Annotated in this window: 54 protein-coding genes and 1 pseudogene (3 of these 55 running past the window's edge); 38 read left to right on the forward strand and 17 right to left on the reverse strand. The window is 63.4% G+C overall.

Annotated elements, in window-relative coordinates:
• The 5 genes from FG95_RS01000 to FG95_RS01015 all read left to right on the forward strand — a co-directional run.
• On the forward strand, positions 1-196 hold the 3' portion of the coding sequence (locus tag FG95_RS01000; RefSeq protein WP_223181178.1) for a DUF305 domain-containing protein. The gene continues 194 nt to the left of window position 1, outside the view; 196 of the gene's 390 nt are visible here — the last part of the coding sequence; its start codon lies beyond the left edge, outside the window; it ends in the stop codon at positions 194-196.
• A 58-nt stretch (positions 197-254) separates the two neighbouring features.
• On the forward strand, positions 255-722 hold the full coding sequence (locus tag FG95_RS01005; protein WP_223181175.1) for a DUF411 domain-containing protein: 468 nt from the start codon (positions 255-257) through the stop codon (positions 720-722).
• 26 nt (positions 723-748) lie between these two features.
• On the forward strand, positions 749-1096 hold the full coding sequence (locus FG95_RS01010) for a hypothetical protein (RefSeq protein ID WP_003046382.1): 348 nt from the start codon (positions 749-751) through the stop codon (positions 1094-1096).
• A 7-nt stretch (positions 1097-1103) separates the two neighbouring features.
• Positions 1104-1262 (forward strand): hypothetical protein, encoded by a 159-nt coding sequence (locus FG95_RS20405; protein ID WP_231292907.1) that lies wholly within the window; start codon positions 1104-1106, stop codon positions 1260-1262.
• Between the two features lie 75 nt (positions 1263-1337).
• Entirely contained in the window at positions 1338-3809 is a 2472-nt protein-coding gene (locus tag FG95_RS01015) for a TonB-dependent receptor plug domain-containing protein (protein WP_003046379.1), read from the forward strand.
• A gap of 36 nt (positions 3810-3845) precedes the next feature.
• Here the strand turns inward: FG95_RS01015 and FG95_RS01020 are convergent, their stop codons facing one another.
• On the reverse strand, positions 3846-4751 hold the full coding sequence (locus FG95_RS01020) for a LysR substrate-binding domain-containing protein (protein ID WP_003046376.1): 906 nt from the start codon (positions 4749-4751) through the stop codon (positions 3846-3848).
• A gap of 55 nt (positions 4752-4806) precedes the next feature.
• Between FG95_RS01020 and FG95_RS01025 the strand changes: the two genes are divergently transcribed.
• The 7 genes from FG95_RS01025 to FG95_RS01055 all read left to right on the forward strand — a co-directional run bounded on the left by FG95_RS01025 (position 4807) and on the right by FG95_RS01055 (position 14490).
• Positions 4807-5877, forward strand: a complete 1071-nt coding sequence (locus tag FG95_RS01025; RefSeq protein WP_003046368.1) for an amino acid ABC transporter substrate-binding protein — start codon at positions 4807-4809, stop codon at positions 5875-5877.
• A complete protein-coding gene (locus FG95_RS01030) occupies positions 5874-8066 on the forward strand; it encodes an ABC transporter permease subunit (RefSeq protein ID WP_223181174.1) in 2193 nt (730 codons plus the stop codon). The genes FG95_RS01025 and FG95_RS01030 overlap by 4 nt, the downstream gene beginning before the upstream one ends.
• The gene (gene metC / locus FG95_RS01035; protein WP_037553302.1) at positions 8056-9303 is read left to right on the forward strand and encodes a cystathionine beta-lyase; all 1248 of its coding nucleotides are present in this window, start codon (positions 8056-8058) and stop codon (positions 9301-9303) included. Before FG95_RS01030 ends, metC begins: the two co-directional genes overlap by 11 nt.
• Positions 9300-10052, forward strand: coding sequence for an amino acid ABC transporter ATP-binding protein (locus tag FG95_RS01040; RefSeq protein WP_037553304.1), 753 nt, complete (start codon positions 9300-9302; stop codon positions 10050-10052). Before metC ends, FG95_RS01040 begins: the two co-directional genes overlap by 4 nt.
• 285 nt (positions 10053-10337) lie before the next feature.
• Positions 10338-13043, forward strand: coding sequence for a TonB-dependent receptor domain-containing protein (locus FG95_RS01045; RefSeq protein ID WP_037553305.1), 2706 nt, complete (start codon positions 10338-10340; stop codon positions 13041-13043).
• Positions 13044-13054: 11 nt separating this feature from the next.
• Entirely contained in the window at positions 13055-13759 is a 705-nt protein-coding gene (locus FG95_RS01050; protein ID WP_011542692.1) for a PepSY domain-containing protein, read from the forward strand.
• On the forward strand, positions 13756-14490 hold the full coding sequence (locus tag FG95_RS01055; protein WP_037553306.1) for a PepSY domain-containing protein: 735 nt from the start codon (positions 13756-13758) through the stop codon (positions 14488-14490). The genes FG95_RS01050 and FG95_RS01055 overlap by 4 nt, the downstream gene beginning before the upstream one ends.
• A gap of 6 nt (positions 14491-14496) precedes the next feature.
• Here the strand turns inward: FG95_RS01055 and hutC are convergent, their stop codons facing one another.
• From hutC to FG95_RS21320, 3 genes and pseudogenes are all read right to left on the reverse strand, one after another.
• Entirely contained in the window at positions 14497-15198 is a 702-nt protein-coding gene (gene hutC / locus FG95_RS01060; protein WP_052181953.1) for a histidine utilization repressor, read from the reverse strand.
• Between the two features lie 196 nt (positions 15199-15394).
• Positions 15395-15850 carry a helix-turn-helix transcriptional regulator gene (locus FG95_RS20995; RefSeq protein WP_052181954.1) on the reverse strand — a complete coding sequence of 152 codons (456 nt, stop codon included), beginning with the start codon at positions 15848-15850 and terminating at the stop codon, positions 15395-15397.
• 18 nt (positions 15851-15868) lie between these two features.
• A pseudogene (locus FG95_RS21320) lies at positions 15869-16165 on the reverse strand (AraC family ligand binding domain-containing protein); the annotation flags it as partial.
• A gap of 83 nt (positions 16166-16248) precedes the next feature.
• On the opposite strand from FG95_RS21320, the gene FG95_RS19725 reads away from it, so the two are divergent.
• The 14 genes from FG95_RS19725 (at position 16249) to FG95_RS01125 (ending at position 30062) form a co-directional block, all read left to right on the forward strand.
• Entirely contained in the window at positions 16249-16983 is a 735-nt protein-coding gene (locus FG95_RS19725; RefSeq protein WP_052181955.1) for a class I SAM-dependent methyltransferase, read from the forward strand.
• Positions 16925-17854, forward strand: coding sequence for an alpha/beta fold hydrolase (locus FG95_RS01075; protein WP_197411521.1), 930 nt, complete (start codon positions 16925-16927; stop codon positions 17852-17854). The genes FG95_RS19725 and FG95_RS01075 overlap by 59 nt, the downstream gene beginning before the upstream one ends.
• Before the next feature lie 237 nt (positions 17855-18091).
• Positions 18092-19285, forward strand: coding sequence for a hypothetical protein (locus FG95_RS01080; RefSeq protein WP_037553308.1), 1194 nt, complete (start codon positions 18092-18094; stop codon positions 19283-19285).
• A 121-nt stretch (positions 19286-19406) separates the two neighbouring features.
• A complete protein-coding gene (locus FG95_RS01085; protein ID WP_037553309.1) occupies positions 19407-21524 on the forward strand; it encodes a ParB/RepB/Spo0J family partition protein in 2118 nt (705 codons plus the stop codon).
• Positions 21525-21713: 189 nt separating this feature from the next.
• A complete protein-coding gene (locus FG95_RS01090) occupies positions 21714-22748 on the forward strand; it encodes a DUF7146 domain-containing protein (RefSeq protein WP_037553310.1) in 1035 nt (344 codons plus the stop codon).
• A 317-nt stretch (positions 22749-23065) separates the two neighbouring features.
• Positions 23066-23998, forward strand: coding sequence for a DUF2493 domain-containing protein (locus FG95_RS01095; RefSeq protein ID WP_037553311.1), 933 nt, complete (start codon positions 23066-23068; stop codon positions 23996-23998).
• A 251-nt stretch (positions 23999-24249) separates the two neighbouring features.
• Positions 24250-24984 (forward strand): helix-turn-helix transcriptional regulator, encoded by a 735-nt coding sequence (locus FG95_RS01100; RefSeq protein ID WP_052181956.1) that lies wholly within the window; start codon positions 24250-24252, stop codon positions 24982-24984.
• Positions 24985-25075: 91 nt separating this feature from the next.
• A complete protein-coding gene (locus tag FG95_RS01105; protein WP_052181957.1) occupies positions 25076-25693 on the forward strand; it encodes an acyl-homoserine-lactone synthase in 618 nt (205 codons plus the stop codon).
• Positions 25694-25706: 13 nt separating this feature from the next.
• The gene (locus FG95_RS01110; RefSeq protein WP_037553312.1) at positions 25707-26618 is read left to right on the forward strand and encodes a phytanoyl-CoA dioxygenase family protein; all 912 of its coding nucleotides are present in this window, start codon (positions 25707-25709) and stop codon (positions 26616-26618) included.
• Entirely contained in the window at positions 26615-27253 is a 639-nt protein-coding gene (locus tag FG95_RS19730; protein ID WP_052181958.1) for a GntR family transcriptional regulator, read from the forward strand. Before FG95_RS01110 ends, FG95_RS19730 begins: the two co-directional genes overlap by 4 nt.
• A gap of 82 nt (positions 27254-27335) precedes the next feature.
• Positions 27336-27458 carry a hypothetical protein gene (locus tag FG95_RS21195; protein WP_255265930.1) on the forward strand — a complete coding sequence of 41 codons (123 nt, stop codon included), beginning with the start codon at positions 27336-27338 and terminating at the stop codon, positions 27456-27458.
• A gap of 68 nt (positions 27459-27526) precedes the next feature.
• On the forward strand, positions 27527-27649 hold the full coding sequence (locus FG95_RS21200; protein WP_255265931.1) for a hypothetical protein: 123 nt from the start codon (positions 27527-27529) through the stop codon (positions 27647-27649).
• Positions 27650-27705: 56 nt separating this feature from the next.
• Positions 27706-28365 (forward strand): lasso peptide biosynthesis B2 protein, encoded by a 660-nt coding sequence (locus FG95_RS01120; RefSeq protein ID WP_037553313.1) that lies wholly within the window; start codon positions 27706-27708, stop codon positions 28363-28365.
• Positions 28281-30062, forward strand: a complete 1782-nt coding sequence (locus FG95_RS01125) for an asparagine synthase-related protein (RefSeq protein ID WP_152567542.1) — start codon at positions 28281-28283, stop codon at positions 30060-30062. The genes FG95_RS01120 and FG95_RS01125 overlap by 85 nt, the downstream gene beginning before the upstream one ends.
• Here the strand turns inward: FG95_RS01125 and FG95_RS01130 are convergent.
• From FG95_RS01130 to FG95_RS01150, 5 genes are all read right to left on the reverse strand, one after another.
• The gene (locus FG95_RS01130; RefSeq protein ID WP_037553315.1) at positions 29963-31936 is read right to left on the reverse strand and encodes an Atxe2 family lasso peptide isopeptidase; all 1974 of its coding nucleotides are present in this window, start codon (positions 31934-31936) and stop codon (positions 29963-29965) included. The genes FG95_RS01125 and FG95_RS01130 overlap by 100 nt on opposite strands.
• Entirely contained in the window at positions 31930-34866 is a 2937-nt protein-coding gene (locus FG95_RS01135) for a TonB-dependent receptor (RefSeq protein WP_052181959.1), read from the reverse strand. Before FG95_RS01135 ends, FG95_RS01130 begins: the two co-directional genes overlap by 7 nt.
• Positions 34867-34953: 87 nt before the next feature.
• A complete protein-coding gene (locus FG95_RS19735; RefSeq protein ID WP_052181960.1) occupies positions 34954-35874 on the reverse strand; it encodes a FecR family protein in 921 nt (306 codons plus the stop codon).
• Positions 35871-36515 carry an RNA polymerase sigma factor gene (locus FG95_RS01145; protein WP_152567543.1) on the reverse strand — a complete coding sequence of 215 codons (645 nt, stop codon included), beginning with the start codon at positions 36513-36515 and terminating at the stop codon, positions 35871-35873. Before FG95_RS01145 ends, FG95_RS19735 begins: the two co-directional genes overlap by 4 nt.
• A gap of 206 nt (positions 36516-36721) precedes the next feature.
• Positions 36722-37861 carry a hypothetical protein gene (locus FG95_RS01150; RefSeq protein ID WP_156419642.1) on the reverse strand — a complete coding sequence of 380 codons (1140 nt, stop codon included), beginning with the start codon at positions 37859-37861 and terminating at the stop codon, positions 36722-36724.
• 105 nt (positions 37862-37966) lie between these two features.
• On the opposite strand from FG95_RS01150, the gene FG95_RS20685 reads away from it, so the two are divergent.
• Positions 37967-38356, forward strand: coding sequence for a hypothetical protein (locus tag FG95_RS20685; RefSeq protein WP_235211414.1), 390 nt, complete (start codon positions 37967-37969; stop codon positions 38354-38356).
• Positions 38357-38583: 227 nt separating this feature from the next.
• On the opposite strand, the gene FG95_RS01155 is transcribed toward FG95_RS20685, so the two are convergent.
• On the reverse strand, positions 38584-39510 hold the full coding sequence (locus tag FG95_RS01155; RefSeq protein WP_052181962.1) for a lipid kinase: 927 nt from the start codon (positions 39508-39510) through the stop codon (positions 38584-38586).
• A gap of 369 nt (positions 39511-39879) precedes the next feature.
• Between FG95_RS01155 and FG95_RS01160 the strand changes: the two genes are divergently transcribed.
• The gene (locus tag FG95_RS01160; protein WP_037553318.1) at positions 39880-40203 is read left to right on the forward strand and encodes a DUF736 domain-containing protein; all 324 of its coding nucleotides are present in this window, start codon (positions 39880-39882) and stop codon (positions 40201-40203) included.
• Positions 40204-40286: 83 nt separating this feature from the next.
• Complete coding sequence (locus FG95_RS01165; protein WP_037553319.1) at positions 40287-41216, forward strand: HEPN domain-containing protein; 930 nt, start codon at positions 40287-40289, stop codon at positions 41214-41216.
• Between the two features lie 6 nt (positions 41217-41222).
• Here FG95_RS01165 and FG95_RS01170 read toward each other — a convergent pair whose 3' ends face one another.
• On the reverse strand, positions 41223-41453 hold the full coding sequence (locus FG95_RS01170; RefSeq protein ID WP_037553321.1) for an EexN family lipoprotein: 231 nt from the start codon (positions 41451-41453) through the stop codon (positions 41223-41225).
• Positions 41454-41662: 209 nt separating this feature from the next.
• Here FG95_RS01170 and FG95_RS01175 point away from each other — a divergent pair, with 209 nt between their 5' ends.
• The 4 genes from FG95_RS01175 to FG95_RS01190 all read left to right on the forward strand — a co-directional run bounded on the left by FG95_RS01175 (position 41663) and on the right by FG95_RS01190 (position 45677).
• The gene (locus FG95_RS01175; RefSeq protein WP_037553323.1) at positions 41663-42739 is read left to right on the forward strand and encodes a PIN domain-containing protein; all 1077 of its coding nucleotides are present in this window, start codon (positions 41663-41665) and stop codon (positions 42737-42739) included.
• A gap of 163 nt (positions 42740-42902) precedes the next feature.
• Positions 42903-44000: a MarR family transcriptional regulator gene (locus tag FG95_RS01180; RefSeq protein ID WP_037553325.1), complete on the forward strand. Its 1098-nt coding sequence runs from the start codon at positions 42903-42905 to the stop codon at positions 43998-44000.
• Between the two features lie 35 nt (positions 44001-44035).
• Positions 44036-44908: an antitoxin gene (locus tag FG95_RS01185; protein ID WP_235211415.1), complete on the forward strand. Its 873-nt coding sequence runs from the start codon at positions 44036-44038 to the stop codon at positions 44906-44908.
• A gap of 52 nt (positions 44909-44960) precedes the next feature.
• Entirely contained in the window at positions 44961-45677 is a 717-nt protein-coding gene (locus tag FG95_RS01190) for an SDR family NAD(P)-dependent oxidoreductase (RefSeq protein ID WP_037553328.1), read from the forward strand.
• 10 nt (positions 45678-45687) lie between these two features.
• Here the strand turns inward: FG95_RS01190 and FG95_RS01195 are convergent, their stop codons facing one another.
• From FG95_RS01195 to FG95_RS01210, 4 genes are all read right to left on the reverse strand, one after another.
• Positions 45688-48624 carry a YecA/YgfB family protein gene (locus FG95_RS01195; RefSeq protein ID WP_197411522.1) on the reverse strand — a complete coding sequence of 979 codons (2937 nt, stop codon included), beginning with the start codon at positions 48622-48624 and terminating at the stop codon, positions 45688-45690.
• Positions 48621-49406, reverse strand: coding sequence for a hypothetical protein (locus FG95_RS01200; RefSeq protein ID WP_037553329.1), 786 nt, complete (start codon positions 49404-49406; stop codon positions 48621-48623). Before FG95_RS01200 ends, FG95_RS01195 begins: the two co-directional genes overlap by 4 nt.
• Before the next feature lie 39 nt (positions 49407-49445).
• A complete protein-coding gene (locus FG95_RS01205; RefSeq protein ID WP_037553330.1) occupies positions 49446-52409 on the reverse strand; it encodes a TrlF family AAA-like ATPase in 2964 nt (987 codons plus the stop codon).
• Between the two features lie 511 nt (positions 52410-52920).
• Positions 52921-53826 (reverse strand): endonuclease/exonuclease/phosphatase family protein, encoded by a 906-nt coding sequence (locus FG95_RS01210; RefSeq protein ID WP_037553331.1) that lies wholly within the window; start codon positions 53824-53826, stop codon positions 52921-52923.
• 140 nt (positions 53827-53966) lie between these two features.
• On the opposite strand from FG95_RS01210, the gene FG95_RS01215 reads away from it, so the two are divergent.
• The gene (locus FG95_RS01215; protein ID WP_037553418.1) at positions 53967-54242 is read left to right on the forward strand and encodes an HU family DNA-binding protein; all 276 of its coding nucleotides are present in this window, start codon (positions 53967-53969) and stop codon (positions 54240-54242) included.
• A gap of 249 nt (positions 54243-54491) precedes the next feature.
• On the opposite strand, the gene FG95_RS01220 is transcribed toward FG95_RS01215, so the two are convergent.
• Entirely contained in the window at positions 54492-54923 is a 432-nt protein-coding gene (locus FG95_RS01220) for an SOS response-associated peptidase family protein (RefSeq protein WP_235211416.1), read from the reverse strand.
• Positions 54924-55059: 136 nt separating this feature from the next.
• Between FG95_RS01220 and FG95_RS01225 the strand changes: the two genes are divergently transcribed.
• On the forward strand, positions 55060-55677 hold the full coding sequence (locus FG95_RS01225) for an SOS response-associated peptidase family protein (protein ID WP_037553333.1): 618 nt from the start codon (positions 55060-55062) through the stop codon (positions 55675-55677).
• Complete coding sequence (locus tag FG95_RS01230) at positions 55674-56111, forward strand: DUF1810 domain-containing protein (RefSeq protein ID WP_037553335.1); 438 nt, start codon at positions 55674-55676, stop codon at positions 56109-56111. Before FG95_RS01225 ends, FG95_RS01230 begins: the two co-directional genes overlap by 4 nt.
• Positions 56112-56123: 12 nt before the next feature.
• Here the strand turns inward: FG95_RS01230 and FG95_RS01235 are convergent, their stop codons facing one another.
• Positions 56124-56681 (reverse strand): cytochrome b, encoded by a 558-nt coding sequence (locus tag FG95_RS01235; RefSeq protein WP_037553336.1) that lies wholly within the window; start codon positions 56679-56681, stop codon positions 56124-56126.
• A gap of 222 nt (positions 56682-56903) precedes the next feature.
• Here FG95_RS01235 and FG95_RS01240 point away from each other — a divergent pair, with 222 nt between their 5' ends.
• A protein-coding gene (locus tag FG95_RS01240; protein ID WP_228383753.1) for an ImuA family protein crosses the window boundary here: on the forward strand, positions 56904-57671 show its 5' portion. 21 nt of this gene lie beyond the right edge of the window; 768 of the gene's 789 nt are visible here — the first part of the coding sequence; the start codon lies at positions 56904-56906; its stop codon lies off the right edge, out of view.
• Positions 57598-57671: the 5' end (the start) of a DUF6504 family protein gene (locus FG95_RS01245; RefSeq protein WP_081932951.1), read on the forward strand. The gene runs 1732 nt beyond the window's last position; the window shows 74 of its 1806 coding nt (coding positions 1-74); its start codon is at positions 57598-57600; the stop codon falls past the right edge of the window. Before FG95_RS01240 ends, FG95_RS01245 begins: the two co-directional genes overlap by 95 nt.

Raw genomic sequence — 57671 nt, forward strand, 5'->3', positions numbered from 1 at the left:
CGGGCTCATCCGGACACAGACGACGATCGGCGACACGGCCTTCTTGCGTTCGATGATCCCGCATCACTCGGGCGCGATCCTCATGTGTGAACAGGCTTCTCTCAAAGATGCCGAGATACGCGAACTCTGCCGCGGCATCATCGCGGGGCAGGCGGCCGAAATCGAACAGATGAAATCCATTCTCGCGAGGAAATGACATGAAAAATCTGATGACGCGCCGTCATCTTTTCGGCCTGATTGCGGTCGGATCGGGGATGGCGCTTGCGGCATGCAATTCTGCCTCGGGCCCGGCGGCGACCAGCGATAAGAATGGCGCGGCGCCCGCGCCGGGCGCCGAGACGTCCAGCCCCAAGCGAATGCTCGTTTATCGCGATCCCGAATGCGGCTGCTGCGAAGCTTGGGCGGATATCGCACGCAAGGCCGGTTATGATGTGACTGTCGAGAACCGCGCTGACATGGCCGCCGTAAAGACGCGATATGGTGTGCCTGGCCAGCTGGCGTCGTGCCACACGGCCGTGATCGGCGGCTATGCGATCGAGGGTCATGTGCCGATGCGGCATGTTGCGAGACTCCTCCACGACAAGCCACGCGACATTCGCGGAATCGCCGTGCCCGGCATGCCGCGCGGTTCTCCGGGAATGGAAATGCCGGACGGAAGCGCGGACGCATTCGAAGTGATGGCATTCGGCAGCGACGGCAAGGTTTCTGAATTCCGCGCATGACCTGCCGACACGAAGAGGAGACAGATATGACGAGATTCATTCCCCTAGCGAGCGCCGCCGCGCTGATATTTGCTCTGGCAGGATGCGGCACTGAGCCCGCGCAGCAGAGCGACGTCACACCGGAACAGAGTGAGGTCACTGCCGGTGAGCCGCCCGCAATGGTCGAGACCATGCCCGTAGCGGACGAGCCGCCCGCCGCGTCTGCCCCGGCGGCGCCGACCGAAGAAGCGATGCCTCCGGAGAAATCCCGCCCCAAGCAAGAACCCGCCGCGAAGGCCGCTGTGCCGCCGCGGGCAAAGGCCGCGCCGGAAGCGCCGAAACCTGTCGAACCCGAACCCGATCCTCATGCCGGGCACGATATGGACAAAAAATAAGGAGCATGTGCCGACGCGGCATGTCGCCCGGGCGGTCGAGGACAAGCTGCGCGAAGTGTCCGGCATCGCCGCGCCCGGCATGCCGCGCGGTCGGGCGCTGCTCGATGCCGCAGCGAGAGATATAACCATATGGAATAACCATCTCGTTTATAGCGATGAGTGGTGATTATTTCTGGTCATGCCAAGGCCGCGAAGATAGCTCGGTGGCGAAGCCGAGAGCTTTCGCAAATGGGAGGGGACCATGAGAAAATTGCTTCGCACGAGTGGCTCGATTATCGCCGTCCTGGCAGGCATGTCGGCCGCCGCCGCCTTCGCGCAGGATAACGCCAAAGAGGCGCCGGGGCCAGGCGCGTCGCAGGGCGAAATCGTCGTGACGGGTACGCGGCGGAACGATCTCAAGGCGGCCGATTCCGCTCAGCCGATCGACATCATCACCGGTGCCGAACTGCTCGAAAAGGGCACGGCCGACATGAATGATCTCCTGCGCACCGAGGTCCCGTCGCTCAATGTCCAGCGCCTCGTCAGCAACGACGGCGCCGTTTTTACCCGGCCTTTCTCGCTGCGCGGCCTGCCGCCGGACCAGACGCTGGTGCTCGTGAATGGCAAGCGGCGCCATCGCGGCGCGACGGTCCAGTTCACCAATGTTCCCTATATCCGGGGATCGCAGGGACCCGATCTTTCGGCGATCCCGTCGATCGCGATCGGCCAGCTCGAGGTTCTGCGTGACGGCGCGTCGGCGCTCTATGGATCGGATGCGATCGCCGGCGTCCTCAATTTCGGTCTGCGCCGCGACCGCGAAGGCGGATTGCTGATCGCCCGCTATGGCCAATTCTATAAGGGCGACGGCGAGGATTTCCTCGTCCAGGGCAATGTCGGGCTTCCCTTCACCGACGCCGGTTTCGTCAACATCAGCGGCGAATATGTGAACGCCAGCACGACGTCGCGCGGCATTCAGCGTCCCGACGCGCAGGCGCTCATCGATGCCGGCGTTCAGGATGTCCCGGTCCCGGCGCAGCGCTGGGGAAATCCCGAATCCGAGGCGGCGCGCATCTTCGTCAATGCCGGCATCGAACTGTCGGACGAGATGGAATTCTACACCTTCGGCAACTATAGCTGGAGCCGCGGCACGACGGCCTTCTTTTACCGCAACCCCGATGCCAGCTTCATTTCCACCTCGATTCCGCTCACCAATACGCCCGGAGGACAGCGGTTCAGCTTCCGCCAGCTCTTTCCCGGCGGTTTCACCCCGGATTTCGGTGCCACGGTGACCGATGCGGCGCTGGCGGCCGGCCTCAAGGGCGAATTCTCCTCGGGCCTGACCTATGACCTCAGCGCTTCCTATGGTCAGAACCATGCTTCCTACCGGATCGAAAATACGGTCAATCCGTCGCTTGGCCTCGCGTCGCCGACCTCCTTCAAGCCGGGGCAGCTCGAGCAGCGCGAACTCGCTTTCAATCTCGATCTCACTTACCCCATCGCGATCGGCACCTCCGATCCGCTGACGCTTGCAGGCGGTCTCGAGTATCGGCGCGAGACATATGAGATCACGGCCGGCGACATCGCATCATGGCAGGTTGGTCCTTTCGCGTCGGTCATCGATCCCGATACCGGAAACCGCGTCGGACTGCCGGTCGGCTCGAACGGCTTCCCGGGCTTCAGTCCCATCCAGGCGGGCGAGTTCGCGCGCAGCAACTGGGCCGCCTATACGTCGCTCGAAGGCAATCTCACCGACGCGCTCCAGTTCGGCCTTGCCGGCCGCTACGAGAATTACTCGGACTTCGGCTCGAAATTCACCTGGAAGATCAACGGGCGATATGATTTCTCGGACGTCTTCGCGGTGCGCGGATCGGTCAACACCGGCTTTCGGGCGCCGACGCCGGGCCAGTCGAACGCCTCGCAGGTCCAGACCAACATCGACTCGATAACCGGGGCGCCGCTGACCGCAGGCATTATCGCGCCCAACAATCCGGTGGCGCAATTCTTCGGCGCGACGCCGCTTCGGCCCGAGAATTCGTTCAACGTCGCCGGCGGCATCGTGGTGAAGCCCTCCAATCGCATCACCTTCACGCTCGACTATTTCAACATCAAGGTCGAAGACCGGATCGCCGTATCGGGCAATTTCAATCTCACCCCGGCGCAGCGTGCGCAGCTCGCGGCGCTTGGCATTCCCGGTGGGGATTCCTTCCAGCAGGTGAGCTTCTTCACCAATTCCTTCGACAGCCGCACCCAGGGCGTCGATGCGGTGCTCACCGTGGGCTTCGACCTCGGCGACGGCAAGGCCACGCTCGGCCTCAACGGCAACTATACCAAAACCGATGTCATCAAGGCCTCGCCGGTGATCACTGCGGACCGCGAGCGGCTGCTCGAACTCGAGGGCTTCGTTCCGAAGTGGAAGGGCAATGCGTCCTTCACTTATGCGGGCGAGCGCTTCGGCTTCGTCGCGCGCGCGAACTATTATGGCAAATGGACCGACTATGGCGCCGCACCGGCTGCCGACCAGACGGGCGGCGCCGAACTGCTGGTCGATCTCGAGCTGTCCTACAAGGTTAGCGACATGCTCAAGCTCGCGGTCGGCGGCGAGAATATCTTCGACAATTACCCCGACGTCGAGGCGCGGCAATCCCAGATCAACAACGGGATCCGATATCTCCGCTTCGCGCCGACGGGGTTCAACGGGGGCTTCTGGTACGTCCGCGCGACCGCCTCCTTCTGATCGGTGGCCGTGAGGGCCGTGCGGCGTCTTGTGTCTTCAGCTGGCGTCGGAGCCGAACATCGCGTCGCGGTGGGATTCGAGCACCGCGATAAAGGCCGCAGCGACTTGGGACATCGGCCTCAACTTCGGCGTGAAGAGCATATATTCGAAATGGACCTCCGGCGCGAAATCACGGACCGTAAGGCCCCGCTCGGCATAATCCGCTGCGGTCACGGGGTTGAGAATCGAACATCCGACCCCCTGCATGACAAGCGCGCAGATGGTCATCGCATATTGGGTTTCGATGACCATCTCGCGGTGGACGCCCGCGTCCTCGAAAATGCGGTCGATGCGGTGACGCACGCCGTCCTCGAGCGCGAGCGAAATGAAGGGCTCGCCCTCGAGATCGGCCGGCCGGATGACGTCCTTGACGGCCAAGCGGTGGCCGGCAGGGAGAACGCAGGCGCCGGGGCAGCGCAGGAAGCGCTCCATCCTTATGCCGGGCAATTCGCGCGCCGGCGTCGCGAGCCCGATGTCGAACTGCTGGTTCGCCATCCATTGCCGCACCGTCGAGGAACTGCGGGTCTGGAGCTGAACGGTGACGCCGGGATGTGTCTCGCGAAAGGCCGCGATCACACGCGGCAGGAAACTGACCGCGAGCGCCGGAAGGGCGGCGATCCGGAGCGTGCCGGTCGCCATGTTGCGGATGTCTTCCGCTACCCGCTTCAGGGCCGCAATGCCCGAGAAGCTCCGCTCGACTTCGTAGAAAAAGGCGTCGGCTTCGGGCGTCACGGTGAGCGCGCTGCCGCGCGAACGCAGGAAGAGCTGAAAGCCCAGCTGATGCTCGAGCTCGGCAAGCATCTTGCTCACCGCGGGTTGCGACAGGTTGAGCGACTGCGCGGCCTGGGTGACCGATCCCGAGAGCATCACGGCCCTGAAGGCTTCGAGGTGACGCAGGTTCATCGGACATCGCTCCCTATAGCTATTTCTTATGGCGCTAGCATTGAAAGCCTCGTTTATGAATAGGTCGCACGCATCGCGCCGCTGGTTACCGGCGCTGCTCGCCGCAGGCGCCCTGTTACTCGGCGGCTGCGGCCGCGAGCCCGCCGGCACCGGTGGGCATGAAATCGCCGCGGCGAAGGGATCGACGCTTGCGCGGATTCGCGCGCGCGGAACGCTCAATTGCGCAATTCATACGGGGCAGCTCGGCATGTCCTATCTCGACAAACGCGGACGCTGGCAGGGCTTCTTCGTCGATTACTGCCGGGCGCTCGCCGCTGCGGTCCTCGGCGATGCCCGCAAGGTCCGGTTCATGCCGGTCGCCTCGAACAAGCGCTTCACGATCGTGCAGACGGGCGAGGCCGACGTCCTGTCGCGGACGACGACATGGACGCTGACGCGCGACACCGACCTCGGGGTGAATTTCGTCGGCACCATGTATTATGACGGGCAGAGCTTCCTGGTGCCCCGGCGATCGGGTGTGCGGCTTCCGACGGATCTCGATGGCGCATCGATCTGCATCACCAAGGGGACGACCTCCGAACTCAACACCGCCGAATATTTCGAGCGCAAGGGGCTGCGTTTCCAGTCCGTCGTGTTCGAGAATCCCGAGGAAGCCAAGCTCGCCTTCTTTGCCGGGCGGTGCGACGCAATGACCACCGATGCCTTCACGCTGACGGTGATCCGCCTGGCCGACACCGCGCATCCCGACGATTATGTGGTGCTGCCCGAGCGGCTCACCAAAGAACCGGTCGGCCCAGTCGTGCGCAGCGACGACGAGCAATGGTACGAGATCAACAAATGGGTGCTGAACGCGCTCTTCGCTGCCGAGGAAATGGGGGTCACCCGCGCGAATGCCGCGCGCATGCGGATGGCCTCGCGCGACCCTGAAGTGCGCAAGATGCTCGGCGGCTTGCCCGGATTCGGCAAGTCGCTCGGCCTTGACGATGACTGGGCGTACCGGGCAATCGAGGCGACCGGCAATTATGGCGAAATCTTCGACCGGCACATTACGCCGCTCGGCGTCGAACGCGGACAGAATAAGCTCTATCGGGACGGCGGGCTGATCTACCCGTTGCCGATGCGATGACTCATAAACACAGGCGGCTTGCCATCGCTGCGTTACCCTGGCTGCTGATCGCGGGCGGGCTTGTGGTCGCCTACGGCCTGTTTGCGACATTGGCGGACAATCTCGCGGACCGAAACATCCGGACGGGGTTCGGTTTCCTGTTCGACCGGGCGGGTTTCGCGATTGGCGAAACGCTGATTGCTTACGCGCCGGGCGATTCCTATGCCGCGGCGCTGGCGGTGGGTCTTCTCAACACGCTCCTGATATCGGCGCTCGGCATCATCTTCTCGACCTTGCTCGGCCTCGCGGTCTGCATGGCGCGCCTGTCGTCCAACTGGCTGCTTGCGAGGCTCTCCGGCCTTTATATCGAGCTGGTTCGCAATATTCCGCTGCTGCTCCAGATGTTCGTCTGGTACGCCGCGCTGCTGTTCGGTCTGCCCGGACCCGGCCCGGGCGCCGTCGGACCGTTCGACCTCGATAATCGGGGATTGCACCTCCCCGCGCTCTCCTTGGCCGATCCGGGACGGCCGGTCTTTCTCATCGCGATCGTCGCCTGTGCGATCCTGCTGGGTGCCGTGCGGCGAGGAGCCGTTCGCACGCGCACTGCGCTGGCCTTCGCCGGCATCTCCCTGGTGCCGCTCTTGCTGTGGGGCGGGATCGATCTGCCGCGGGCGGGGCGCTTCGGAACCGTCGGCGGATTGTCGCTCTCCACGGAGTTTCTGACGCTGGTCGCCAGCCTTTCGGTCTATGCCTCGGCCTATCTGGCCGAGATATTCCGCGGCGCGATCCTCGCCGTTCCCGCAGGGCAGAGCGAGGCCGCCAAAGCGCTCGGCCTGTCGCCCGCGCAAACAATGGGACGGATCGTGATGCCGCAAGCGCTGCGCATCGCCATACCGCCGATGACGAGCTGGCATCTCAACACGATCAAGAACAGCTCCCTGGGGGTCGCGATCGGATATCCCGAATTTGTCTCGGTGGTCGATACCGTCATCAGTCAGACAGGGCAGGCGATCGAGGGCGTCGGCCTGATCGTCGCGACCTTCCTGCTGCTTTCGCTATCCTTGTCGTTCGTCACCGGCCTCTATGCCCGCCAGTTGGGCTGGAGCGTCGCCGGGCAGCCCGGCCGGAGCATCCAGTCGGCGCCCCTCGAACCCTTTCCGCTGCGCTCGGCGACCGCCTGGCCGTCGTGGATACGGCGCAATCTGTTCAGAGGAGGACGCCAGTCGATACTCACCATCGCGATCCTCGCCATGACCGCGGCTTTCGCCGGCAAGGGGCTCTCGTGGCTGCTGTTCGACGCGACCTTCGCCGGGGGCGCGGCCGATTGCCGTTTGGCCAGCGGTGCTTGCTGGCCATTCCTCCGCGAAAATGCGCGGCTGATATTGTTTGGCACCTATCCCGAAGCCGAGCAGTGGCGGTCCGCAGCAGCGGCGGCCGCGCTGCTTTCATGCCTTGCCTTCTCCTTCGTCCCGCGATTCTGGCGCAGCCGCCTCGGGCTTGTCTGGCTCGGCGCAATCGCCGTGGCGGTACTTCTGCTACGAGGAGGATTCGCGGGCCTTTCCTATGTCCCGATGGAGAAGTGGAGCGGCCTGCCGGTCACATTGCTGCTCGCGAGCCTTGCGGTGGTCGGCGCTTTTCCATTGGCTATACTCCTCGCGTTCGGCCGCAGGTCGGCGCGGCGCGGCATTCGCTGGCCGAGCGTCGCCTTCATCGAGCTGGTTCGCGGAACGCCGCTGATCGGAGTGCTCTTCCTCGCTGCGGTCCTGTTCCCGCTGTTCGTGCCCTCCTATCTCTCGATCGACAGCCTGCCGCGCGTCCAGCTCGCGCTCATATTCTTCACTGCCGCCTATATGGCCGAGGTCATCCGGGGCGGCCTGCTGGCGGTTCCCGTCGGGCAAGCCGAGGCCGCGCATGCTCTTGGCCTCACCAAATGGCAGGCGCGGCGCCATATCCTGTTGCCGCAGGCGCTGAAAGTCAGCGTGCCGGGGCTGGTCAACACTTCGATCAGCGAGGTCAAGAACACGACGCTCGTCCTCATCGTCGGCGTCTTCGATTTGTTGCAGACGACCCGCCTCTCCTACGTCGAGGCGCAATGGCGACCCTATTTCGCCGAAGCCTATCTTTTTACCGGGACAATCTTTTTCCTCCTCTGTTTCTCCCTGTCCCGGCTCAGCATGAAGATCGAACGGAAACTAAACTATGCAGGATAATCACGACAGAAAATGGCCCGGGGAGCCGGCAAGCCCGAAAGGGCACGCCTGGCAGGACCCGACGCGTGCCGTTCACGGCGGTCCCCGCCCGCGCGATCAGCGGGGCCTCATCAATCCGCCCGTCGATCGAGCCTCCACCATTATCTACGGCAGCGTCGAGGCCTATATGGACCGGCACCAGGGTCTCTACGATGAGGTCATCTATGGCCTGTACGGAACGCGAACGACCTTTGCGCTCGCCGAGGCCGTCAGCGAACTCGAAGGCGGCTGCGCCACCGTCATCACCTCGTCTGGAACCAGCGCGATCGCGCTAGCCCTCACGGCTTTCGTGGCCGGGGGCGATCATCTGCTCGTTGCGGATTGCGTCTATGGGCCGACCCGCAAGTTTCTGACCGACGTTCTCGCGCGCTTCGGGGTCGAGGTGGAATATTTCCGGCCCGATATCGGAGCGGAGATTGCCGGGCTGTGCCGCAGCAACACCCGGCTCATCTACATGGAGACCCCGGGCTCGCAGACATTCGATATGATCGACGTCCCCGCGATCACGGCGGTTGCACGCAGCCGGGGCATATTGACCGCTCTCGACAACACCTGGGCGACGCCGCTTTTCTTCAAACCGTTGGCCCATGGGGTCGACATCTCGCTTGCTTCGGCAACCAAATATCTCTCGGGGCACTCCGACTGTCTGCTCGGCACGATGACCGCCGCCAGCGATGCCGTCTACCGCCAGCTCAAGGATGCGGCGGCGCGCTGGGGCAACTGCGCGAGTCCCGACAATTGCTATCTCGTCCACCGGGGCATCAGGACGCTCGATGCCCGCCTTGAACGCCACCAGCGTACCGCGGCGACGCTGATCGAATGGTTCGCCCAGCAACCCGAAGTGGTCGCGGTCCGCTATCCGGCCCATCCTTCCGATCCCGGCCATGCGATCTGGAAGCGGGATTTCACCGGAGCGTCCGGATTGTTCGGTGTTCAGCTCGATGGTCTTACCCCTCCGGAAACCAGCGCCTTTTTCAACGAATTCTCGCTGTTCCAGCTCGGTTCGAGTTGGGGCGGCTTCGAAAGCCTCGCGGTTCCGGCGTGGCCCGCTCCGATCCGCGATTTTCCCAATGGCGAGGCAGATGGGGCGCTGATCCGTATTCACGCCGGCCTCGAAGCGCCGCAGGATCTGATCGCCGACCTCGCCGCAGCCTTCGCGCGGGTACGGGCGATACGCGGCCGGGGGCAGGCGTCATGACCGATGCCTCGGGCCACGCGGCCGTCAGCTTGCGGCAGGTCGACAAATATTATGGCGCCTATCATGCCCTCCGCTCGATCGACCTCGAAATCGCCCCGCGCGAGCGGATCGTGATTTGCGGCCCTTCAGGCTCCGGCAAATCGACGCTCATTCGCTGCATGAACAGGCTCGAGGTGCCCGACTCCGGTGCCGTCCTGATCGAGGGAACCAGGATAACCGACGCGTCGCGAGAGGCCGTTGCGGCGCTCCGCGCCATTGGCATGGTTTTTCAGCAGTTCAATCTGTTCCCGCACAAGACGGTGCTGGAGAATTGCACCCTCGCGCCCGTCCTGCTCGGCGGCTTGTCTCTTCCGGAGGCGGAGGCGCGCGCCATATCCTATTTGGACAAGGTGAGGATTGGCGACCAGGCGGGCAAATATCCGGGGCAGCTCTCGGGAGGGCAGCAACAGCGGGCCGCGATAGCCCGCGCTCTGGCGATGGAGCCCCGGATTCTTCTCTTCGACGAGCCGACATCGGCGCTCGATCCCGAGATGATCAAGGAGGTACTCGATGTGATGACGTCCCTTGCCGGCGAAGGACGGACGATGGTGTGCGTGACGCACGAAATGGGATTCGCGCGCGAGGCGGCCGATCGCATGCTTTTCATGGATCAGGGCCAGATCATCGAAGACGCAAGGCCGGCAGATTTTTTCGCCGCGCCGAAAAGCGAACGCGCACGGACCTTTCTCGAACAGATACTTTCGCATTGAGCGGCTCAAGTCGGTCGCGCCCCCAAGCTGTGCCGACCCACTTAATCATGTCATTTCATAAGCAAGCCGAGGGAGGGGCCCGCCGGCTCCTTGCGCGAAAAGGCTCAGGCCGGAAAAAATTTCAAAATTGATGAGGGGTAGAGCTTTGGGGTGCGTATCTAGTAGGTATCGTGCGCCCGGAATTTACTTCATAACCAATTGATATGATTCAATAAATTCCTATTGACCTGTATATACATTTGATGCTCTCTGAGGGGAATCAGCCAACCATCAGGGGGTTTCGCTATGATGACCAGGACAATTTTGCTCGCCAGCGCCGCAGCGGTCGCGACCTTTGCAACGCCAGCGCTCGCGCAGAGCGATGCTGCGACGCAGTCACCCGCCGCGGAGGATGCTCCGAACGGATCGGACATCGTCGTGACCGGCTCGCGCATTCGTCGCCAGGATCTCGCGGGCGTCGGCCCCGCGACCGTCGTGTCGGCCGAGCAGATCGAGAACACCGGCGTCGTCAATATCGAGACGGTGCTGCAGCGCCTTCCCGCCAACGCCGGCTTCGCAGGCAACCAGACCTCCGCCTATTGGGCGAACAATGGATATGGCACGGCGCAGGTGAACCTGCGCGGTCTCGGCATCAAGCGCACGCTTGTTCTGCTCAACGGCCGCCGCCTCGTCGCGGGCGGCACCGGCGCGAACTCCTCGCCCGATCTTAACATGATCCCGGTCGCGGCGCTCGCGCGCACCGATGTGCTCAAGGACGGCGCCTCGGCGATCTATGGCGCCGACGCGATGGCGGGCGTGGTCAACCTCGTGACCCGCACTGACTATGAAGGCCTCGGCCTCAGCGTGCGCCAAGGCATCACCGAAAAGGGCGATGGCTCGGACTTCACCGCCGACCTCCTGTGGGGCGTCCGCAACGATCGCGGCGGTTTCATGGCGGCGGTCACCTATCAGAAGACGAGCGCGGTCAATATGGCAACGCGCGCGCCTTGCTCGCTTGCCGAAACCACGCCCGGCATGCTGAGCTGCGTGAACAGCGCCTCGACGATCGGCGGCCGCGCGGTGCTGCCGAACGGCCAGCAGATCAACTTCAATCAGGTGCTGGGCGGTAACGGCAACTTCTTCGAGCCGTACAGCGCTGCCAAGCACAACTTCAACTCGAACCCGTTCCTCAACGCGGTGAGCCCGGTCGAGCGCGTGAGCACGGCGTTTTTCGCCGACTATGACATCACTGACAATATCGAGGCGTTCGGCGAATTCCTTTACACCTTCCGCAAGTCGAATCAGATCGCGACGCCCGGAACGCTGCGCAACCTCTCGATCGCGGCGAGCAATCCCACCAATCCGACGGGGCAGAATATCGTCCTCATCCAGCGCCGCCTCGCCGAGCCCGGCCCGCGCCAATTCTTCCAGGAAACCGATACCTGGCAGGGTACGTTTGGCCTCCGCGGCAAGCTCTCTAACGATTGGGGATGGGAAATCGCGGGCGCCTTCGGCCGCAACACCGCGGTCGATGGTTCGACCAACATCGCCAATCTCGAGCGAGTGGCGAATTCCCTCGATACGACCAAGTGCAGTCTTGCTGCCGGTGCCACGATCCCCTGCGCCGACTATCTCGGGTTCGGCGACCTGACCCCGGAGGTTCTCGACTATATCCTGTTCACGTCGCGCGACCGCGGCGGCAACGAGCTTGCGACGGTCACCGCCGATATCAACGGCGATCTCTTCAAGCTGCCCGCAGGCCCCGTCTCCTTCGCGGCGGGTGTCGTCTATCGCAAGGAAAAGGGTTGGCGCGATCCCGATCCGCTGACGGTGCTCGGTATTGCCAACACCAACCAGCAGGATCCGATCTCCGGAACGAGCACGGCGAAGGAAGCCTATCTCGAACTGTCGGTGCCCGTTCTGGCCGACACACCCTTCTTCCAGTCGCTTACCCTCGACGGCGCGGTTCGCTACTCGAACTACGACCTGTTCGGCAGCGACTGGAACTACAAGGGGAGCGTCGACTGGGTCATCAATGACAGCTTCCGCCTGCGCGGCACCTACGGCACCGGCTTTCGCATTCCGAACGTCCCCGAATTGTTCGGCGGCGTCTCCGAGGGCAATCTGACGACCACCGACCCCTGCTCGCGCTATTCGACCAGCGGCAATGCGACACTGATCGCCAATTGTCAGGCGTCGGGCGTGCCGGCCAATTATGTTCAGCTCGGTACAACGATCCTGACAACGGTCGGCGGCAACGAGAATCTGAAACCCGAAAGCTCGACGACCTGGACCGTCGGGACGGTGATTTCACCGAAGGGACTGGTTCCGGGACTCTCGCTCACTGCCGACTGGTTCGACATCAAGATCAAGGATGCGATCCGTGCTATTCCGGGCTCGACAAAGCTCAGCATTTGTTATGCGAGCCAGAATCTTTCGCATCCCTTCTGCGAAGATTTTACCCGCAGCCCGTTGACCGGCGAGGTTACCTTCCTCTCCGCGCAACCGATCAACACGGGCCGCGAAGAAATGAACGGCCTCGATCTGGGTCTCGTTTACAACAATGACATCGGCAGCGTGAACGTCTCGCTCGACGTCAACGTGACCTATCTCAACAAATATGTGGTCCTGCCTTTCCCCGGCGGCGCGCCGATCGACTTCGACGGCTTTATCGGCGGCGGCAATGGCGGCTATCCGAAATGGCGCGGCTATGGCGTGCTGACCGCTGAAAAGGACGGGGTCAGCGCGACCTGGTCGACCCAGTGGATCGGCAAGGCGACCGACTTCAATGCGGCCCCCGGCGACATCGGCTACAGCACGCCGAATGTCTTCTACCACAATCTCCAGGTCGCTTTCGAAATCGACGAGAAGACCCGGTTCCAGGTCGGTGTCGACAATCTTTTCGATCGCAAGGCGCCCTATATCCAGAGCTTCACCGATGCGAACACCGACACGATGACCTATGACCTGCTCGGACGGCGTTTCTACGTCGGCTTCCGCACCGCGTTCTGAGGGTAATCGATATGGCGATCCGTTGGCCGCTGCTCGTCCGGCGAACGCATAAATGGCTGGCCTTGGTGGTCGGCGTCCAGGCGCTGCTCTGGACGCTGACCGGCTTCTACATGGTGGTCGTGCATATCGACACCATCCATGGCGACCATCTCGTGCGCGCGCCGATGGTTCAGCCCTTCGACCTCGCGGGCCTCGCGCCGCCGTCGCGGATCGTTGCGGCCGCGCCCGGTGCGTCCGAGGTTCGCTTGCAGCGGTTCTTCGATCGCCCCGTCTGGCGCGCTGAAACTCCCGAAGGGGCGCGGCTGTTCGATGCCCGCTCGGGTGCGCCGCTGCCTGCGCTTACCGAGTCCCAGGTCCGCGAGCAGGCGCGGCGCATCTACACCGGCGACGGCAAGATCGTGTCGGTGCGGCTGTTGACCGAAGCGCCACAGGAAATGCAGTCGCGCAAGCCGCCCTATTGGCAGGTCGAGTTCGAGGGCTGGAACCGCCCGACGCTCTATCTGTCGCCGACGACCGGTGAGCTTATCTCGCGCCGGCACGCATTGTGGCGCGTGTTCGACTTCGCGTGGATGCTCCACATCATGGACTATGATGAGCGGACCGACGTCAACAACCCGTTGCTCCGCGTCGCGACCTGGAGCGTCTTCGCGATGGCGATCAGCGGGGCGTGGTTGCTGATCTGGTCCTTCAAACGCCGCAAGAGGAAGCAGGCATGAAACGCATCCGACTGACGCCGCTCTTCTTCCGGCGCATCCACAAATGGGTCGGGCTGATCCTGGGTCTCCAGTTCCTGCTCTGGGCGCTCAGCGGATCGGTGATGGCGCTGCTCGACAAGGATAAGGTCGGCGGGCACGGCGGCGGGATGTCGCATGCGCATCCACTGCCACCGGGGGAATATTTCGACGTGGCGGCCCTGCCGCGCGGCGAACCTGTCACGGGCGTGATCCTTCGCGATCTCGGAACCCGGCCGGTCTATGAAGTGCGCTCCGCAAAAGGCGTCCGTCTCGTCGACGCGACAAGCGGCGAGCACATCCGGGTCGACGAGGCCATGGCGCGCGAAGTCGCCTCCATGATGAACGAGGCGCCGATCCGAGAGGTGAGCGTAATCGCCAAGCCGAACCTCGAATCGCGCGATCATGAGGGGGCGATGTGGCGCGTCGATTTCGCGGACGACGAGAACAGCAGCGCCTATGTCTCGCTCGATACCGCCCGCTTTCTCGTGATGCGCGGCGATACCTGGCGCACATGGGACTTCTTCTGGATGCTCCACAATATGGACTATATCAACCGGTCGAGCTTCAACCACCCGCTGATCATCTTCGTCGCCTTCGGTGTACTATGGCTGTCGGGAACCGGCTTCTACCTGCTGTTCAAAAGCTTCAGCAAAGCCGACTTCCGTTGGCTGCGCCGGCGCCGCAAGCCGGTCGTGGTCACCCGCACCGGCTGACCGGCCTCAATCGTCGATCGAAAAGGCGGCTGACAGCTCGAAGCGTGTTCCGGGGTGTGTCAGCCAGGCATGCGACACAAGGCGCGAGCGGCTCCAAGTCCGGCGCGTCATCTGGAGCACCGGTTCGCCGTCGGACAATCCCAGCATGCCGCGCATCCGCTCGTCGGGCATCGTCGAGCAAACGCGATGCTCGACCCGTTCGAGCGGTGCAATGCGCGTCAGATATTCATTTGGTGTCATCCGCGTGAAGTCGAGCGTGCCATAGTCGGGGGCGATCGACGCGAGAACGAACCTCTCTTCTATCTGTATCGGAAATTCGGCTTCGTGATGGACGATGATCGAATGGAACAATTTCGTGCCCACGGACACCTCGAGCAGCGGCGCCGTCTCTACATTGGCGCGCTCTTCGCGGTTCTGGATCACGCGGGCGCGGTACGCATGACCGCGCTCCCGGATTTCCTCGGCGATGTTGCGGATTTCAATCATCTGGCCGATCGGCTTTGGCTCTGCGATGAACGATCCGCTGCCGGCGCGCCGCACGACGACGCCCGCCGCCTGCAACTCGCGTAGAGCGCGGTTCGCGGTCATCCGCGAAACGTCGAACTGCTGAACCAGCTCCGCTTCCGACGGCACCCGGTCTCCTGGGTTGAGGCGGCCGTCCCGCACTGCATCGCAAATGCTTTGCTTGATGGCGACGTACCGGGGCATCACCTCGCCTCCCGTCTCTTCGGGCGGCCGGGTTGCCTCGCGGGGCCGAGATTCTGAAGCGGGGGATTTTCGAGTGAGCGAAGGGTTCATAAGTCGTCTATACAACTTCGCCGACTCCCAGCTAGGTAAAACAGAATGTCACGCGCCGATTGCGCAAAAACTTGCGCGCCAAGCCACTCTCGGTGAGAGCGGGAGACTAATTGTCTCGATTCCGCTTGCGATCGGGAAAGTAGCGTGCCGGCGTTACACCGGTCAGTTCGCGAAACGAGCGGATAAAGTTACTCGCCGTCCCAAAACCGAGTTCGAGCGCGATCGATGTGACCGCCTCGCCCTGCGCCAGCCGCAAGAGCGCGGCCTTGAGCCGAATCTGGTTCCGAAACGCGGTAAAGCCTGTTCCGGTATCGCGTTGGAACAGCCGCGCAAGGCTTCGGCTCGAGATATGGAGTTGCTCCGACCAGGCTTCGAGGCTCCTCCGGTCGCCGGGATTGCGATCGAGTGCCGCGGCGATTTGCGCGATACGGGGCGCTGTGACCGACGGGATCGTCAGGGCAGGCGATATTTTCAACGCCATCTCGTCGGCGAAGAGGAAGGCCAGATGCCGCTGACGCGCCCCTGCGCCCGTGCCTGCGGCCGCAAAAATGATCTCGCGCATCAAGGGGCTCACGGAAGTTAGCCCGGCTTCTTTCGGCAGCCTCCGTAGAATGCTGCCGAAACAATATATGCTGTACATCTCGAAACCGCCCGAGGTCTCGACGCGATGCTCATGGTCCGCGGGCAGCCAAACGCCCTGCTGGGGCGGAACGACCCATTGTCCCTCACGGGTGTGCAATATCATGACCCCCCTGCTCGGGTATATCAGTTGGACTACTGGGTGCCGGTGCCACTCCCCGATGCTTCGTGCATGGAATGTGGCTCGTTCCACCTCGATCGAGACCGAAGGAGCATTCTTGTCGGATAGTGAATTCATTATGTCCTGATATCATCTATCGGACATAGTCTCCAACGCTCAGCATCGTCTTCGCAATCGACGGAGACCTTATGCGCCTACCCATGATGATCCAGTCCACGAAGCGTTCGTCCGCCGCCCGTCCCCATGGGGAATATAAGCGCCAATTGCTCGACGAAATTGTCGCTCTCAAGCCGGCAACCTTACTCGACGTCGGATGCGGCACGGGCGATCTTCTCGTCGCAGCGCGCGAAGCGGGCATCGCCCGCACTGTCGGGATCGAGCCGGAAACCCAAGCTTGCGTCCGCGCGCGATCCCGGGGTTTGGACGTCATTTCATGTCGTGCCGAAGCGCTGCCATTCGAAGACCGCAGTTTCGACGTCGTGACGCTCGATTATGTCGCACATCATACGGAGAATTTGCCGAGAGCATTGCGCGAGGCGTCGCGCGTCGCGCGCTGCGCCGTGCTCATCCTGGATTGCTGGTTCGACGACACCCTTGCTTCCCAGCGCGTCGCACGACGCTATGACAACTGGCTGAAGAGGCGCGACCGCAAGAGCGGATATGTGCACAACGCCTGCCCCACGGCGATCGAACTAATCTCTATGTTTGCAGCCGAAGAATTTTCGATCGACTATTTTTGCCGCCTTATCCTTTCGCCGCTCGACGTCGCCGAAGTCGAACGATCGGCCCGCGGTCTCCTGGAAAATGACGACGACCCGATCGGGAGGCTGGAACTGGAGGGCATTCTAGACGATGCCCGCCGCGACGGAATAAGCGATGATGGCTGCATCGTCGCTCGCTTTCTTCGCGACGGCGAAGCTGCAGACACCGCCTAGGCCCGAGAATGAAGGAGAGGCGATCATGTCGAGGCAAGCGGCTCTGGCCGAGATCCGGTTTCTGGGCGATGATCGATGTGAGTTGTCTGCCTGGGTGTCGGCGGCGGCTCCAGGGATCGAGAATCCAACGCCGATCCTGCTATGCCACGGTGGCGGACCCGATCACGCAATGTTCCTGCCCCTGATCGAGACAATCCCGGACGAATATGCGGTAATACTTCCCGATGTGCGCGGCTATGGCCGATCGCGATGTCGCGACACGGCGCGCCACACTTGGGCCCAATATGTATCCGATGCAGTCGCGTTGCTTGACGCCCTTGGTTTCTCGCGCGCCATCATCGGAGGCGCCGGACTTGGATCGACGATAGCACTCCGCTTCGCGGTGGATCTTCCGACCTATGTTCTGGCTGTCATCGCGATCGGGATCGAGGATATCGAGGACGATAAGGCAAAGGAGGCTGAAATCCGGATGATGGAGGCGTTCGCCTTGCGAGTACAGCGTGACGGCATTCTGGCCGGATGGGAGCCCCTCTTGCCGCATCTATCTCCGATCATCGGCGCGATGGTTTGCGAGGCGATCCCGCGTTCCGATGCGGAGAGCATTGCCGCGGCTGCGGCGATCGGTCGCGACCGATCCTTTAAAGATCCCGAAGAGCTTGCCGTCATTTCCGTTCCGGTCATCTTGTTCGCGGGTGACGACGCGAGACACCCGCAGTCGCTGGCCGAAGAGCTTGCGAGCATCATTCCCCGTGGCCGATTGGCGGCGGCTTCGCTGTCATCGAACGTGAAAACAAGCCGCGATTTCGGTCGGTTCATCGCGCCCGCTCTTCTCGACTTTATTGCCGAAGTTCGAGCCGCACCCACAGGATGATCGCAGCCTCTACGATCTGACCGACGGATAACCGCCGAAGCAGGCCCATCCAGCCGGACCTGGCGCGCACCCGATTGCGATAGCAGCAAGCGGTCTCGGCCGGCACCTGCGTCGGTGGTGCGATGTCCCGCCGCGAAGCGCGGCCCCCTTCGGCGGCCGCAGAGGGAGAGGAGAGAGGGGCCAGGTGACGGGTTGAAACCGGGAGAGAGTCTTCCGGACCCGTCGCGGAGACACGCCATGACACTTCTACCCAGCACCCTCGCCCGCGATTCGTCCCCGGGCTACAAGGTCGATATCTCGCGAGGCCGGCGCATCGGCCGCGTCTCGTCCGAATGGTTCTCCCGGCCCGACGACGAGCGCTACCTGTCGCTCTCCGACCTTTATGATGCAGTGCGCGCGCGGGCCGAGACCGCGACTGCGCGGACTGTCGAAACCCGCGCCATTCGCGTCATCGCCGCGCCCGACGAACCCGAGCGACTGAGCCTGCTCCTTCCCGACCGCGAAGCGCCGGTTGCACCCACGCACTGGTCTTTCGGGCAAATGTGCAGTCTCGTCGGGGCGCCGTCGGCCTATCTGCGCCAGCTTCCCGCCGCATTGGCGGGCATCAACATGCAGCACGGTCTGCTCGCGCATCGCGGGGAATTGGTGAAGACGCTCGAGACCGGCGACGGGCGCACCGAGCTGCGTGCCGTGACCGGCCCCGATTATGGCCGCATCTGGGATCATGAGCTTGTCGCCGCGGTCATGAAGATCGCGGGCAATGGCACTGGCGACACGCGGTGGAAGGTGCCGGGGCTCCTCGACTGGTCGACGATGCGCCACAATCCCTTCGTCGAGGTCATGAAAGATACGACGACGCTCTACGCCAGCGACCGCGACGTCTTCCTCTTCCTTGTCGACGACGCCAATCCGATCGAGGCCGGTCGTCTGCCCAACGGCGATCCCGACCTCTTCTTCCGCGGCTTCTACTGCTGGAACAGCGAGGTCGGGTCGAAAGCCCTCGGCATGGCGACCTTCTATCTTCGCGCCGTCTGCATGAACCGGAACATCTGGGGCGCCGAGGGCTTCGAAGAGATCAGCATCCGGCACAGCAAGTTCGCGGCCGGTCGCTTCGCGCAGGAAGCGGCGCCCGCGCTCGAACGCTTCGCCTCTTCCTCGCCGGTCTCCTTTATGAACGGCATCAAGGCCGCTCGGGCCGCGATCGTCGCGCGCGACGATGACGATCGGCAGACCTTCCTGCGCAAACGCGGCTTCTCGAAGGGCGAGAGCGAGCGGATCATCCGCAGCGTGCTGCAGGAAGAGGGGCACCCGCCCGCATCGATCTTCGACTTCGTGCAGGGGATCACCGCGCTGGCCCGCGAGCGTCCGCATCAGGATGGACGGCTCGAGCTGGAAGCCAAGGGTGCCAAGCTTCTGGCCTCGGTCCACTGAGCAAATCTCGCGTTCGCCGGCGGCGTGGTCCTTTCCCTTCAGAGGGAGAGGGCTGCGCCGGAGCCATGACGGGCTGAGAGCCGGGAGAGAGTCTCGCGGCGGCCTGTCATGGAGAAGCATCATGACGAAACAGGCAAAAATCACCCTCAGCGGCGCGCGGGAAATTCCCTTCAGCGCGCTCGTGCTGAGCCAGGCCAATGTGCGGCGCGTGAAGGCCGGGGTGTCGATCGACAGCCTTGCCGCGGACATCGCGCGGCGCGGCCTCCTCCAGAGCCTGACTGTTCGCGCCCAGCGCGACGAGGCGGGCCAGGAAACCGGTCGCTTCGAAGTCCCGGCCGGCGGTCGCCGCTTCCGCGCGCTCCAGATGCTGGTGAAACAGCGGCGCCTGGCGAAGACCGAGCCCGTGCCCTGCATCGTCCGCGAGGATGATGCCGTGTCGGCCGAAGAGGATTCGCTCGCCGAAAATGTCCATCGCGAACCGCTGCATCCGCTCGACCAGTTCCGGTCGATGCAGAAGCTCGTCGAACAGGGCACCGACATCGAAACGATCGCGGCGACCTTCATGGTCACGCCCGCGGTCGTGAAACAGCGCCTCAAGCTCGCCGAGGTCTCGCCCAAGCTCCACGACATCTACGCCGATGACGGCATGACGCTCGAACAGCTGATGTCCTTTTCGGTGTCGAGCGATCACGCGCGGCAGGAACAGGTCTGGGATATGCTCGCCTCGAGCCACACCCAGCAGCCCTGGTATATCCGCGCGCGGCTGACCGAGGACAAGGTTCGGGCATCGGACAAGCGCGTCCAGTTCGTCACCCTCGACGCCTATCGCGAGGCAGGCGGACATATTCTTCGCGATCTCTTCGAAAGCGATGACGGCGGCTGGCTCGAGGACGTCGCGCTGCTCGACCGGCTGCAGGCCGAGAAGTTCGAAGCCGAGGTTGCGCGTGTCGCGGCGGAAGGCTGGAAGTGGATCGAGACGGCGGTCGACTTCCCCTATGGCCACACCTTCGGCCACCGCCCGCTCGATGGCGTGGCGGCCGAGACGAGCGCCGACGATGAGGCGCGGATCGAAGCGCTGCGCGAGGAAGCCGACCGGCTCGAAGACGAATGGGCGGGCGCCGAGGACATCCCCGATGAAATCAGTGCCCGGATCGATGCGATCGACGAGGAGATCGCGCCGCTCGTCTCGAAGCCGCTGATCTACGACCCGGAGGAAGTGGCGATCGCCGGCACCTTCGTGAGCATCGATGTCGACGGGTCGCTGCATATCGAACGCGGCTTCGTTCGTCCCGAGGACGAGCCGCAAGAGCCCGTTGACGAGGAAGCTGCGGGCGGCGAGGAAGCGGCCGGCGGCGTGATCGGCGACGAAATGCAGGAAGATGCGGTCGGCGCGACATCTCCGGAAGAAGGCGGCACCGGCGAGGGCGAAGATCCGGATGATCTCGTCCGCCCGCTTCCGGACAAGCTCGTGACCGACCTCACCGCGCACCGCACCCTTGCGCTGCGCGACGCGCTGGCCGCAAGCCCGCTGGTGGCGTTTGCGGCGATGCTCCACGCCATCGTTCTCGAATGCTTCTACACCTATGCCTCCTCGGCGAGTTGCGTCGGCATCGCGCTGCGCAATCATTCGATGGTCGGCTATGATGCGGGGCTCAACGATACGCCGTCCGCGCGGGCCATTCGCGAACGGCACGAAGGCTGGTCCGAGCGGCTGCCCGATGCGACCGCCGATCTGTGGGACGTGCTTGCCGGTCTCGACGCTGATGACCAGGCAGCACTGTTCGCGCACTGCGTCTCCTTCGGCGTCAATGCGGTGTGGGAGCCGGCGACCCGCTATAATGAAGGCCGGGTGTCGGCCCGCGCGGTGGCGAGCCGGATCGACCATTCGCACATCCTCGCGCGGGCGTCGGGCCTCGACATGGTCCAGGCGGGCTGGGTTGCTACCACGGCCAATTACCTCGGACGGGTGACCAAGCCGGGGATCCTCGATGCCGTCGAAGAGGCTTGCGGGGCCGAAGCGGCGGCGCGGATTGCGGGACTGAAGAAGCCCGAGATGGCGAGCGCCGCCGAGGACCTGCTCAAAGGCACCGGCTGGCTTGCACATCCGCTGCGCACGCCCGTCATCGACGAGCCCGACGGTGATGGGGAGCTGGCTGCGGCCAATGACGATGGCCCTGCAATCGAAGCGGGCCATGACGAGCTGGGCGACGACGACATCGAAGCGATTGCCGCCGAATAACGCCACCGACTATCATTCGGGGAGTTCGGCGCTGTGCCGGGCTCCCCATTTTTTCGCTGGCCCTTGAAATCAGGACGCTCCGCGCGAACATCGGAGGTGTCCGGCAGGGGCTGCCAGACCGCCGCATGCCTTCCTGACCCGCTCCACCGGGCGGGATCGCGCGCAGCCTGTCTTGTGAAGGAGGCCCCCATGTCGAGTCCTGCAGCCGAGGTCGCGCGACGCCTCGCCGACGATGCCGAGGCGGTTTGCCGCCGATATCTCTCCCATGGACGCCGCGAGGGACATTATTGGATGGTCGGTGACGTCCGTAATTCGCCGGGCCGCAGCCTTTACGTTCGCCTTTCTGGCACCGCCGACGGTCTTCGGTCCGCTGGCAAATGGACCGATGCCGCCAGCGGCGATCATGGCGATCTTCTCGATGTCATCGCCGCGAGCTGCGGCCATACATCCTTCCGCGACACGCTCGACGAGGCGCGCCGCTTTCTGAGCCTGCCTGCCGTCATGCCCGGCGACCGAAATCCGGCTCCGCGTAAAGCACCGCGCGGCACCCCCGAGGCCGCCCGCAGGCTATGGGCCGGATCGAAGCCGCTCAGCGGCACCCTTGCCCGCGCCTATCTGTCTGCCCGCGCGATCGGCGACCTTCGCGATGCCGAATGGCTTCGTTTCCATCCCCATTGCTTCTATCATCCATCCGAGGACGACGCCCCCGATGTCCGCCGGGCATGGCCCGCCCTGATCGCGGCGATCACTGACGAGGCGGGCAATGTCACCGGAGTCCATCGCACCTGGCTCGACTCGGCCGCCTGCGACAAGGCGCCGGTTGCCTATCCGCGGCGCGCCATGGGCCAATTGCTCGGTCATGGCGTTCGGTTCGGCACGTCGGCTGCGGTCATGGCGGCGGGCGAAGGCATCGAAACCATCCTGTCTTTGCGTCAGATCACACCAGCCCTGCCGATGATCGCCGCCCTTTCGGCGGCCCATCTGGGAGCGTTGACCTTCCCGCGCGGACTGCAGCGACTGTATGTCGCGCGTGACGACGACCCGGCGGGTGCGGCCGCCTTCGGGACGCTTTGCGACCGAGCCCGGCCGCTCGGCATCGAGGTCATCGCGCTCGAAGCGGATCGCGGCGACTTCAATGCCGATCTCATGACACTCGGCCGACAGCGAATGATCGGCTCGCTTCGATCCCAGCTCCGGACTGCGGATCGTTCACTCCTGCTCTGACGCCTCAGCATCGGCCGGAAGGAGGGCGGGCGAGGGATGGACCGGTGCTGATGCAGCACCACGGGGTGGCCGCGCTCCGGCCTTCGCAAGAGGGCGACTGCGGCGAACCGTACCGGGCCCGCAATGGCGGGCGGGCGGCTATTTTCCGCCGGGGCGCGCGGCGCCCCTTTGCATCGCGAAACAAAATAGCCTTCGCCCGCCATCCTCCGCCTTCGGCTTCGGCCGCGGCCGGGGCCGCGGTGCAGTTCGGTACGGCGCGCCGCGAGGGGTCGCCGCGAAGGCCGCGCGAGCGCGGCAAAACCCGACTGGAGACGATCATGTTGAGCCCCACCGAACCCGCCGACGATCCTGCCGAAGCCGGCGCCACCCATCTCCTCCTTCAGGAGATGCAACTCTTCGGACATCGCCCCTTCGAAGACGAACCCGACCCGCGCCCGCTGCCCGATGCCCGCCTGGCGGCCGGCGCTGTCGCCGACATATTCGATGCCCTTGTCGGCTGTCTCGACGATACGCGGATCGAGCCCGATCTCGAAGAGCTCCTCTGGAACGTCGTCAACCTCTTCCACCGCGCGGGGGAGCGGGTCGAACGCAGCCTCGACGACAATGAACAGGCGCAACGCCGAGCCCAGCGCGAACAGGACGGGAGCGAGATCCGGTCGGTCGAGCTCGAACGCCTCGTGCAGCAGGGGATCAGCCTGATCGAACGGCGCGATGCGATGGAATTCTTCCGCGAAAGCGCCGCCGAACAATTTCGGACCCACTGCCGCAAGGCCTGGTCACCGCGCACCGGATCGCGCGCGCATCACCGGTCGATGACCGCGGCGATGATCGACAGCCGTGACTTTCTCGACGCGCGGTTGCGCCAGAAAGCGGCTGCACTTCTTCCCGAGGGCACGCGCATCCTGTTCACCGGCGGCGCTGATGTCGACGATCATAGGGCGATCTGGGATGCTCTCGATCGCGCACGCGACCGCCATCCCGATATGATCCTGCTCCATGGGGCAACGCCGACGGGGGCCGAACGCATCGCCGCCTGCTGGGCCGAAACCCGCAAGGTGACGCAGGTGGCCTTCCGTCCCGACTGGAGCCGGCATGGCAAGTCCGCGCCGTTCAAGCGCAACGACCGGATGCTCGAAGCACTGCCGGTCGGGGTCATCATCTTCCCCGGCACCGGCATCCAGGACAATCTCGCCGACAAGGCTGCGAAGATCGGCCTTCCGGTCTGGGATTTTCGCAAGCGGGGCCGATGACAGCCGTCGGGCATTCGGACGCTTTCGGCAAAATGGCCCCAATCTGGTTCTATCTCCCGAATATAATTGAAATATATTCGTAACATCCGCAAATTTACATCATTGTAGATCGCTATGACCAGCGGCGATCACCCGTCGCCGGCGGGACGGCCCATTGAGAGGGCACCGCTCGCAGGCCATGACGAGGAGCAGGGACGGTCGGCCGACTTGGCGACGACTGCCGTCCGCTGCCATGGGTCGCAATGCCGACGATGGACGCTGCGCATGCTTTTGCGCTCGACGTCACGCGGGTGAAGGATGCGGCGGGTCTGGCCGATCTGCTGGCGGAGGCCTGCGCGCGCATGGGCTGTTCCTGGTTCGCGCTGAGCCACCATGTCGATTTCCTCGCGGCTCCCGACAGGGGTGTTCGCGTCCACAACTATCCCGAGGATTGGGCCCGCTGGTTTGACGAGCGCGGCCTAGGGCTTACCGATCCGGTGCATCGCGCCAGTCACCGCAGTCTCGAGGGTTTCTTCTGGCGCAACATGAAGCCGCTTTCGGGCGAACGCCCCGAGGACGAACTGGTTCTCAGTGAGGCGCAGCGGCACGGAATAGGAGACGGGCTTACCATACCGGCGCATATTCCTGGCGAGGCGCATGGTTCGGTGTCCTTCGCCTGGACGCCGGGGATCGCCGCGAATGATATGGCGCTCCTCTTTGCCCGAATGATCGGTGGGCCAGCCTTCGAAGCCGCGCGGCTGCTCGCCAATCCCGAACTCGCGCAGGTCGGGCCGCGGCTGACGGACCGCCAGCGCGAATGTCTGATCTTGTCCGCCAAAGGCAACAGTGCCCCGAAGGTTGGACGCATCCTCGATCTCAGTCCCGACACGGTTCGCGAGCATCTTCGCAACGCGCGGCAGCGTTACGACGCGAATGGTGGGATCACGCTGACGGTGCGCGCGCTTTATGCCGGCGACCTCAGCTACGAGGATATCGCCAAGCGCTGAACTTTTTTCGCCGACACCCCCCGATCGTGCTATGGTGGAGTGGCAAAAAGCCGTTCAATTGGATGGTCTCTTTCGAAAAGGAGACACATCCATGCTTTCGGTAATCGACCATTCCAACCGCGCGCACGAGCATCAATTGCTCCGCGCGATGTTCGAGGCGCGTAAGCGCGTCTTCATCGATCTTCTGAAATGGGACCTGCCGGTGCTCGCCGACCGGTTCGAGATCGATCATTTCGACGATCCCCATGCGACCTATCTGATCGTCGGCGATCAGGAGGGCGGGCATCTCGCCTCGGCGCGCCTCCTTCCCACCACGCGCCCGGCTCTTCTCGATGGTCTCTTCCCCGGCCTCGTCGACGGCATCCCGCCGTCCGGCCCCGACATCTTCGAGATCACGCGCTTCTGCCTGTCGCCGGGGATCGGTGCGCGCCAGCGCCGCACCGCGCGCGACACGCTTCTTGTCGGGCTGGTAGACTATGCGCTCGCCAACGGCATCCGCTCCTACACCGGCGTCGCAGAGCTCGACTGGTTCGCTCAGATCCGGACCTTTGGCTGGGACTGCAAGGCGCTCGGCGAAGCCGGCATTTACGACGGCCGCGCGCTGACCTCGCTGCGGATCGAGATCGACGCCGACACCCCCGCAAGGCTCAAGTCGGCGGGGATTGTTTCGGGCAGCGCTGCGACGCCGGTCGCGGCCAATGCAGCGTGAAAGGAGCGGGACCATGATTACCGATATCGCTCCAGTCGATAGCCACCAGCCGCCCTCTGCTTCGATGCGGGCGCTCAAGGAAAACGGCTACGCGATCGTTCGCGAAGCCGTTCCCGCCGAGCTGATCGCGGCGATCGATCGCGACCTCGATCCGCGATACGCCGCGACGCCCTTTTGCGAGGGCGGCTTCTATGGGACACGCACCAAGCGCTTCGGCCGCCTGCTCATCCGCTCGCCGCATGTTGGCGCATTGGTCATGAACCCGGCGATCCTCGCCCTCGCCGAGGCCGCGCTCGGCGACTGGTGTGAGCGCATCCAGCTCAATCTCGCCCAAGCGATTGAGCTGCATCCGGGAGCGCTTCCGCAATTCCCGCACCGCGATCAAGATATGTGGCAGGGCACACTCGGTGAGGTCGAATATCTCGTGAATGTGATGTGGCCGCTGACGCCCTTCACCACCGAGAATGGCGCCACGATCATCTGGCCGAAAAGCCATGGGCTCGAGGCGCTCATCGAGGAACCGGCGGAGGAGCCGATCATTGCCGAGACCATGCCGGGCGATGCCATCGTCTTCCTGGGTTCGACGCTCCACGGAGCCGGCGGCAATTGCAGCGCGTCGGTGCGGCGCGGGATCATCATCAGCTACTGCCTTGGCTGGCTGAAACCATATGAGAACCAGTGGCTCGCCTATCCACCCGACGTCGCGAAGGACTTTCCGCCGGAGCTGGCGGCCTTGACCGGCTATGTACAGCATCGCCCAAACCTCGGCAACTTCGAGGGCCAGTGTCCCTCGATCCTGTTCCGCGGCTATCCCCCCGACCCGATCGCAGCCGTTGATGCGCTCCGGCCCGACCAGCAGGCGCTTCTTGCCGACTATATCGGCGACCAAAGATCGGCGGGCGGAGACGGGACGCTCGCGGCATGAGCCCGGGCACCACGATGGAGCGGGTCTATCTGGACCTCAAGGCGCGTATCCTGTCGGGCACCTATCCGCCCGGTACGCGCCTCGAGGCGGCGCAGCTCGCAAAGTCGCTGGCGGCCAGCGCTACCCCCGTTCGCGATGCCCTGTATCGCCTGTCGGGCGAGCGGATCATCGAGAGCTGGCATCAGGAGGGGTTTCGGCAGCCCCTTCTTAATGAGGCGGATTTGGTCGAACTCTATTGGTGGACCGGCGCCCTTCTCTCGCTGGCGTTGAAGGGGAGGACGCCGAGGCCCGATTTGCCAGGCGGACTGATCTCGCTCGCGAATCACCAGGCCTATCCTGAGGGGCTCAATGGCCTCTTCCGGACCATCGCAATCGGCAGCAGCAACGGCGAACTTCGCGCTACCATCATCAATTGTGTCGAGCGAAGCATGACAATCCGCACATTGGAGGTTCGTGTCGATGGGTCTGTGGGCGACGCGCTCACGGCGATGGCGGACGATTACCGGTTCGGTCGATGGAGCGCTTTACGCAGTAAAATCACGCGCTTCCATCGCCGCCGCGCGTCATATGCCGGCCGCGTCGCGGCCGAAATCCGGCGCCGGTCCGAGCCGCTGGATAATATTCGGAGAATATGAGTCGTATTAAATTCCTATACGGCGCGGCCTCCCTAGCTTCGAGAGGGCCGCAATTCCGCGGCAATCATGGAAGGAAGCGATCATGGACCGCGAACTCAATGAGTTGATCGAACTCGGCAGCGTTACCGGCGACACCGCGGGCAGCGAAGACGTCGGCATCGAAACGAACGGCAAGTTCAAGCCGCTCGGACTCAGCCAGGACTGACCAGCGCTCCGGGGACCGGCCCGAGGCCGGCCCCCGGTCGTTTCCTTGTGTCTGAGAAGGGAAGCAACATGGAACGCGATAACGACACGCTCGTCGAACTCGGCTCGGTCTCCGGTGACACCGCCGGCGACTGGGGCCTGTATGTCGAAGCCGGCGGCCGTATGCCGACGCCCGGTCTCGTCCAGGACTGACTGGTGTATCCGGGAGCCGTCCAGCATCGAGCGGCTCCCGGGTCTCGCGCGGCGCCATGACGACCGGCTGGAAACTGGCAACCGGAACGGGCTATTGCGAAGTCGACGGAGATCTCGTCTTCCTCGACCTTGTCCGGGACAAATATTTCGCGCTGCGCGGGCAAGACCGCGCGGCCTTCGAGCGGCTTCGGGCAGGCGAGCCGAACGACAGCGAGGCGATGGGGCGTCTTGTGGCGACAGGATTCCTCGCACGGTCGAGCGAGCCGACGAAGCTCGATCCGGCCTCGCCTCACATTCCGGCCAACGATTTGTCGGCGGTCGCCGACGGACCGACATCGCTCCGCATGGGTTTCGCAGCGTCCCGCGCGCTGCGCTGGGCAAGACGTTCGATGCGGCCAAACCGGATCGCGTCAACGGTGGAAGCCATGCGGAACGCAAAGCTTCGGCTCGGCGTGCCGGGCGCCGAAGCGGCGGTTCGGGGCATCGCTTCATCCTATGCAGCATCGCGCTGGATGGCGCGGACCCCGCCACGATGTTTGATCGACGCGCTAGCGCTCGACCACATCCTCCTGTCGCACGGCCTAGGCGCGCGGCTGGTTTTTGGGGTGCGTCTCAGCCCCTTTGCCGCACATTGCTGGTTACAGAGTCCCGGCGCGGTGTTGACCGGAACCTCGGCCGAGGCCCGCAACTTCACACCAATATTGGCGATCGGATGAAACGCGGCATTCTCGCACTTGTGGGAACCACGTCCGGGGGGCTGGCGCTTGCGGCAGCTGCCGAGCGCCACGCATTGCGATGCGTTCAGAATGCGGGCGCACTGACCGTCTATGCAGGCGCCGGCATTGCTGACCAAGTGATGGAAAGCGGTGCCCTATTGCTCGGGGACATTTATTCGCTTTCGGGCGCTACCTGCCACGCGCCCGGCGACGGCTGGGGAAGCTATCTGGCCTTCACCGTCGACGATGCATCGGTCGAGATCGCGCGCGCCGCGCTCACCGGCATGCCGATCTACTGGACCCGGTTTGAAGACGGCTTTCTGCTTTGGAACGATCTCGAGCTGGTCGCGCCAATGCTTGGCATCGGGTCATTCGATTGGCAGTTCATCGCCGGGACTTTGGCGTACGCCAATCTGCGGACCGAACGGACCGGGCTTGAAGGTGTGAGCGAGCTATTGCCCGGCAGCTGTGCCAAGTTTTTGGCCGAGGAGTCAGCTGTCCAGACTTTGTGGACGCCTTGGAAGGCTGTCTCGCAGCCCGATCTTCGACCAGTCGCTGAACTTGCGCTAGACCTCGAACGTCGGTTCCTTGGGTGCTTGCGAGGCTGGTGTGGGAATCGGAGCGACATCCTGCTCGAGCTGTCGGGCGGACTCGACTCTTCGATCGTCGCGGCAGGCCTGTCATCGGCGCAAGCCAATTTCTCTGCCGTCACTTTCGTTTCGTCCGGTGCCGACGGCGACGAGCGTCCCTACGCGCGCGCCGTCGCGGCGCATTGCGGTGCTGAGCTTCTCGAAATGCCCCACGCGGATACCGGCATCGATCTGGTATCGCTACCGCCTGTCCTTCACGCGCGGCCCTCCGCCTATGGCGTGCTCGGCGGGATCGACGATGCCTTCGAATCGGCGTTCCCCGTTTCCGATGCCGCGATCTTCGGGGGCATCGGTGGGGACAATATCTTCGATTTCGACACGAGCGTCGCGCCGATCCTCGACGCCTTTCGTCATTTCGGGCCGCGGCGCCCTGCATTCGAGACGATGCGCGACGTCGCGCGCGCGGGCGATGCAACGGTCTGGCAGGCCGCTCGCTTGGCGTATCGGGCGGTGCGGGACGGCCCGAGCGGCTGGCGCCGTGAGACCGGCTTCTGCGTCGCGGACCAGGTGCCGGCCTCGCCGCCGGCTCATCCCTGGGATGCGGGCGAGGAGGATGCGCCGCGCGGCAAGCGCAACCATGTGCGCGCGCTTCGGCGCATCCTCGACTTCGTCGACCGGCCGCGCCGCTGGCGGGACCGCGATGTCGTAGCGCCGCTGCTTTCACAGCCGGTGGTAGAATTTTGCCTTACTGTTCCGAGCTGGGCGTGGGTGAGGGGCGGTCGCGACCGCGCGGTTGCCCGCGCCGCATTCGCGTCGCGACTTCCGCCGGAGGTCGTTTGGAGGCGCGGCAAAGGGCGGCTCGATTCCCTCTGTACCGCAAGCTATCTTCGCCAGCGCGGTGCGCTCGCCGACCTCCTGCTCGGCGGGCGGCTGGCGGAACGCGGGCTGCTGGACAAGCCTGCGATCGAGACCTACCTCGCGCACGATCTCGTCGAGGGCGACTTCGCCTATTTCCGGCTGCTCGAAATCGCCGATGTCGAACGTTGGGTGCGGTCGGTAGAAGCCTCGCCCTTGATGGGGCCGAGCAGCCGCCAGCGACGATACTGATCGGCCTTCGCTGGATCGGGGTCGATCTCGCCTTTGAGCCAGAAGCGGAACCAGTCGAGATTGCGCTCATAGGCCGCGAGCTTCTGGCGGGGTTCGACCTTCAGATGCGGGGCGAGGGGGAAGAGGTGGGTCTCGCCGAGACCGTTGGTAGCAAGCTTGCTCATCAGTTCGGCCGACTGGCGCGCTTCGCTCTCGGGAAGTTGCAGCAGCATCGGCGCCGTGATCATATCAATATTGAGCGCGGCCGAAAGCGCCTGCCACTCGGCAGGTTCGGTATCCGGCGGGCCGAGCTTCCAGTTCTGCCGGATATTGCGGGCGAATGTCTCGCGGCCCGGGCGAGCATTGTACCAGTAATACGTGGGTTCGATCTGGACCGAGGCGATCGAAACCGCCTTGAGAAGATCGCTGTGCATGGCAGTCCATACCGCAACCTCGCTTCCGAAGCTGAGACCGCCCATGCCGACGCGGCTGCGATCTATCGTTCCGCGCCGGTCGAGGGTGTCGATCGCGGCCCGCACGGCTTCCATGCCGATCTGGTAGCGATCCTGCGCGATCTCGCCGCCTGGGAGGACGTCGATGCAGAGCGATGCGATGCCGCCCGCGGCAAGCGCGCGCAGAGGCCATTCGTCGCCTGTTCCGCCGCGCAGATATCCATTGCAGCGATAGTAGGTGACGAAGAGCGGCAGCCGCCCGGGGATCTTCGGGCGGATGAGTATGCCCGACGCACGGCTGCCGCTCACCTGCCACGCGATCGTTTCGACAAGGAGCCCGTCGCGGCCAGGAAATGAATTTGGGGAATCGATGATCTTCTTGCGGCCAGAGGCCTCGATCCGGACGAGGCGGGGTGAGACCGACGCGGCCGCCTCGACGCAAAAGATTGCTTTTTCGCCTGCAGCGCAGGGCTTGCTGTCGCTCCGCCCACTCGAGAGCTGTCCTGCCGAGACCGCGATCATCTTGAACTTCGCCGACGCGGGCGTCCACACATGCAGGGTCGTTTGGCCCGATTGGGCGCGGAGTGCGATCAGGACGCGGCCGTCGGCAAGCCCGCTCCGCCATGCGATACGCTCCGCATCGTTCGGGCAGCCGCTCGCCGCGACGCAGACGCCGCGCTGCCGAAGAATGCCGCGGAGGCTTTCGGGGATGTCCGGCCCGGGCGCCGGCTTGAGCAGGGCGCGTTCAGCGTCGTTCGCCGGGCGCTCGCTGGTGCCGGATGCGTCTCGGGCAACGACAGCGCGCGGTGTATCTTCGAGCAGCGGCACGCGGTCGAACCAGTCACCAGAGAAGCGCTGCGTCGAAGGACGTCCATTGATTGAGGCGCCGCGATAGAGGGGTTGGGCAAGATCGACGCGCGCGTCGAACAAGATACCGGTGTCGCGCTCGGCCTCCTCTGCCCGCGCGATCGCATCGCGCGGAGGTCCTTCGCGCGAGATGACGGTACCGTCAGCGGCGATGGCAAAGGCCTCGATTTCGCCTTCGCTTGGCCCGATCTCGTGGAATCCCGACCCGTCGATGGGACTCACCCACAGGCCGATTCGTCCGTCGACAAGGGCACGGACAACGACTGCCTTGCCGTCGGGCATCCATGTGGCTTCGCCGGGCAGGACGCTCCCGGCGTCGTTCCACATCGCGGTGCCGAGTCGTCCGAGCGCGCGGGGAGGGGCGGTGGCGTCCGTGGGCGCTAGATACCAGTCGATATCGATCCGGTTGGTGACGGTGGATGGGCGCTCGACCCGATAGGCGATCCAATTTCCGTCAGGAGAGACCGCGAGCCCCGACAGGTCGGCAATCTCGGCGATTTCGCGCGGGGTCGTCTGGCTGGCCGCGGGCGATGCCGCGGCCAGGAGACAGCCGAGGATCGCGGCTTTGCTCACCATCGGATGGTGGCCTGGAGCGACATCATGCGGCCGAGCGGGCTCGCCTTCTCGGGGTCGTAGCCGAGCGCGGACGACACGCTGCGGTTGTTCACATAGGGCGGATCCTTGTCGAACAGGTTGGTGATTCCAAGGCTGAGCCGCAGGCCCCGCCCTTCCACGCCATCGCCGCCCCCGATGCGCTGCGAGATGCTGAGGTCGAACGTGGTCCAAGAACCGACCCGCTCCATCGGCGTCACGACCTGGTTGAGATAGCCGTCGATGTAGTTGACGAAGGCATTGGCCGAGAAGCCGCCCGTCGCCCAACCGAAGCGACCGCGAAGGCGCCATTTGACCGGCTTGGCATAGGTGCCGACGACATCGACCTGCGGCCCGCCCGGAGTCAGTTGCTGTTTTATCGAGAAGATATGCGTGCCCGCGATGCCGAGGTCGAGCGTTCCGCCCGCGAATGCGGGGGAATAGCCGACATCGAAATCGATCCCGCGCTGGCGTTCGGCGGCGAGGTTGCGGATGCGACCGTCCAGGATCGCGGCGACCTGGCCCGGCGCGATGTTTGCTGCGTTCACGAAGCTGGGACGTGCGAAATATCCCTCTACCAGTGCCAGCGACGGATTGTCGGTGATCAGCCCGCCGAAGCGCGCCCGGTCGACAAGAAAGCGGGTGTAATCCTCGCTCGCCGTCCCGATGCGGTCGCGATAGTCGACGTCATAATAGGTGACCGACGCCTTGAAACCGGCAAGCGACGAGGGGGCGACGTCGATGCCCGCGGTCCAGGTCGTCGCTCTTTCGGGACCTACGTCCGGTGCATAGCCGAACAGGCCGAGTATGTTGGTCGTGCCCGTCGGCGAAGCGGGGTCGGGGACCGCTTCGGTCTGAAACAGCGAAATCGCCTCGCCGATGAGCTCGTCGAAGGCGGGCGCGCGGAAGGATTTTCCGTAGGACCCGCGCAGCGCAATGCCCTGGAACGGTTCCCATCGGACGCCGACCTTGGGATTTTCGCTTCGGCCGACGTCGCTGTATTTCTCGGCGCGCCCGGCCAACGAAATGTCGAGCCTGCGGAAACCCGGCATCCCGTTATCCGGCCCGAAGACCGGCACGAGCAGTTCAGCATAGGCTGCGCGAACCTTCCGCACGCTCGGAATGATGTCGAATGGGTCGGTGAAGGGCGTCGCGAGGCTGAATCCGTTGACGGTGTAATAGTCGAAATTCTCGCGGCGATACTCCGCGCCGATCGCGAGCCGGACCTCGCCGCCGGGCAGGCGGAAGAGCGGGCCGTCACCGCGGAGCGCCGCCGACCAGCTTTCGAAATCATTGACCGACTGGAATGTGCCGCGAATGCTGTCGATGGTGACCGGATTGTTTGCGGTGCCGTTTCCGAAGACGTTGAATGCGGTTGCTCGGTTGGTGTCGGCAAGCGCCGCAGCAAGGCGCGGGCGATTGACGAGATTGGCCTTGTTCGCGATGCCGCGCTGATGGCCATAGGCGCCGCCGACCTGCACGCGCCAGCGGCCAATTTCCTGGTCGAAGCCCGCTGAGGCGGTGAGGCCGCGCGCCCGGCCGCTGTCGATCTGCGGTCCCAAGTCGTTCACGAAGCGATAGGCGACGCTGACCGGCTGGTTCGTGCCGATCGGATCAACGTAGAAAGGATTGGTAACCGGCACCCGCGCGGCCTGGATGAAGTCTCCGGTACTGACGCGGCTGTAGCGGCGCTGCGCCGCGAGCGCGCTTGCGCGAAAGGTCAACGTGTCGGTAAGGTCGAATTCGGCAGCGGCATAAAGGCTGTGAATGCGCGTTCTCGGCAAAATGTCGCTGTTCACGCGACCGTCGTAGCGGTTCTGGACACCTGGAATCAGCTGAGCGGCAGTCAATGCGCGGCCGTCTTGTCCGGCCGGGATGCCAAACCGCTGTCCATTCGCGGCCGTAATCGTCCCGGGCACCGCGAAGTTGGTCCGATAGTCGGGGCCTCCGAAGGCCCGCAGATCCTCGCGCGCGAAATCGCGGGAGGCGCCCGCGAGCGCACCGCGCTGCGAGTATTGGTAAGCAAGCACCAGCCGTGCGCCGCCGAAGTCACGACCAAAGATTTGGCCGAACTGCAACTCGGTCGTATCGCCATCGGCGGTGCCCGCGCGCAGCATTGTCTCGGCTCCCTCGAAGCGACTCCGCATCCGCACGTTCACCACCCCGGCGACCGCGTCGGCGCCGTAGATCGCCGATGCGCCGTCGATCAGCACTTCGATCCGTTCGACCGCGCCTACCGGGATGAGCGAGATGTCGGCGAAGACGCCGCCGATCCCGCCAAGCGCTGGGCGCGCATTGTCGATGAGGACGAGGGTCGACGAGGTCCCGAGGCCGCGCAGGTTGATGCTCGAGCCGAAAGTCGAATCCGAACCCCCGCCGTTCCGGGTCGTGGTCGTCGAGACTGCCTCGTTGGGGCCGCCGCCAAATGCCTGTGGCAGTGATTGGAGCATCTGCTGAACAGTGCCATAGCCGCTCTTTTCGATGGCTTCGCGGTCGATGGTGACGACCGGAGAACCGGTCGGTCCTGCACCGCGAATGCGCGAGCCTGTAACGATGATCGCTTCGCCGTTCGTCTCAGTCGATCCAGTCTCCCCGGCATCGACGTTTCCCGAGCGAAGGACCCATGCGCCTTCGACGAGTTCGATCGTCAGGCCCGTGCCGGTGAGGAGTCGGGAAAGGGCGGCGTCGGGAGAGAGTCGCCCGCGGACACGGTTGCTGCGTCGGCCTTCGAGCAGGCTCGAAGCCGCGATGACCTCGCGGCCGGAAATGTCCGAATATTTGCGAAGTGCGTCGCTAAGGCGCTGACCCTCGATATTGTAGGTCTGCTCGCCCGTCTGCGCACACGCGCTGGGTGCATAGAGTGCGGTCGCCGAGACGCCCGAAGCCAGAACGGCCGCGAAAAATTTCATCGTCATTCATCCCTCCCGTGCGGCCGATTTTGGCCGTCTGAAGGGAAAAAATGACGGGGGCTCCGAACACCCTATGGGTTTTTCTTGGGTGTCCTACTCGGATTTCGCGCCGAGAATCGGTCCGTTCGCACCGAACTCGACCTTGAGATCGAGCGCGGCGCCGAGCTTCAGCGCAAGTTTCCGGGCATCGGTCATGTCGAAGCGTCCCGTCACCTGCAGCGATGCCAGCGCCGGATCGGCCAAGCTGATCTTGACGCCATTCTCGCGGCCAGCGCGGTCGAGGATCGCGCCAAGCGGGAGATTGTCGGCCCACAGTGATTTGGCCGGGGCGTTCGCCTCCTCGCTCTTGATCGTCTGGGGGCCGGTCGACCTGACCTCGGCGCGTTCGCCGGGGCGGAGGCGAAGTGCCTTTCCGCCTTCGAGGCGCCGCACTTCGACCGAGCCTTCGACCAGCGCGATGCGCGGAACATCCGCGCGGAGATCGACCTCGAAGATGGTGCCGAGCGCGCGCGTGACCGAATCTCCGGCCTCGACGAGAAAGGGACGCGACGCGTCGTGTGCGACCTCGAACCTGGCTCGGCCGTCATACAGAATGACGCGGCGTTCGCCGTCCGAGAAGCGCGTCTCGATGCGGGCGCCGTCCATCAGCGTCACGCGCGTCCCGTCGGCGAGCTGGCTCTCGCCTTGCGCCGAATTGGTGGCGATGATCGGCTGATCGCTGTCGCGGCCGACCAGATACCAGGCGAACCCGACCGCGATCACCGCAGCGAGAATTGTGGCAAAAGCCCATCGCCGCCCGCCGGGTTCACGCTCCCGGGCATCGGCCCGAACATCGGCCTCGATCCGGGACGGCGACATCGCCGCAGACCAGTTCCAATTGTCGCGCGCTTCGTCATAGGCCTTGGCGTTGTCCGGCTTGGCCAGCCATTCGTCGAACGCCGCCCGGTGCTGGTCGGCATCGGGGCCCATCATCTTGTCGAGCCAGGCGGTGGCTTCGCTTTCGGCGCGGCTCACTGCTTACCCCGCGCGCGCTTGATGGCGGCAAGGGCTTTGGTCATGTGGCTTTCGACCGTCTTCACGCTGATTCCCTTGATTCGAGCGATCTCGGGATAGCGTAGTCCTTCGAAGCGATGCATCAGGAAAATCTCGCGCGTGAGCGGAGATAGCCTCGAAATGGCTCTTTCTGCCCGGCGAAGGACGTCGCGCGCTTCGAGCGCGGCGTGCGGGTCGCTCGCTCCCTCATGCTCGTCACTGAAACTGTCGTGCTGCGACCGGTGACGGCGCCCGTCGGCGCGACCATATTCGGCGAGGAGCATCCGGGCGCTCTTCACGAGATAGGCTCCGGGGCCTTCGACCAGCGCAGCGAGGCCGCCGCGCGCGCTCGCAAAGCGGCTGAAGACTTCCTGCACAAGGTCGCCGACATCTTGGGTCGGCGCGCGGCTCTTGAAGAAGCGGGTTATTTGGGGGCGGTGTTCGGAGTAGATCGCCTCGATGCGCGCCGATCGGCCGAAGCGCTCCCAATCCTCTGGCGGCAAGGGGTCGCCGCCGGCAATACCCGGTCGCTCGCTGTCCTTGTCCTCGAAGTCCATACCTGCCGCCTTCCCGTTCGGGACGAGGGCGGCAAGCCGGGCGTTGAGAACTTGCTTAGCGAACAAGCGCCGCCGCCTTTAGCCCGAGGGCTTGGACATGCGCAGCGGCCACCCGGCAGGATGGAATAGGAAAACTAAGCTAAGCAGGTTCTCACGCCTGGCACCGTGCGCCTTGCCCGATGCACCTCAAAGCATAGCTTTGCCCCTGTCGCTTGCAAGCCGGCTGTGCGGAGATAGGTCCAGATCGAGTCAAATTCCTGCGGACCGCGAGGCTATTTCGCGCCCTTTAGTTCGTCGTCGAGTGAGCATTCGGTGACCATCCCCGAAAGGTCGGGAAGGGCGGGCAGCCCCGAGGGGCCGGGTCCCGTGTCTGGCTTGAAAGCAGGCATCATGAACGACGGGAAATTGAACTCTGGAGGATTTTCGGCCGCGAGCGTCTTGCCGACCTCGGCGAACGGGTGTTTGAAAAAATGTTGGTTGAGCGCGTCGGCGATACCCTTTTCCTTTCCGGCACGCGCCAACGCAAGAACCGCATCCCCGTCCTTCCAGTCGATCGGCGCCTTGGACCGCTTGGCCTTTTCTTCCTTGAGAAGATAGAGAGCGTCGGCATCGATCGTTCCGCTCGTCCATATCTCGAAGCGATGTTCGGCTTCTCGTAGGGCGGCATGGTTCGCATAGTGCGCACGAAAGATCGGAATCTTTTTGAGCCAGATTTCGACCTCAGCGCGCGACAGTGATCCGCCGGGCTCTTTGCCTTTACATTCGATCGCTGTCACCGCGCTCGACTGCTGGGTGATGGCCTGAACGTCTATGTCCGCGGTCTGGCCGGTCGCAGGATTTCGCGCGGTAACCCCCATATCGATAGAGATAGCGCTTCGCCGGGCGAGGTAGCCGACCACTAACTCGAATAGGATGCCGCGCAGGTTGAGGCTGCGTCCCTCGATGTCGAGCAAATTGTCGAGGAGGTATGTGAGCCGCTCAGGACTGGACGATGCATATTTGGCGGCATTTTTTAGGACTTCGCATAGTGACGCAATCGCCACCCCAACCCGTTTGCCGAACAGATCTTTCGGCGTGGCGAGCATCACGCCCGCGGCATGGCCAGCCTTCATTGCTTCGCCGGTAAATTCTTCCGCGACAATGATCGACAACACCCCGATATTCTTGAGGGTCGCCTTGAGCATCCTCGCCTTGCGGATGAAGAACTGGATTTCGTCGGCGGTAAGCCGCCCCTCAGCGAACACGTCGGCGACAATGAAGCCGGGCTTGCCGCCGGGACCCTGGAGCGGAAGCAGGTAGCTCGGGCCGGCGAAATCGAAGGCGAAGGGGCCGATGGGCTGGAGTTCTTCGTCGCCGCGGATGCGGATCAGATTGTAGCTCGCAAATCCGATCTTCCTCGCCCATTCGCGCATTCCGTCGAGCAGAATCCCCTCTGTGAGGTCGCGGGCCCTTAGTCCGGCAGGCGTGCCGAAAGCCAGCGACGGCGCGAGCTCGAAACATCGGCCGTGGTCGATATTATGTATTTCCTTGATGAACCCTGCGGCGATCAGGCGTTGCGCGACCGTCTCGACCGGCAGCTGTCCGCGCTGCGGGATGACCGTCGCGCCGCTGATCGACGCGAATTGGTCGGCACGGATGAGGCCGCCGCGTGCGATCATGCCATCGACCGATGCAGCGAAGACCGAATTGGTCGCGCGCATGTCGCGAATGAAATTCTGCCAGAAGCGTTCGCTGTTCCGATCCTTGTCGAGATAGAGAAAGGCTTCGCGCTTGGGCAGCATCGGGACTGGAAAGCGGCGTATCGGTTTTGCGACCCGAGCGACGCGCTGGCGCGCTGCCTCTGGGCTCGCTCCGGCAGCGACGAGCGCCTCGACAATCAGCGACGAGCGCGATGGGCCATGCTCTGAAAGATATTGCGCGATGGTGGTCATGGTCGATGTCACACTGCTTAATTTATTAATTTAACTACCCTGTGCCTCCTCGTTTTTCAACCTTCGATATGAACTCAAATTTTTCAAATACTTAACGAGACGATTTTTGGACGTCCGCGCGGCGCGATGTCACAGAGCCATTTCGAACGACTGAAAATCGTCGCCGCACGCTGCAGCCGCAACTGCGCTGGGCCTTCGCTCGGTCAGTGATGGTAGAGCGGGAATTGCCGTGCGGTGGTCGGGCATTCGCACGGGGCGAGCACCGATATCGCTCGAGGCAAGACGCGGAAATGCGCAGGCGTCGCGGTGACGATCTCACCGTCGGTGTTCACCGGCATCGGCCGCCGCGTCTCGATATCGAACTCGACGCATTTGGCGGTGCGCACTTCCTTCCACGCGCCATGCGTGCCGGACCGGAAGGCGCGAAGCATGAGGGCGAGCTTCCAGAGGTTTTTGACCTCGAGACTATAAAGATCGAGCGTGCCGTCGTCGATCGCGGCATTCTCTTCTACGACATTACCTCCCCCGTAGAGACGCCCGTTGCCGATCGCGACCTGATAGGTGCTGACGGTCCTCGACTCGCCCTTCTCCCTGATCCTCGCCCGGAACCGCTGGGCAGCCAGGATGACCCGCAGCGCGGCGACGGCATAGCCGAGGCGGCCGAACCTTTTCTTGATCGCCGGGTCGAGCTTCTGCGCAAGTTCGCTGCTGATCCCGATGCTCGCGACATTGAAGAAGGCATGGCCATTGACCATGCCGACATCGATCCGTCGGCTGTGACTCTCGACAATGACGTCGGCCGCCGCCGCGAAGTCGAGCGGGATCGACAGGGTGCGCGCCAAGTCATTCGCGGTTCCGGCGGGAATGATTCCCAGCGGCAGGCCGCTCTCGATCACCGCGGGCGCGGCGGATGAGATCGAACCGTCGCCGCCGCACACGACAATGATATCGGCGGTCTGATGCAAGCGTGTCACGTCGCGTGCAATTTCGGGCAAGCTCTCGAACGGCTCGACCGTCACCAGAAGGCCGCCGGCAGCGAGGCGCTCGCGAACGGGAACGAGCGCCTGCTCGCCCTGCCGCGCCTTTGCATTGTGCAGCACGAGGGCGCGCGTACCTTTGGGCCACGGCATCGACACGATCCTGTTCAGCAGAGTTACGACCGTCGAGCGCGTGCCTTCAGAAGAACCACGCCCGATAGAGCAGGCCTATATATCGCCGCGACGAGGCCGGGAAGCATCCGTATCGATGCAGCTCCCTTTTCGGCTTCGTCATATCCTTGGCGCGATCGCTCGCCCTGATCGCTCTTCCATTTTCGAAGTTCGACCGGTCCCACCCAAGAGCGCTCCGCCAATCTGGTCGGCGGCGGCGCCCGCGCAAGCGAGGCGTAGCCTCACTCCTCCGCTGCGCTTCGGCCCTTCGGGTGCGCAAGCGCCTCAAGCCGCCGACCCGCCCGGCTGCACGCCCGGGATGGTCCCGGGCAAATCAGCAGGAGTATCGACATGGCGAGCATCGGCATCGTCAGCGGCAGCATCGAGAAGGGCTTTGTGGGCCAGCTCATCACGCTGTCGATCAAGGCACCGATCGAGATACGCCCCAACCGCGGCAAGGCGAGCGATGTGCAGCCCGACTATCGCGTTTGGTCCGATGGCGTCGAGATCGGAGCCGGCTGGATTCGCGTCGCCGAGCAATCGGGGCGTCCCTATGTCTCGCTCTCGCTCGCGACCCCCGAGTTCGGGCCGCGGCGCATCTACGCCAATCTCGGGCGGGCCGCGGGGCAGGATCGCGACGATGTTTTCGCGATCATCTGGACACCCGCCGACTGAGCGGCGGCCATCTTGCGGCATCCTTGCGCATCGGAACAATCTTCCGGGTGCAAGGGTGCCGCCACCTTGTTAGGGTGACCCCAATGCAGAGCAGCCTCGAACATCTTCCCCCGCACAAGCAACGCGAGATCGAGCGCGTCGTCGAGATCATCTTCGAGGAATTCGAGGATGCGCTGGCGCTCGCGACGCAGGACTGGAAGCGCAAGGGCCGGATTTCCAAGATCATCCTCTACGGCAGCTATGCACGGGGTGGGTGGGTCGACGAGCCGCACACGGCGAAGGGCTATCAGTCGGACTATGACCTGCTGATCATCGTCAACGACAAGCGGCTGACCGATCGGGCGGACTATTGGTCGAAGCTCGACGACCGGCTCATTCGTGAGCTGTCGGTAACGAAGCGGCTCCGCACGCCGGTGAATTTCATCGTTCACAGTCTCGACGAGGTGAATGCCGGACTGACGCAGGGTCGCTATTTCTTCATCGACGTCGCTCGTGACGGGATCGCGCTGTACGAGGCCGACGGGAAGGAGCTCGCAGAACCCAAGCCGATGACGCCGCATGCGGCGCTCGAGATGGCGCGCGAGTATTTTGATGAGTGGTATCCTAGCGGAGCGCAGTTTCTTCATCACTATCGAAGCGCTGTCGCTGCAGGTTGGTTGAACAATGCGGCCTTTCAGCTTCATCAGGCGACGGAACGATATTACCACTGCATCTTATTAGTATGCACTTTCCACACGCCGCACATCCATAATCTTGTTTTCCTGCGCACCCAAGCCGAGCGGATCGATGATCGATTGATCGAGGCATGGCCGCGAGAAGTTAAGGCCGACCGGTCGCGGTTCGAAAAGTTGAAGGAAGCGTACATCAAGGCGCGCTATTCGAAGCATTACGCGATCACCGCCGACGAACTGGAATGGCTCGGCGCGCGGGTTCAGCATCTCGCCGGTATCGTCGAGACTATTTGCCGTGACCGCATCGCTGAGCTTGAGACAACAGCGCGTCAGGCAGGTTGAGACCCGCTACTTTTTCCCGCGGAACCGCTCGAATTTGGCCTTTCCCTCGGCAGTCTCGACCGCGACATTGGCATTGCTGCATTCATCGCCGCGCTTGTCGCCCGCCGTGCAGCTTTGGACGACGTCGCGTGCCTCATCGAGATTGGCCTCGAAATATTGAACGCTGCGTGGCTCCGGCGGAGCACATGCTGTCAGGATCGTCAGGCTGGCGATCGCCAGCATCTTGAAAATGATCATCGTCACCTCCGACGATCAACTCTAGCGTCGGCGACCCGGTCCATGCAGTGGCGATTTGAGATTTAGAACCAAATTGAGGCTAGTTCTCCGTCCATCGGCCTATGTGAGCCAGTTTTGCGCCATTCTTAGCTCTCTCTCAAGCGTCGCATTGGGCGGCGAGGCTCAAGGGAACGATTGAGGAAATCCGTCGCAAAAGCTAGTTTGCAACGATGAGCGAACCACCAGCACCGCGCGGACAGCGCCTCGTCACACCATATGCTTTCATCGATACCGAGGCTTTTCGTGCGGCGGGTCTCGACTGGCAATCGCGAACTTGGTCCAGCCTGATCGATCTAGCGTCGAAGAGCACGCTCGAGCCGATCACGACTTCCATCACCACGCGGGAGGTTGAAGCGAGACTTTCGGAAGCGCTGGCGGAGGCGGAAGCAGCAGCGAAGAAGCACGGCGCGATTTTTGGCCAGCTTGGAGAAAGCGGTCCCTTTGGTGATACCGATCCAGCCGATCGGAAGGCACTGCTTCACGCGCGCTTTCGAGAATTCCTAGCGACAGCAAAATTTACCGAAATCCCCGTTGTTGCCGATCACAAAGCGATTTTTGACGATTATTTTGCTGGTGCTGCGCCCTTTGGGGAGGGCAAAAAAAAGAGCGAGTTTCCGGACGCCTTTGTGCTGTCGAGCCTCCTCGCCTGGATCCGGCCCGGTCGACCCAGAATATATGTGGTTGGCAAGGATCCGGACCTGGTGAAATTCTGCGAGGGACGGGACGATCTGATCCAATTGGACTCCGTTGCCCAGCTTCTCTCGCTGGCTCTGGCGTCAGCCCAGTTGGTGAAGCGTCTTGAAGCGCATGTCCGTGGAGACGCGTCCCTGCTCGAAAGGCTGAGGGCACGCCTTAACTCCTATCGTCCGCGCCGTGTCGATATCGAGGTTGAAGATGTCGAGTTCTTCGATCTTGAGATTTCGAGCGTGTTTCTCGTCGACGAATCCGAGGAGGGACAGGATTTTGTCCTTGAGGTCGAAGTCTTGGCTGAGGTCGAAGCCGACGTTCGTGAGACGGGTCATGAGTATGTCATCTCGCGGCGGGGAGAGCCTGATTTGGATATTCGGACTTACCATGCTCGTCCAACTTCCAGCGCGGCTATTTATGTTGAGGTGCTGGTGTCCGAGGACGATAGTGGCGAAGAGCCAGCCTTGGTGACGACCGATTGGGCTATCACATCGGGCGATATCGAGATCAAATTGCCATCTCAGTTCAGCAGGCGTGAAATCACCCTCGAGGCGCGGTGACGCCAAAATCCTTCGTTGACGCCACCGGAGCGTTGCCAGTTTCGACGCTTTCCAGATTTCAGATGAAATTTTTTCCATTTTTTTAATGCAAATTTTCTGCGCAGCAAATATCAAGGTTTTTCCGAATATTCACTTTTAGGGTGATTTTTGCTGGGCACAAAATATGGCCGAATTTGAAAATTCTCAGCGCGAATTGCTCGATGCGCTTTTGGAGGCGCTTTTGGCGCTGCCGCAGTCGCACGCGCAAATCGAGCGATATGAGGTCGAAATCGGGCCTCGCGGCCGCGCCGACGCCCTGATCGGCGCATATATCGGCCGCCAGCCGCTCTTATTGCTTGTCGAAATCAAGGCGCAGCTTTTTCCGCGCGATGTGCGCGAAGCAATCTGGCAGCTTCGGAATAATCAGGCCCATCTCAGCAATTCCGGTGACGACCGGGAAATCATTCCTTTTTTTGTCGCCCGTGCGATCTCGCCGGGCGCTCGAGAGATTTTTCGGGAAGAGCGCGTCGGATATTACGACCTCGGAGGCTCGCTTTATATTCCGGGGAAAAAGGCATTCATATTTCTCGATAAACCGGCTCCGAAAAAAGGGACGAAGAAATTCGATTCCATTTTTCAGGGGCAAAAGGCGCGCGCACTCCATGAAATTTATGAGAGGCGGCAGGACTGGCTGGGCGTGAAGGATCTCGCCGATGCGAGCGGCGTATCGCCCGCTACGGCTTCCGAGACCCTCACGGAACTCGAACGGCGCGAGTGGGTGGATGTGCAGGGGGCGGGTCCGTCGAAACAGCGTCGATTGCGCGCCGCACGGCCCCTTCTCGAAGCTTGGACCAGCTATGCGAGCGATCAGAAGGCGCCGACAGTGCGGCGTTACTATGTCCCGAAAGGGAGTGACGCACTGGCGCTGGCGCTGCGCCTTGATCAGGCGTGCGACGAGGCGAAAGCCGCCTATGCGGTCACCGGCGAGGTAGCCGCTCAAATCTATGCCCCCTATCTTTCTTCCATCTCGCAGCTTCGTTGCCGGATCGAGCCCGGGCAGAAGCTGATCGAGGCGCTGCTCAATCTCGACGCCCGGCCCGTGGCGGAGGGGTGGAATCTCGGTATCATCGAGGCGAAGAGCCGGCGCGATGTCGCGGTCGGCCAACGGATCGATGGCGTCTGCTATGCGCCGCCGCTGCAGGTCTATCTCGACCTGCTCCAGGCGTCCGGCCGTTCCCGTGAATTGGCGATGCACCTCCGTAGCGAATGTCTGGATAAATAATGCCCAAACCACAGACGATCAGCGGCTATGAGGACATGGTCACCGACGCGTGCGAGCGCGTACTGGTCACGCTCCTGCGCGGGCTTGGACCATGGAAGGATTCGGTCTTTCTCGTCGGCGGACTCGCGCCGCGCTATCTCGTGACCGCCAGGCCGCCGAAAGTCCCGAAACATGCGGGCACGGGTGACGTCGATATCGTCGTCGACGTCGGAATCCTCACGACGACCGAAGCCTACAGTACGCTAGAAGAAAATCTAAAGGCGATGAACTTCGAGCGCGCCGAGAATGAAAAGGGTGCGAAGCAATCCTGGCGGTGGCGCGCCGAGATCGAGGACGGCACGACGATGATCCTCGAGTTTCTGGCGGACTCGCCGGAACTTGGAGGCGGCAAGGTAAAGGAACTTCCTTCGGACGGAAATGTCTCGGCGTTGAACATCCCCCACGCTTCCATGGTGTTCGACCATCACGGGACCGTCGAAATCACGGCGGACCTGCTGAACGGTAAGGGCCGTGCCACCGAGGTCGTGCGCTACGCTGATATCGTCACCTTCACCTGTCTCAAGGCCTTTGCTTTCGATCAGAGGTTCGAGCGCAAGGATGCGCACGACCTGATCTACTGCATCGAGAATCTGGAAGGTGGCGTCGGCGCGGCGCAATCCGCATTCGCGGCTGCACTGACCGGTCCGCATGCCGAGGCGATACGCGAGGCTCTTACTCGCATGGCGGCTCGCTTCCGCGATCCCAATCCCGACGAGAGCTATTTGCGCGACGGGCCCGTCGCCGTGGCAAGTTTCGAAGACGACGAAGCCGATGTCTCGGCCGACCCCGATCTGCTGAACGCCCGGATCTTGCGGCAGCGACATGCCGCGGAAATTATGGCCGACTTCCTCAAGGCATTCGAAATCTGATGACGAAGGCTGTGATCGCAGTTTCGTTCCGGCGCATTCCAAGAGCTTGCCCGTGAACAAAGCGATCATAGTCGGCGCGAGTTCAGGGATCGGCCGAGAGCTGGCGATGCTGCTCTCGCATCATGGCTATTCGGTTGGCGTCACCAGTCGGCGCCGCGACCTGCTCGCCAATCTCGCTGGCAATTCTTCCGGTTCGATAATCTACGAGGCGTTCGACGTGGCCGACACGACCGCGATGCAACGCGGACTCGCCGCCCTGATCGAGCGGCTTGGCGGGCTCGACTTGCTGGTGATCAGTGCCGGGGTCGGCCACATAAATGCCGATCTTGTCTGGGAGGCGGAACGCGAGACCATCGCGGTGAATGTCGAAGGTTTCGCGGCCGCGGCCAATATCGGCATGCAGCACTTCATCGCCCAAGGCACGGGGCATCTGGTGGCCATTTCGTCGATCGCGGGATTGCGGGGAAGCGGCGACGCGCCTGCCTACAATGCGTCCAAGGCCTTCGTCTCCAACTATATGGAGGCGCTACGCCAGAACATGGCGCGCCGGGGCCTGCCGATTGCAACGACCGACGTGCGGCCCGGCTTCGTCGACACCGCGATGGCGAAGGGTGACGGACTCTTCTGGGTTGCTTCGCCTGAAAAGGCGGCGAAGCAGATCTACGGCGCCATCCGCGCCCGTAAGTCTCATGCCTATGTCACCAAACGCTGGTGGCTCGTCGCTGGCCTGATGAAACTTCTGCCGAACGCCATCTACGACCGACTCTAGCCGCTCGCGATCATCGCCCGTGGCAGATTTTGTATTTCTTGCCAGAACCGCAGGGACATTTTTCGTTGCGGCCGACCTTTTTCCTCGGCTCAACCTCCCTGGGGGCACCGCGACGCTGATCGAACAGCGCCTGCAAAGGGGCAGGAATCACAACCTGTCGCTGCGGGGGACCGCCTTTGCGCCGAACCTCGCGAATGATGGCCTTCTGCTCCTGGAATGCCGCGCGATGGTTCGGATCCATCGCATCCTCGAACGGCAGCAGCCGCTCGACCTCGTTCGCCGCCGCATCATGGTCGCCGCAGTACGCAAGAACCACCGCATATAGAGCGCGAGCTTCGAGAACGGGCCCCGCGAGGCCCGCGCCTTGCAAGATGGGGAAGATGTTCCGTTCGAAGGCCTCGCGGGCGCTTATGAAGTCGTTCACCCAGACCAGTTCTTCGACAAGATCGAGACCAACCCGGACGAATGACTGGTAGGATTGCGACAGTTCGTAGAATTTCATCGCATGGATGCGTGCGAGAGTAGATCGCTGGCTCTTCCGGCCCAAGGCCTGCGCGAAAAGATCGTGACTGTCTGCCAGATGTTTCAGCCGATCGGTGAGATCTTCGTCTTTGGGAAGAAGCTCCCGAAGTTCGGGGGCGTTCCGTCCTATCACATCGTCGGGCCTGATCCCGAGCTCCCGATAATATTCGCCGATGAGGGCGAGTGCCTCACTTACCGCTGTATCGTTGTCGCCGAGCTTGAAGAGGGCGAGGGCGCGATTGTAGCGAAACACGCGCAGATGTTCGGGCTGGTCGGGAAGTCGATCCGAAACTTCGTCAAGCATGGCCCGGACGCCATCAATGTCGCCAAGCTCGGACAAGAGCAACATCCGCTTCATGCCCCAGGCCATCCACTCCTCGTCGCCGAGCTCGTTCGCCCTCAGCAGCGATTCCATCTCGTCGACCCGCTCCCGGCCGGCCTCATAATCTCCCTCGCGCAGATCATTGAAGACCAGGCCGTCGAGCGCCCACAGCCTTGTCTCGGCATCTCCGTTCGGATCGGCCGCGATCGTCAGCAGATAGGGTTCGATTTCCGGCCAGACCCCGAGTTCGTGGAACAATTCGTCTGTGGCAAACTGCACCAATATTCTCGCCTGACCGAGAAGCCCGAACAGACGGATGAGCAGTCCTAACTTCGCGAGGCTCCAGTTGGTCCGGATCGAGCTTACGATGACCCGCTGCAGCGAGCCCAAGGCTTTCTGCTCGAAGTCCTGACCCTTTGCCGAGACGTCCGCTTTGCCGAGTATCCTCACCGCGTCGTGAATTTTTAGGCCGCTATTCCCGAATAATTCCAGCGCACCCGTTGCGGGAAGCGCGCGCAACCGGGCCGTGGCCGCCTTCGCGTCGATGTCGCATGCGGCTTGAAGCAAGGCACTGGCTTCGTCCCGTGAGAGCGCGACATCGGCGAGGCTCAGGACCGCGATCGTTTCTCTGTCGACCGGCGGCAAGCCTTCGAACGCGCGCCTCAGGATAATCTCTTGAGCCGTCTCGACGATATTGGTCTGCTGCTCGATATCCGTACAAAAGGCCCTAATGTCGCCGCCATATTCGCGCGCCGCGATCGTCGCCGCATTGAGTACATAAAATGGCAGGCCTCCGGTAATTCTGGATAGCCGCTCGCAATCGCCGAAATCGGCACGGCAACCAGCATCTTGAACTGCCGCCGCGATAGTGTCTTCGTCCCAGCCGTTCAGAGTCTCGGCTTGAATATCTAGTCCTGCTTCGAGTTCGGCGATGTGCCGACCCGGTTGGCTCAGCAGGACAAATCGGAGATTGGGGCCCCGTGCTACCAGCGCCTCTATATCGGCCGCGGGAATGCGGTGGCTGTTATCGATGACGACAGCCGCGTGAAGGCCGTCTTCGCCGAGCTTGATGCTCAGCGCGCTCACCATGTCCAATCCGCTCGCGCCCGGCAGAAGAATTTCGCCGAGCTTGTCGTTGGAGCGACCGAACATCTTCGCCGCCACTTCGCGCGCTACCGCTGACGCGAGCGCGGGTCCCGGCGTGTCCCCAACGTCGAGATAGGTGACCGGGAGCGCAGCATGGACCGCGGCCTCGGCCATCCAGGCGGTTTTCCCCGAGCCCGAAAGTCCCGCTATGATGCGGACGGGCTGGTCACTTAGCAGGGCGGGTTCGTCGACCTGGGCGCGGTACACCGGGGGCGGCGCCGGAAGCTGCTGCATCTGGACCACGAGCTGCTCGAACAGGTCCGGCAATTCCTCGCGGGAAAAACTGTGATCCTCGCGCGGAGGCGTGCCAGCGGATGCGAGCATGACCATGGCGGCCAGCTTCCAGGTCAGCGTCTCCGGCCTGAGCAACCCGAATGGCAGCTGCGCCGCGAGATCCGAGCAATATGCAGCCATACCGGCAACATTGTCGGCAGGTCGAGGCAGGCAATTGTCGGAGGGCTCAGGACCGCCTGGCCAATGCAGCTCGACATCGTCAGGCCAGTCATCCGCGGCAATCTTCTTGAGCAGGGCTGGCGACGGAGGCGCATTCGTCGCGATCACGAATCTCGCGTCGCCAGCTCGCAGGCCGTTCTGATGATCCGCACGTATGTCCTCGAAACGCTCTAGTGCTCCTGAAATATCACTGGGATTGAGGACGTCCTGCCGCGTTTTGACCTGCGCATAGATACGGGCGTCCGGAAGCTGGACTTCAATGTCCTCGTCCCGCTCGACGATGATATGTTCGGCTCCCGCCTTTCCCGCGAGGAGAAGGCACGCTGCCGCGAAAAGATGCTGGTAGAGGAAACCCCTGTGTACGGCCTCGATCCGGATGAGTTGGCGCTCGTCGAGAACGAGGAGTTCGTCGACCGGCGGCTGTGGGCGTTCTGCCTCATCCTCCGCGCGGTGATCGGCCGCATTATGACCGGAATTGTCTCCGGGATCTTCTGACGCGGTCATCGTGTCGTGAAGGCTGCGACGACCTTGTTCGTCCCGTCCATGAGCAGGCCGCACTGAATGTCGGCGACCAGGACCGTCGAATTCACCGTGATATCGGTCGGATTGCTGATCGTCGTCTTGCCATAGGGGTAGGTGGCGCGAACGACATTCGGGAGCTTCGGCACGACAACAAAGGCAATCTTGGCTTGGGGTTTGAAGGCTTGCGCTTCGGCGACGCTCATGGGGATGGTCCCGATGACCCCACCCTTGTTGGCGATGAAAAGCTCTTCGCCATAGCGCGCCGGTTCACCCTCGAAGATCGCGTTCTCGGTCCGGGTAATCTTGCTGATGGTGGCCTTCGCCCCGAAGCCATTCTGCGCGGAATAGGTGCCGGTCGTGACCTCGCTGCTCGAAATCGTCACGTCGAGGTTGCTGAGGGTGCTGGCCTTCGGACTTTCGACTTTTGCATAATAGAAGGTGTCCCAAGCGCTGAAGTTCGTATTGTCGAACAGGTAGGACTTCACCTCGAAGGCTCCGAGATCGGCATTATAGGCCAGATATTCCGCGCCTTCGATCTTCTTCGAGATGATGAGGGGGCCGGAGCCGCCCGCTGCTGCGAGCCGGGCGCGGTATGCATCGCTGGTCTCGAATTCGTCCTTCGGCGCGACGGGCTTGATGGACGCGATAGCCTGGTCGAAGGTCTGGGGCTGCACCATGGTGCCCGTATAGGCTGCACAGCCCGATTGCGCCTGCGCCAGTCCCGGCGCGCAGATCAGCGCCGCAGCCAGAATGATTTTCCTCATTGGTTTTGCTCCCCCTTGAGCCCGTGCAAAATATCGAGACTAACGCTCCAGGCGAACGCGCAGGCGCCGTGCGCGCTCGCGAAACGCATGTTCCCCGCCCTCGAGAATGTCGCAGACCATCTTGCGGATCGGTGCATCTTCGAGGCCGCCGCTCGCATAGGCGATCTCGGGCAAGCCATCCCCCGGATGCGGGCCGGCCGATGCAACGATGACCTGATCGGCGTCGGTGTTGATCACCAGATTGGCGTTATGCGTGACGATGATGACCTGGCGCTTCGCCTTGGCCTTGAGGAACAGGCCGACGAGTTCATCATAGATCGACTTGGGATCGAGATTTTCCTCGGGCTGATCGATGATCAGCGGCCGCTCATCTGCGTTGTCGAGCGCGAGGTACAGCAGCAGGAGTACGATGCCGCGCGTGCCCGGCGAAAGTTTGCGGATGTCGACCCCATCATAATCGACGCTGTACCGGACTTCGATATGATCGGTGCCATAGAGCCAGCGCGCGAACAGCTTGAGCCAGCCGCGGAATGCGGCGGCATCGCTGCGCTGTGCGAGAGCATGTTCGAAGAAGCTCTTCTGATATTTTTGGCGAAAGTCTTTGAGCGCCTCGGTCACTTCTTCGGCGGTCCCACTCTCCCAAACGCCGCGAAGCTCGTCATTCGCGGCCTCGAGCAATTTGCCCTCGCCGCGGAACGGGCCCTGTCGGCGAAGGTCCAGCAGATCCTCGCCGCGCTTTGCCCACTCCGCCATGTCTGCTCGGCGGGTGACGGTGAATGCAAGCTTCCCGAGCGTCCCGCCCGTCTCGTCCATTCGCGCCCGGATGGGTGCGTAAAGGTCGTTGAGGACCTGCTGTTCCGAAAACACCGCTTCGAAGATCCGCCGGTAGCTTGACTGCCTTTCCGTAGGCAGGCCCTTGGCGCGCTCCTCTGCGCCCTCATAGTCCTTCAGCTTGTCCTGCAGGACCGAGAGCAATTCGGTCTCGGTCGTGATTTTCGTCGACAGGGAATTGAACCGTTCGCGTGTTTCCTTGTCGACGTTTATGATATCGCCGAGCCGCCGGATTTCCGCATCGAGCCGGCCAAGGGGAAGTCTCGTCAGATCGGCATCGTCGGCGATGAGCGGGGTCGCTGGATCGGTGATTGCGATATCGATCCCGCGCCACCCGTCACGGTTCTTCCGGGTGGAGGACAGGTTGTCGTTGATGATGCCGTCCACATTGCCGCTGTACTGCGTCAGAAACGGGTCCCACGCCTCTCCGGCTATGCCGGCATCCTTGTGGCGCTCTTGCGCATCGCGCAGATTTTCGGGCGCCTGATGGGTCCGGAAGTCCGAAACCTCGTCCTGGACGAGTAGCAACTTCTGCTCGCGATTGGTCAGGCGCCTAACCCGTGCGCGCACTTCGTTTGCCGCCTCGGTCAGGGCCTCGAGGCGCTTGATCCGGTCCTCGCTGCCTTTGCGGACAAGCTTGCCGCGGTCCTCGGTGAGCTGGGTGATCTTGAGCTTCTTCTCGTCGACCTGCTTCCGAATGGCCACGATCTGAGATTGCTTCTCGAGCTCGATGTTGATCCGGTCGGACAATTCCTCGAGCTTCTGTTCTTCGCGGCGTCGCGCCTCGCGGAACCGGGCTGCCTTGAGGTCGCGAAGGTCCGCAAAATCGACCGCGCCCTCTCGCTCGGTCGGGCTGTGGGCGTCAAAGACCACGCGCTCGACTTCCGACAGCAGGCCATCGGTCATTCCCTCCGGTGAGCAGAGCGATTCCACGAACTGCTGTGTCAGGTATCGAGCGCGGGCGTAGCCGTCCCATGCCGCCGCGGCATTATCGAGGCCGCGTTCGGTGACAACGCCATTGCCCCAATCGAGCTTCACCGTCGCATCGTCGAGATATTCGCTCGCCCGAACCAGGAAAGACTGCATAGGGAGCTGGTCGGCATGGGCATCGCAGCCCGCTGCGATCATGTCGGCCAGCGCGGTCTTGCCGGACCCGCGCGCACCAATGATCGCGACGAGGCCCGGGTTGAGATCGATCACCGAATTGGGGGCCCACGGCGCATTCGTCAGGGTCACACGGTGGATCGTCTCAGACGGCGCAGCTGCGGGCGGCGCCTCGGTCCCGACGTAAGCGCGGCCCTCGGGATCGATGCAGGCCTGCTTCAGTCCGTCGAATGTCGCCGCACCTTTGATCCAGGTATAGCGGTCGCCATCGGGCGCGCCCGTTCGTTCCACAGAATGCCCGTCGCTGCCGTGCATGCAGGGCTTGAGCCCGCCGTAGGTCTCGCAGATATGCTCGCGACTGGTTTTTCGGCCGAGCCAAAATTCACGTTGCGCCGGGCTCGACGCGAACATGATGTGAGCAAAATGTTCAATCTGCTGGCGCAAAGCTTGGTCTGCGCCATCTTGAAGTCCCGATGTCCCATCGCCCTTCGCGCCGGCGACCGCGATCAGGATATTCTCCTGCGCCCAGCTCATCCCCTTATATTCTTCACGGAGCTGATCGAAGCTTACCTTGAATTGTTCGGAGCCGTGGCGAAGCGCTGAACGATCATCGGTCAGCTCGGAATTGAGCGAACGTCCCAGGCGGATCAGCTCCGAAGGATTACAGGCGAAGGTGTCGGTCGTGGTCTTGAAGGTCAGGCGCTGAAGGAAGCGCGTGAGCTGCTCGATATGATCGGGATCGTCGGGGCAGACGAGCAGATGGGCGTTGATCCACGACCGCGCGGTTCCCACGCTGAACCGAAGCTCGATATTCGGAAAGATCAGGTCGCAGTCCTTGAGGCGACCTTGCTCCTTGCGCGCGCGAACCTCCTTGTAGAGTTCAAGCCCGTAATAGTCGGTAATACCGAGCGCACGGATCGCCGGCGTCGCACCCTCGATCGCGGCAAGATAGGCTTCCCAATCGCCCTTGAACTGGTCGTTGAAGATCGTGCCCGGGGCGTGGACGTGCGGATCCCATCGCAGCCACAACGATCCCGGTCCGATCGATTCCTCTTCCCCCACGGTCATGGCGCGGCACGCTATCGTCAACAGGGGGGAAACGGAAGTGCCGCCGCCAGATCAAACCATTTTGGATCTATTTTGTGCCGGGGCCTGCGGCCTGATCGCAGGGCGGCTCGGGCTCGCCGGAACCGCAGGACTTGCCGGCCGTTTCCCAGTGGCAACGTCCATAGGAGCTGTCATGGCAAGCGCACCGCCCGACCCGCATCCCGATTCTCCCCCGACCGGCCCCGAGCAAGTTCCGGAGCAGGTTCCCCTTCCTGATGACGACGGTCGGGAAAGTGTCGAGGACGTGCCTGACGCAGAATGATCGTCGGGCCGCTTGGCTTCTCGCCTGCGGCATGGCGCCCGCATATCTGCGGAGCGGAAATGGTAAGCCCCGCTACATCGCTGCAGCGGGGCTTCCCTAGATTGCATCCGAAGATGCGATCAAATTCTGCCATTCTTTCGTCTGGACAGGTAAGTGAAACGTGCCGGGCGCGCGATGGTTCCGTGGGCTACTTCGAGGCCCGGAATTTTTCTATCGCCGCAGCGTGACCGCGATCGGGCAGTGGTCCGAATAATGCTTCTCGCCGGGCGCATAGAGCGTTTCGCTGAACCCCGTCCGGTCGGCGGCGGCGCGCCGGTCGAGCACGATATGATCGATGAAACTGTCGTAACGCGGATCGCAGGCCGGCGGCTGGCCCGCGTCGGCGAGCATCAAATCGGCGTTGGCCGGATCGCCATCGTCGATTTTAGTCCAGATCGCGTCGCCGGGAAGCGCGAGCCGCCGGTTCCAGTCGCCCAGCACCGCGAAGCGCTCGGGCCCGGCGGCGGCCGCGTCGATCCAGGCTTCGAGCGCCGGAATCTGGTCCTGGAATATGGGGCAGGCCTTCGCCTCGTTCCCGGAGAAGCAGCCTGACTTGAGGTGGATGCCGAGAAGGCGGATCGGTGTGCGGCCCTCGGGGCGGAGCGTGATGTCGACGCCCGAGCGAAGCTGTTCGTTGCCGCGCATCAGCGACGTCACATCGGCATGGCGATCGAAGGCCATATCCTTGCGGATCGCAAAACCGACCGCTTGGCGGATCACCGTCTGCGACGGGAACTTGCCGCCGCAGGTGCCGCCCGGCGCGCCCTTCCGCGCTTCCATGATCACGACATATTTGGCGGGGTCGAAGACCCGCGCCGCGGCGGTCTCATTCTCGGCCTCCTGAAAGGCGATCACATCGGCGTCGAGGTCGTCGACGATGCGGCGCATCGCGGCATAATCGCTGTCATCCCTGGGGTTGCAGCCTTCGCCGTTCCTCGCGGCGAGAAATTCCAGGTTCCAGCTCGCAAGCTTGAGCGGTTTCGATGGAGCAGACGGGTTCGCGGGTGCGGAGGTCGCGGGCGAGCAGGCGGCAGCCAGCAGGAGCAGGGCGGATGCGATGAGGCGGTGGGGAAGCATCCGCCGCTACTGCCGCACGCCGCCACCGAGTGCAACTCGCCGTGCCGCGCCTTGGCGCGGCGCAGATGGCGCCGATCCGTCCGCGGCGCTATAGCGCCCGCCCGGCCGGGATCCTTCCGGCCGCTCAAGGAGATGATTTTATGAACCACGCCGAACTGTCGGACAGCGTCGCAACCGCACTTGGTCTGAGCAAGGCCGATGCGAAGAAGGCTGTCGATGCCGTTTTCGCTGCGATCACCGACGCCGCCGCCAAGGGCGACGAAGTCTCGGTGAACGGCTTCGGCAAGTTCAAGGTCAAGGAATCGGCCGCGCGTGAAGGCCGCAATCCCTCGACTGGCGAAACCATCCAGATTGCGGCTTCGAAGAAGCTGACCTTCGGCGCCGCGAAGGCCGTCAAGGATCGTCTGAACGGCTGAGCCGGTACGTCCCGCCGGCGTGCCCGGCGGGACGGCCGCGCGGCGGCATGTCGGGCGCGGCATCTGATGAGCGCGCTCTGGCCTCGCAGGCTCGGCCAGGGGTCGCACTTTTGTTTTGGCCGCGCGGCACACTCGGCTCGCTATCCTTGCGGGGCGGCGGCTAGGCACGGGAGCGCATCGCACGCCGCCCCGCTGCGGGCTCGCCAAGAGTGCGGTTGTTCGGGCCCTGCGGGCCGGCGACATCATGACCTAGAGCGGAAGTTCCGCCTGTTTGCGCAAAGGCTCAACGAACAGCGTGCGACGCGGCGGTTCCTCGAACAGCAGCTCGTTCGGCAGGCTGCCGTCGAGCCAATGGTTCGCGTCGCGCCGCTGGATGATCACGCCGTGGCGCGACTGATAGGGAATGACATCGGCGCCCGCCGGGATGGTGAGGATGCGGTAGGACAGCGGCCAGTCGGCGAGTGGCGGGTCCCACACTGCGGCGAGATAGAAGAAATTGCCGCTGTCGAGCGTCACCCGGTAGCGGTGATCGCCGGTTCCCATGCGAAACTCGGACGCCGGGATCAGGCAGCGGCGCGCCGGGAAGGCGCGGCCCTCGGCGCGCACGAAACGATAATTGATCCCGTCGCTAAACCGCGGGTCGGAACCCCAAACCGCTTTGACCATTTCGATCTCGGTCATATTGTCGGGATTGCGCCGGACGAGCGCTTGCACGCCTCCGCTCGGGGCGTCGGGATCGAAAGGGGTTGGCGCGATACCCATATGTGGAACATAATGGGAACGATGTTGAGTCGCAAGGGCGAGGGGGCCGACGCGCATGTGCAATGATTATCGGCTCGAAATTGACATCGCGTCGATCGCCGAGGACTTCGACAACCTCCAGATCAAGATCGACATGCCCGAGGGCGCACCGAACGTGCCGGCGCGCGAGGATGTCCGCATCACCGATACAGCGCCGATCGTGAAGAGCAGCGACGGCGCCGCCGCCGGATCGCTCGTCAACCGGCGCTGGAGCTGGCCCGGACAGGGCGGCAAACCGGTCTATAATGTGCGCTCGGAGCGCCGCGATCTCGGCATGCAGCGATGCCTCGTCCTCTGCGACGGTTTCTATGAGTTCACCGATCCCACCGACCCTGCGCAGAAGCGGCTCGACAAGTGGCTGTTCACGCTGAAGGACCATCGCTGGTTCTGCATGGCCGGCGTCTGGCGCGACAGCCATGTCGGCGAAGCCTTCAGCCTCCTGACCATGGACGCAGGTCCCGACATCGCACCCTATCACCATCGCCAGATCATTCCGCTGCCACGCGATCAATGGGCCGCTTGGCTCGATCCGCGCGTTCCGGCCGAGGACATATTGAAATGGCTTCCCGAAGGCAGCCTCGAGGTGACGCAGGTATATGGTAAGCCGCCTGCACAAGGCGCTCTTGCCTTATGACGAACGAAGAGGGACTCGATCTGTTCGTGACCGCGCAAGAGCAAATCTACCCGCGCGCGCTCGGCGAGATTCGCCGCGGCAAGAAGTGCTCGCACTGGATGTGGTTCATATTCCCGCAGCTGGCAGGCCTTGGCCGAAGCGCGACGTCGAAGCTCTACGGTCTCGCGGGAGCCGATGAGGCGCGGGCCTATCTGGCCCATCCGCTTCTCGGCGCGCGCTATGCCGAATGCGTCGAAGCGATCCAGGACCTGCCGGCAAGCGACCCGGTGGCGGTCTTCGGCGAGGTCGACGCCGTCAAGCTGCGTTCATCGCTGACATTGTTCGAGGCCGTGAGCCGGCGGCCGCTCTTCTCCGCCGCGCTCATCCGCTGGTTCGGCGGCGAGCGCGATGAGCGCACCCTCGGCCTGCTCAGCCGCGACGACAGCATGCCGTGACGCCGACGCGTGTCAGCCGCGCGGATTGCGAAACAGCGGCAGCATCCGGTGGAGCACTTCGTCCTTGTCGAAAAAATGATGCTTGAGCGCGCCGAGAACATGCAGCGCGAGCACGACGTAAATGGCCTTCACCATCAGCTTGTGTATGTCGCCGAGCTCTTCGGCGAGATCCTCGTTCAGCGGTAGCGGAAGATTGGGCGCGGGCACGGCGCCGTAAAGCGGCACTTCAGGCGCCCCGCCCGCCGACGCTGCGGCCCAGCCGAGAAGCGGGGCGCCGATCATCAGCACATAGAAGAGGACATGGGTCGTGCGCGCGAGCATCCGTTCCCATGACGGCATGCCGCCGGGGAAGGCCGGCCAGGGATGGCCGAAGCGCCAACCGAGCCGGATAATGCTGAGCGCGAGGATCGTGATCCCGACCGATTTGTGCAGATGATAATAGCCAAGTTTCTCGCTGTCCGAGGCGTCCTCCATCCAGCCGCCAAAGGTGGCATTGGCGATGATCAGGATGGCGATCGTCCAGTGCAGGACGATCGAGACGGTGGAATAGCGGCTGTGATTCTCACGCATGATTCGCCTCGCAATAGGTCCGTCACCGGTCTTCCAATGCTTTGGCGGCGATCCTCGTTCCGTCAGCAGGACGCAGCCGTCACGATCATGAGCCCAATTTGTTTCGCTTTTACAGAGGCCGGGCGGAAGGCGCGCACCGATTCCCGGCGGTTCGTCGCGGCCCGCTTGACGCGCCCTTTGACTCGGTGGAACATAAAGGGAACATTTGAGTCGATATTTCCCATGAGCACGACGCCCCAATCTGCACCTCGGCCAAGTGCCAGAGATATCGACGTGCTTCGCGCGGCGGTGGCGCGTGTAGCCGCCTCGCGCGGGCCGGTCTTGCCGTTCGGCGTCGGGCCGGTCGATCATCTTCTCGCTGGCGGCGGGCTCGATGGCGCAGGCCTGCACGAGGTCACGGGCGCCTCGGCAAGCTGGAGCGATGACGCTGCGGCAACGCTCTTCGCGGCTGGAATCGCGTCGCGCTTCGCGGCGGCGCCCGACGTGTCGGCGCTCTGGGCGCTGACGCGGTTCGATCTCTATGCCCCCGGTCTCGAACAGGCGGGGCTCGGTCCGGACCGCGTGCTCTATGCTCAAGGCAGGACCGACAAGGAACTGCTGGCGCTGTGCGAGGACGCGCTGCGCGACGGTTCGCTCGCCTGCGTCGTTGCCGAAGTGAAAGCGGCCGATCAGACCGCGACGCGCCGGCTGCAACTGGCAGCATCCGAGGGCAACACGCCGATGATCCTCTATCGCCGGTACCGGCGTTATGGCCAATGCCCGCTCGCCGATCCGTCGCTCGCAATGACCCGCTGGCGCATCGGCACCTTGTCGTCGGGCCGCCTCGCCTCGCCCGGCGTCGGGCGCGGGCGCTGGAATGTCGAGCTGGTCCGGCAGCGCGGCGGGCCGCCTTTTTCCCTCGAACTGGAGGCGTGCGATGACCAGGGTCGCCTCGCTCTTCCTGCCGCAACTGCCGATCGAGCGGTTGCGCCGGGCAGAACGGACACCGTC

The organism is Sphingopyxis sp. LC363 (assembly GCF_000756385.1).
GTDB lineage: Bacteria > Pseudomonadota > Alphaproteobacteria > Sphingomonadales > Sphingomonadaceae > Sphingopyxis.

Coding starts and splice junctions, on each gene's coding strand:
- FG95_RS01005 (WP_223181175.1), top strand. CDS start 255: ATGGCGCTTGCGGCATGCAATTCTGCCTCGGGCCCGGCGGCGACCAGC.
- FG95_RS01010 (WP_003046382.1), top strand. CDS start 749: ATGACGAGATTCATTCCCCTAGCGAGCGCCGCCGCGCTGATATTTGCT.
- FG95_RS01015 (WP_003046379.1), top strand. CDS start 1,338: ATGAGAAAATTGCTTCGCACGAGTGGCTCGATTATCGCCGTCCTGGCA.
- FG95_RS01020 (WP_003046376.1), bottom strand. CDS start 4,751: ATGAACCTGCGTCACCTCGAAGCCTTCAGGGCCGTGATGCTCTCGGGA.
- FG95_RS01025 (WP_003046368.1), top strand. CDS start 4,807: ATGAATAGGTCGCACGCATCGCGCCGCTGGTTACCGGCGCTGCTCGCC.
- FG95_RS01030 (WP_223181174.1), top strand. CDS start 5,874: ATGACTCATAAACACAGGCGGCTTGCCATCGCTGCGTTACCCTGGCTG.
- metC (WP_037553302.1), top strand. CDS start 8,056: ATGCAGGATAATCACGACAGAAAATGGCCCGGGGAGCCGGCAAGCCCG.
- FG95_RS01040 (WP_037553304.1), top strand. CDS start 9,300: ATGACCGATGCCTCGGGCCACGCGGCCGTCAGCTTGCGGCAGGTCGAC.
- FG95_RS01045 (WP_037553305.1), top strand. CDS start 10,338: ATGATGACCAGGACAATTTTGCTCGCCAGCGCCGCAGCGGTCGCGACC.
- FG95_RS01050 (WP_011542692.1), top strand. CDS start 13,055: ATGGCGATCCGTTGGCCGCTGCTCGTCCGGCGAACGCATAAATGGCTG.
- FG95_RS01055 (WP_037553306.1), top strand. CDS start 13,756: ATGAAACGCATCCGACTGACGCCGCTCTTCTTCCGGCGCATCCACAAA.
- hutC (WP_052181953.1), bottom strand. CDS start 15,198: ATGCCCCGGTACGTCGCCATCAAGCAAAGCATTTGCGATGCAGTGCGG.
- FG95_RS20995 (WP_052181954.1), bottom strand. CDS start 15,850: ATGCGCGAGATCATTTTTGCGGCCGCAGGCACGGGCGCAGGGGCGCGT.
- FG95_RS19725 (WP_052181955.1), top strand. CDS start 16,249: ATGATGATCCAGTCCACGAAGCGTTCGTCCGCCGCCCGTCCCCATGGG.
- FG95_RS01075 (WP_197411521.1), top strand. CDS start 16,925: ATGATGGCTGCATCGTCGCTCGCTTTCTTCGCGACGGCGAAGCTGCAG.
- FG95_RS01080 (WP_037553308.1), top strand. CDS start 18,092: ATGACACTTCTACCCAGCACCCTCGCCCGCGATTCGTCCCCGGGCTAC.
- FG95_RS01085 (WP_037553309.1), top strand. CDS start 19,407: ATGACGAAACAGGCAAAAATCACCCTCAGCGGCGCGCGGGAAATTCCC.
- FG95_RS01090 (WP_037553310.1), top strand. CDS start 21,714: ATGTCGAGTCCTGCAGCCGAGGTCGCGCGACGCCTCGCCGACGATGCC.
- FG95_RS01095 (WP_037553311.1), top strand. CDS start 23,066: ATGTTGAGCCCCACCGAACCCGCCGACGATCCTGCCGAAGCCGGCGCC.
- FG95_RS01100 (WP_052181956.1), top strand. CDS start 24,250: ATGGACGCTGCGCATGCTTTTGCGCTCGACGTCACGCGGGTGAAGGAT.
- FG95_RS01105 (WP_052181957.1), top strand. CDS start 25,076: ATGCTTTCGGTAATCGACCATTCCAACCGCGCGCACGAGCATCAATTG.
- FG95_RS01110 (WP_037553312.1), top strand. CDS start 25,707: ATGATTACCGATATCGCTCCAGTCGATAGCCACCAGCCGCCCTCTGCT.
- FG95_RS19730 (WP_052181958.1), top strand. CDS start 26,615: ATGAGCCCGGGCACCACGATGGAGCGGGTCTATCTGGACCTCAAGGCG.
- FG95_RS21195 (WP_255265930.1), top strand. CDS start 27,336: ATGGACCGCGAACTCAATGAGTTGATCGAACTCGGCAGCGTTACCGGC.
- FG95_RS21200 (WP_255265931.1), top strand. CDS start 27,527: ATGGAACGCGATAACGACACGCTCGTCGAACTCGGCTCGGTCTCCGGT.
- FG95_RS01120 (WP_037553313.1), top strand. CDS start 27,706: ATGACGACCGGCTGGAAACTGGCAACCGGAACGGGCTATTGCGAAGTC.
- FG95_RS01130 (WP_037553315.1), bottom strand. CDS start 31,936: ATGGTGAGCAAAGCCGCGATCCTCGGCTGTCTCCTGGCCGCGGCATCG.
- FG95_RS01135 (WP_052181959.1), bottom strand. CDS start 34,866: ATGACGATGAAATTTTTCGCGGCCGTTCTGGCTTCGGGCGTCTCGGCG.
- FG95_RS01150 (WP_156419642.1), bottom strand. CDS start 37,861: ATGCGCGAATGGGCGAGGAAGATCGGATTTGCGAGCTACAATCTGATC.
- FG95_RS20685 (WP_235211414.1), top strand. CDS start 37,967: ATGTATTTCCTTGATGAACCCTGCGGCGATCAGGCGTTGCGCGACCGT.
- FG95_RS01155 (WP_052181962.1), bottom strand. CDS start 39,510: ATGCCGTGGCCCAAAGGTACGCGCGCCCTCGTGCTGCACAATGCAAAG.
- FG95_RS01160 (WP_037553318.1), top strand. CDS start 39,880: ATGGCGAGCATCGGCATCGTCAGCGGCAGCATCGAGAAGGGCTTTGTG.
- FG95_RS01165 (WP_037553319.1), top strand. CDS start 40,287: ATGCAGAGCAGCCTCGAACATCTTCCCCCGCACAAGCAACGCGAGATC.
- FG95_RS01170 (WP_037553321.1), bottom strand. CDS start 41,453: ATGATCATTTTCAAGATGCTGGCGATCGCCAGCCTGACGATCCTGACA.
- FG95_RS01175 (WP_037553323.1), top strand. CDS start 41,663: ATGAGCGAACCACCAGCACCGCGCGGACAGCGCCTCGTCACACCATAT.
- FG95_RS01180 (WP_037553325.1), top strand. CDS start 42,903: ATGGCCGAATTTGAAAATTCTCAGCGCGAATTGCTCGATGCGCTTTTG.
- FG95_RS01185 (WP_235211415.1), top strand. CDS start 44,036: ATGGTCACCGACGCGTGCGAGCGCGTACTGGTCACGCTCCTGCGCGGG.
- FG95_RS01195 (WP_197411522.1), bottom strand. CDS start 48,624: ATGACCGCGTCAGAAGATCCCGGAGACAATTCCGGTCATAATGCGGCC.
- FG95_RS01200 (WP_037553329.1), bottom strand. CDS start 49,406: ATGAGGAAAATCATTCTGGCTGCGGCGCTGATCTGCGCGCCGGGACTG.
- FG95_RS01205 (WP_037553330.1), bottom strand. CDS start 52,409: ATGACCGTGGGGGAAGAGGAATCGATCGGACCGGGATCGTTGTGGCTG.
- FG95_RS01210 (WP_037553331.1), bottom strand. CDS start 53,826: ATGCTTCCCCACCGCCTCATCGCATCCGCCCTGCTCCTGCTGGCTGCC.
- FG95_RS01215 (WP_037553418.1), top strand. CDS start 53,967: ATGAACCACGCCGAACTGTCGGACAGCGTCGCAACCGCACTTGGTCTG.
- FG95_RS01220 (WP_235211416.1), bottom strand. CDS start 54,923: ATGACCGAGATCGAAATGGTCAAAGCGGTTTGGGGTTCCGACCCGCGG.
- FG95_RS01225 (WP_037553333.1), top strand. CDS start 55,060: ATGTGCAATGATTATCGGCTCGAAATTGACATCGCGTCGATCGCCGAG.
- FG95_RS01230 (WP_037553335.1), top strand. CDS start 55,674: ATGACGAACGAAGAGGGACTCGATCTGTTCGTGACCGCGCAAGAGCAA.
- FG95_RS01235 (WP_037553336.1), bottom strand. CDS start 56,681: ATGCGTGAGAATCACAGCCGCTATTCCACCGTCTCGATCGTCCTGCAC.